The organism is Celeribacter baekdonensis B30, from assembly GCF_000299875.1.
GTDB lineage: Bacteria > Pseudomonadota > Alphaproteobacteria > Rhodobacterales > Rhodobacteraceae > Celeribacter > Celeribacter baekdonensis_A.
Genome location: NZ_AMRK01000004.1, coordinates 56,000 through 112,321, shown reverse-complemented (window position 1 = coordinate 112,321; position 56,322 = coordinate 56,000). Strand labels below are relative to the sequence as shown.

The following is a 56,322-nucleotide window of genomic DNA, read 5'->3' as shown; positions in this document are numbered from 1 at the left end:
CGGTTTCTGTTGCCTCGGCGTCTGACACATCGCCCTCTTCGGCGCCCGCCATCATGGCTTTCGGGCGGCGCAGCTTGGCGATGACGATATGTGCGCCCGAGCCCTCGCGTTGGCGGTTGACCGAAACCTTGCCGAGCGGCGGCAGGTTCAATTCGTCGCCGCGCTGGAGCGCATCGCCCAACTCTGCCAACACCGCTTCGAGCACTTTTTTGGCGTCAGAGCGTTTCACACCAGAGGCTTCAGCCACTTTGGCGATCATTTCTTTCTTTTTCATCGTGGTCACTACACTTGCTTCAGGCGCATCAACCGGGGCGGCATCTGTGCTGCTGGGGACGGTTTTAAGCGGCTCTGGATTGGAAATTGTTGTCACAGGGGACTCCGATTTTGGCATGGTTGCCGCTTTGGTGCTGCGACGGGGGGATGTGGATTTTGATGTGGTCTTCCTGACAGCGGTCGCAGTCTTGCGGTTGCTGGTCGAGGATTTTCGGGTTGCCATTTGAACCTCTTTGTTTCGCTCACGGAAACCCTAACGCCACAGCCCCCCTTGGCGCAAATGGGAAATGAACGAATGGTTTATCTCATGGGGTACAGCGCGGTCATCTGGCATGATTGCTCAAAACTCTGGCAATCTCGGGGTAAACCACAGAGGCTTGGTGGCATATCAGCCACAAAAAACCGGCCCTCAGGCCGGTTTTTCATTATGATTGTTTCCGAGACGAAATCAATGCGCGGTTGCGCCCTGCCCTTCACCGGTTGAGGTGATTTTGGCCAAACGCGCCGCCTCATCGGCCTCTGCGTCCCATTCCACCGGCTCAGGCTGGCGCACAAGCGCGTATTTGAGCACTTCAGAGACATGGGTGACCGGGATGATTTCCAGCCCCTCTTTGACGTTGTCCGGGATGTCGGCCAGATCTTTGACGTTCTCCTCAGGGATGAGAACGGTTTTGATCCCGCCGCGCAACGCCGCCAAGAGTTTCTCTTTCAGCCCGCCGATCGCCGTTGCATTGCCGCGCAGACTGACTTCGCCGGTCATGGCGATGTCTTTGCGCACCGGGATTTGCGTCAGCACCGACACAATGGTCGTGACCATGGCCAGACCGGCAGACGGTCCGTCTTTTGGCGTCGCCCCATCGGGCACGTGGACGTGGATGTCCATCGTGTCAAACAGCGGCGGCTTGACCCCAAGAGAGGGCGCGATGGAGCGGACATAGGAGCTGGCCGCGTCGATGCTTTCTTTCATCACATCGCCGAGCTTACCCGTGGTTTTCATCCGCCCCTTGCCGGGCAGTTTGAGCGCCTCGATCTGCAACAGATCACCGCCGACGGAGGTATAGGCCAGCCCGGTGACAACACCGATCTGATCTTCTTTCTCCGCCAAGCCGTAGCGCACTTTGCGCACGCCCAGGAACTCCTCAAGCGTCTCGGAGGTGACATGCACCGCCTCGACCTCTTTACGCACGATTTTGGTCACCGCTTTGCGGGCAATCTTGGCCAATTCGCGCTCAAGGCTGCGCACCCCCGCCTCGCGGGTGTAATAACGGATCACATCCATGATCGCGCCATCCGTGACAGAAAATTCCTTGGCTTTGAGGCCGTGGTTTTTGATCTGTTTCGGGATCAAATGCTGTTTGGCGATCTCAGCCTTTTCGTCCTCGGTATACCCCGAAAGCGGGATGATCTCCATCCGGTCCATCAGCGGCCCCGGCATGTTGTAGCTGTTCGATGTGGTCAGGAACATCACGTTGGAGAGGTCATATTCGACCTCCATATAGTGATCCACAAAGGTGGAGTTCTGTTCCGGGTCCAGCACTTCGAGCATGGCGCTTGCGGGATCGCCACGGAAATCCTGACCCATCTTGTCGATCTCATCGAGCAAAATGAGCGGATTGGTGGTTTTGGCCTTTTTCAACGCCTGGATGATCTTACCCGGCATGGAGCCGATGTAGGTCCGGCGGTGACCGCGGATCTCGGACTCATCGCGCACACCGCCCAAAGAGATGCGAATAAATTCGCGCCCCGTGGCCTTGGCAACCGATTTCCCAAGCGAGGTTTTGCCCACGCCCGGAGGCCCCACAAGGCACATGATCGGGCCTTTGAGTTTCTGGCTGCGCTGTTGCACGGCGAGATATTCGACGATGCGCTCTTTGACTTTTTCCAAACCATAGTGATCCTGATCGAGGATGTCCTCGGCCCGGCTCAGGTCCTTTTTGACCCGCGATTTCACGCCCCATGGGATTGAAAGCATCCAATCCAGATAGTTGCGCACCACGGTGGCTTCTGCCGACATCGGGCTCATGTTTTTGAGCTTTTTGATCTCGGCATCGACCTTGTCCTTGGCCTCTTTCGACAGCTTGGTCTCGGCGACTTTCGCCTCCAATTCCGCAATCTCATTGGCCCCGTCTTCGCCGTCGCCCAATTCCTTCTGAATGGCCTTCATTTGCTCATTCAGGTAATATTCGCGCTGGGTGCGCTCCATTTGGGATTTGACGCGGGTCTTGATCTTTTTCTCGACCTGCAACACCGACATTTCGCCCTGCATCAGGCCGTACACCGCCTCAAGACGGTCATCAATGGCCAGCGTTTCCAAAAGCTTTTGCTTCTGGTCCACTTCCACCCCCAGATGCCCGGCCACCAGATCGGCCAGTTTCGCGGGTTCGCGGGTCTCGGACACGGCGGCCAGCGCCTCCTCCGGGATGTTCTTTTTCACCTTGGCGTAATGTTCAAACTCTTCGCGCACCGAGCGCAACAACGCGGTGATCGCGGCGGGATCGCCTTCGCTCTCTTCAAGCGGGATGACCTGAGCTTCGAAATAGCTGTCATTTTGGGTGAATTCGGTCAGCCGGACGCGGCTTTCGCCCTCGACCAAAACCTTGACCGTACCATCGGGCAGTTTCAAAAGCTGCAACACATTGGCCAAGACACCGACGCGGAAAATGCCATCAATATCCGGGTCATCGACCGACGGGTCCATTTGGGCGGCAAGCAGAATCTGCTTGTCCTGGTTCATCACCTCTTCCAGCGCCTTGACCGATTTCTCACGGCCAACAAACAGCGGCACAACCATATGCGGAAAAACCACGATGTCGCGCAGCGGAAGAACGGGGTAGGATTGGAGTTGCTCGTGCATGTTCATTCCTTTTATTGGCAAAAGAGCCAAGCCCCGGCTTTGCAGCAGCTTTGCGCTCTTTCCTGTCTTAGTGATTACATCTGGGGTGGCCGCCCGCAGATTTCAAGCAAGACAGGTTGCATGTTGCATAGCAGTCTGCCTTTCAACGGGCGGCCCTGCAAGAGTGGATTTGCGTTGAAGTCTGCGTCACGGCGCCTGACACGGCCCGGCTTGATCAACTTCATGTCCAAAGCCATTAGAAAATAAAAGAAAGGTCTGTTTGCCCTATCTTTCACCTTATTCGCAGGTCGCGCAGATGTTTTCGCATATCTTACAGCGGATCAATGTCACCCATCGCGCGTTTGGCGTGAAACTCCGCTTCCCAAGCCGCAAATGTTCCGCCCGCAATCGCGTCGCGCATGTCTTGCATGATTTCCTGAAAATAATGCAGGTTGTGCCAAGTCAAAAGCATCCCGGAAATCATCTCCTGCGCGCGAAAGACGTGGTGCAAATAGGCACGCGAATAGTGGGAACAGGCCGGGCAGGAGCAGTGTTCGTCCAGGGGCCGCGGATCATCGGCGTGGCGCGCGTTCTTGATGTTCACCTGCCCACGCCGGGTCCATGCCTGACCCGTGCGGCCAGAGCGCGACGGCAGCACGCAATCCATCATGTCGATGCCGCGTTTGACCGCGCCCACGATGTCGTCGGGCTTGCCAACCCCCATCAAATAGCGTGGCTTATCGGTGGGCAACATGTCGGGGGCAAAATCGAGGCAACCGAACATCGCCTCCTGCCCCTCGCCCACGGCCAGACCGCCCAGCGCATAGCCATCAAAGCCTATTTTCTTGAGCGCCTCGGCGCTTTCTTCGCGAAAATCACGCTCAAGCCCGCCCTGTTGAATGCCAAACAGCGCATGGCCCGGACGGTCGCCAAAGGCCTCACGAGACCGTTCCGCCCAGCGCATCGACAGCCGCATGGAGGACGCGATCCGGTCGCGATCGGCGGGCAGCGCCGGGCATTCGTCGAAACACATCACAATGTCGGAGCCCAAGAGTTTTTGGATTTCCATCGAACGTTCCGGCGTCAACTCATGTTTGGAGCCATCAATATGCGAGCGAAAGGTCACGCCCTTTTCGGTCAGCTTGCGCAGATCGGAGAGACTCATCACCTGAAACCCACCAGAGTCGGTCAAAATAGGCCGCTCCCAGTTCATGAATTTGTGCAAGCCCCCCAAACGCGCGATGCGTTCGGCGGTGGGACGCAGCATCAAATGATAGGTGTTGCCCAACAGGATGTCGGCCCCGGTGGCGCGCACGCTTTCGGGCATCATCGCCTTGACGGTCGCCGCCGTGCCCACGGGCATGAACGCAGGCGTGCGAATGTCGCCACGCGGGGTGGAGATCACCCCGGTGCGGGCGCGCCCATCGGTGGCGTTGAGGGAAAATGAGAATCGCGGGGTTTGAGCATCTTGGGTCATAGGGGGGATTTACCCGCAAAGGCGCGTCAGGGCCAGAGGCTCGCTTTGCGCGTCGCAGAAGCCTCTCTCCCGACATGTGGCGCGTGAAAAAACCGCCCCCACCCACACACGGGCGGGGGGACGGGTTCACTTCGATCCGCGGAGGTTACTCCGCCGCTTCAACCGTGGCTTTGGCATCCTCAGGAATGGCCAGAGACAAGATGATCGCGGACATCCCCGCCAGCGTGATCGGCGCGGCAAAGACCTGTTTGAGGAAACTCGGCAGGTGTTGCGTCGCATCGGGCACCAAGGTGACGCCAAGTGCCAAGCCAAAGGACACCGCCATGATATAGACCCGGCGCAGGGTCATCTCGACCGAGGACAGGATGCGAATCCCCGCCACGGCGATGGTCGAGAACAACACCAATGTGGCTCCCCCCAAAACCGGTTTTGGGATGATCAAAAAGAACGTGCCGATGATGGGGAACAGGCCCAACAGGACCAAGACCCCGCTCATATACATCCCGACATGCCGCGAGGCGACGCCGGTCATTTGGATCACACCGTTGTTTTGCGAAAACGTGGTGTTGGGGAAGGTGTTGAACACCGCCGCCAATGCGGAATTGACGCCATCGCCCAACACCCCGCCCTTGATGCGCTTCATGTAAAGCTCGCCTTCCACCGGCTGACCGGAGATCACCGAATTGGCGGTCAAATCGCCCGAGGTCTCAATCGCCGTCACCAGATAGAGAAAGGCAATCGGAACAAACAGGCCGATGTCGAAATCAATGCCGTATTTGAACGGGATCGGCAGGGCAAAGAGTTTGGCCGAACTCAGCGCGCCAAAATTCACCAGACCAAAGAAACTCGCCACGATGGTCCCAACGATGAGGCCAATCATGATGGCCGAAATCCGCAGGGTCGGTTTGCCGATAAAGGTCATCACCAAAATCACCGCCACCACCAGAGTGCCAAGCAACAGATAGAGCGGCTTGCCAAGGTCTTCGCCCGCCCGCGCGCCCCCGGCGAAATCGGTAAAACCCGATTTGATCAGACTCAGCCCGATGACGGTGATCACAACCCCGGTCACCGTGGGCGTGATGATGCGTTTGAGCTTGTCCAGAAACTGCGACAGGATGATTTCCACTAAAGAGCCGACAAGACACAGGCCAAAGATCATCGCCAAAATGTCATCCGGCGTGCCGCCTTGGCTTTTGACCGCAAAGCCCGCGGCCAACACCGCGCCCAGAAAGGCAAAGGACGTGCCCTGCAAAGACAAAAGCCCCGATCCCACCGGGCCGATGCGTTTACATTGGATGAACGTGGCCACGCCCGAGACAAAAAACGCCATCGCAATCAAGTAGGGCACTTGTTCGCCCAATCCCAAAGCGCCGCCGATGATCAGGGACGGCGTGGCGATGCCAACGATGGAGGCCAAGACATGTTGCACCGCGGCCAAAGCGGCCTTTGACGGAGGCGGCACGTCCTCTAACCCGTAGACTAGCGGCATGAAACTCTCTTTGCTCATAATGGTGGTCCCCTTTTCGGTCGTTTTTCAACTTTTGGTTTTCCCTGCCGCAAATCTGCGCCCCCACCGCCTGTAACAAAAGCGTCACCTGTGCCTGGCGCGACCTGCCTCGCCTGCGTTTTTCTCTCGCTTAAGAAAACGGCAGTTTTCGCGCGCGCCAACTCGGAATGTTCATTTCTTCAGCCACATGGGGCCTGTTGACCGGATCACGCCCGAGCGTTAAACGGGTCGAACCATTGAGCCATGTTCCCGCCATGATGATCCGTGCCATCGCCCATACTAGGACCTTAAGGTCGCTGATCACGCTGATCGCGGCGCTGGCTTTTGCGGTCCTGTCGGGGCTGCATGGCGCGCGTCCGGTTGGCCTTGCCCCCGCTCCGGCGACCAACGCCGCCCAGTTTGCCGAACTTGGGTTTTCCGCCAGCGACATCTGTGGCTATGGCGGCTCGGGCTCGGGGTCTGACAGCCGCTGCCCGAACTGTGTGATCTCCACTTCGGCGGTGGTGCCAGACACCCAAGGCCTCTGCGCCCCCAGCGGCAGCCCCCACAGATCCCCCCGAATTTTTGCCCAAGACGCCCTCGCGATCCCACAGCTTTTACGGGTCAAAACGGCGCGCGCGCCGCCCGTCCTCGCCTAACAGCCGATCAAACGCCATCGACCCGCCCCGCAGGCGGTGCCGATGGGGCTGTTATGTGAATTTAGGATACAACAATGACCCAATTTTCTTTTCTGAAACCGGCTTTGGCCGGATGTCTGATCTCTGTCGCCCCTCTGGCTGCCATGGCCCATGCGAGCCTCGAAACCCAAACCGCTGCCTTGGGCACGACCTACAAAGGCGTGATGCGCATCACCCATGGCTGCGACGGGCAAAGCACCCAACGTGTGCGCATTGACATCCCCGAAGGTGTTGTGAACGTCAAACCAATGCCCAAACCCGGCTGGACCGTGACCACAGAACGTGGGGCCTATGCCCATAGCTATACCGTTCATGGCAGTCCGGTCACCGAAGGCGTGCAGGCAATTGAATGGTCAGGTGGCACGTTGCCCGACGATTTTTTTGACGAATTCATCTTTCGTGGCACGTTGGATGCCAGCCTTGGGGAGGGGGTGATCTATTTCCCCACCACGCAATATTGCGCCGATGGCGAAAATGCCTGGGTCGACATCCCCGCCTCTGCCGATGCACCACGCCCCGCGTCCCCCGCCCCGGCGCTGGATCTGGTGGCACCCGCCCATGCGGATCATACGGGCCACTGATGCGTCCGGCCTGATAAGGCCGCACTGAACTCAAAAGATGGCGCGCTCCGGCCCAATCGGGGCGCGCATTTCTCTCTTTACACCGGTCCCCAGCGTCGCTGTCACAAAACTCACAAACCCTCTTGTCATACACACAGAAGGATGACATTGGGCGCGTGTAACATGGCACACGGGCATTGAACGTGACCGCGACGGGACCTCTCCAGTAAATGAAAGACGACAATGATGGATAAAGCTCCTTTCGCTTTGGGCTGGGAAGAATGGGCTGCACTGCCGGATCTCGGCTTGCCTGCGCTCAAGGCCAAGGTCGACACGGGCGCGCGCACCTCGGCGCTGCATGCCTTTGACATCGAACCCTTTGGCAAAGCCGATGCGCCGAAAGTGCGCTTTAACATCCACCCCATCCCGGCGCGCGAGGACATCGTGATCTCTTGTTCCGCCGATGTGGTGGATCGCCGCGAAGTCACCTCGTCCAATGGCGAAACCGAGCTGCGCTATGTCATCTCATCCGAAATCCAGATGGGTGATCGCCGCTGGCCGATTGAAATCACCCTGACCAACCGCACCAATATGGCTTACCGGATGCTGTTGGGCCGTCAGGCGATTTCTGAAGATATGATCGTTCAACCGACCGAGAGCTTTTGCCAACCGGTTTTGGACGACAGCGCCTATTTCACCACCGCGATCCGCGACACCTTGCCGTCGCGCGCGCTGCGCATTGCGGTCCTGTCACGCGAACCCGACAATTACTCGACCCAGCGCCTGGTCGATGAGGGCGAAAGACGCGGCCATGTGGTTGAGGTCATCGACACCGCGCGCTGTTACATGGTGATCAATGCCATGGCACCGGAGATTTATTACGATGGTGAACGCCTGCCGCGCTATGACGCGGTGATTCCACGCATCGGCGCCTCTATCACCTCTTATGGCACCGCCGTGATCCGGCAATTCGAAACCATCGGTACGTTTTGCGTCAATGGCTCCGAAGGCATATCCAAATCGCGCGACAAACTTCAGGCCCATCAGGTCCTCTCACGCCACCAGATCGGGATGCCGACCACCGCTTTCGCCTCCTCGCCCAAAGACACCGACAATCTGATCGCCTTGGCGGGCCAAGCGCCGCTCATTGTCAAACTGTTGGAAAGCACCCAAGGCCGCGGCGTGGTCCTGGCCGAAACCAAAAAGGCGGCACAATCGGTGATTTCCGCCTTTCGCGGCCTCAAAGCCAACTTTTTGGTCCAGCATTTCGTCAAAGAGGCGGCGGGCGAAGACATCCGCTGTGTCGTCATCGACGGCAAAGTCGTGGCCTCGATCAAACGCTCGTCTTCGGGCGGCGATTTCCGTTCCAACCTGCATTTGGGCGGCACCGCCTCGACCGTGCGCATCAGCAAAGCCGAACGCGACGTCGCCTTGAAATCCGCCAAGGCCTTTGGCCTTCGTATGGCGGGCGTCGATCTGTTGCGCGCCGAAGATGGGCCGAAAGTGTTGGAGGTCAATTCCTCGCCGGGCTTTGAAGGCGCGGAGACCACCACCGGCAAAAACTTGGCTGGAGTGCTTTATGACATGATCGAAAAACGGGTCCGCCCCACGCCCGCCCGCAAAAGCCGCAGCAAAGCCTGATCTCAGCTCGCCACACCGCCCCTGCCTCGGCACTCAGGCGGTGTTTCTTTTCCAAAACAGGCCATTCTTTGATCTCTGCCATAGCGCCGTTACCAAGACCGGCGAACACTGGCCGCAACTGTCACAGATAGGTGCCCCATGTCCGCCGCTTCTTCCATCTCGCCCCCCTCCTGCCCGCTCGCGCCCAATCCGGCCGATCTTTTGACGCGGTTCCGCGCCCTGCGCGATCACATCGCCACAGAGACAGACACGATCTGGAGCGATTGGGCCGATCTCGATATGCGCGAAGCCTTTCGCCCCTCGGCGCAAAACCTCGCGACCTATCTGGCCTTCCGCCACACCGATCTGTCCGCCGTGCAGCCGGATTTGGCCGCTTTGGGCCTGTCGACCCTGGGCCGCTGCGAACCGCATGTGCGCGCCTCTCTTGATGCGGTCGAGGCCGCGCTCAGTGGCCTGACCGGCGTGCCCGCCGCCTTTCCCGATCCCTCACGCCTGACCCGTGGCCCCGCCCGGCTCGCCGCGCGCCGCGACACCGCCTTTGGCACCGGGGCCTCCGGTGCGCCGCGTTCGCGCATCTTGGTGACGGTCCCGACCGAGGCCGCCTCTGATCCCAGTCTGACCCGTAACATGGTCCGGGCGGGGGCGGACGCGATGCGGATCAATTGCGCCCACGACGGCCCCGAAGTCTGGGACGCGATGATCACCAACATCCGCGCCGCGGGCGTTGAGATCGGGCGTTATGTCCCGATCCTGATGGATTTGGCCGGGCCGAAACTGCGCACCAGCGCTGTCGCCGGTCCCAACAAAGCGCGGGTGTGTGTCGGTGATCGGCTTGATATTCTGCGCGAACCTCCGAAAGCCAAAGCCAAACACGCCGCCCTCTCGCTGAGCCACCCAGACCTGATCGACCGGCTGACCCCCGGCATGGCCGTGTTCATTGATGACGGAAAGATCGGCGCGGAAGTGGTTGAAATCACGTCAAAAGGCGCGAAATTGAAAGTCACCCGCGCCGGGCCTGAAGGCGTCAAACTCAAAGCCGAGAAAGGCTTTAACCTGCCGGCGGTTGAGATCGACATCCCGGCTCTCACGGAAGATGACCGCAGGGCGCTTGATTTTGTCGTCGGGCGCGCCGATCTGATCGGCTATTCCTTTGTGCAGACGCCCGAAGACATCCGACTTTTGATCGCCGAAGTCGATAAACGCCTGCCCGAAGGTGGCCACCGCCCCGGTGTCGTGTTGAAAATCGAGACCAGCCAAGCCATTCGCAACCTGCCCCGTTTGATCGTGCAATCGGGTGCCTTGTGTGAGACCGCCGTGATGATCGCGCGCGGCGATTTGGCGGTGGAGATCGGGTTGGAGCGCATGTCGGAGATGCAGGAGGAAATCCTCTGGCTCTGTGAAGCGGCGCATACGCCCGTGGTCTGGGCCACGCAGGTGCTTGAGGGCCTGATGAAAGAAGGCCTCGCCACCCGTGCTGAAACCACTGACGCCGCCATGGCCCAACGCGCCGATTGTGTGATGCTCAACAAGGGACCGTATGTCTGTGACACCATCCGGTTTTTGTCGCGGGTTTTGGGTCGGATGGATCGGCATATGTCGAAAAAATCCGCCCGCCTTGGACCGCTGCGCTCTTGGCGTGGAAATATTTCGGTGTAACACCCCCTCTGGACGCCCGCCCGCCTATTCCCTATATGTTCACTCGGATATAGGAGAACGCGCAGATGAGCGAAGAGGCAAATCCCGTCGAGGGCACACCGCTGATCAAACCGTCGAGCACGGATCACCCGCTGCATAATGCTGTGGTTGAGGCCTGTCGCACGGTCTATGACCCGGAAATTCCGGTCAACATTTATGACCTTGGTCTCGTCTATACGATTGATATCAATGATGAAAATGAAGTTCTCATCTTGATGACCCTGACCGCGCCGGGCTGTCCGGTTGCTGGCGAAATGCCGGGTTGGTTGGCCGATGCGATCGAACCTTTGGCCGGGGTGAAGCATGTCGATGTCGAACTGACATGGAACCCGCCATGGGGCATGGAAATGATGTCCGACGAGGCGCGTCTTGAGCTTGGCTTCATGTAAACACCGGGATTTGACCCAGATTTGAGACCCAAAATGGCCTGTGCGCTGCGGCGGCAGGCCATTTTTATGGCAGATCCTTTGGGGTGCGTCGTTTGGTCCCCGGCCAAAGCCAGAACCGCCACCGCCGGTCCCGCGCCCGCAGCAGCCGAAGCTCCGCCTCACGCAGCGCTTTCTCGGTCTGATAGCCCGTTGGGGCCTGCGTGCCGACACGCGGCAGATTGATCGGAAAGACCGGCCACATGGGCATCTCCACAGTTGCAATTTTAAAAGATTGAAGCGACTGTAACGACGGAGACATATCCAAAACACCCAACATATTGGCAATTCAGGTTTCAAAAATGAAAGACGCCCTTGGTCGCGGCATGCCAAAATTGGATGATTATTACCTGTTTCTCGCCGTGGCGGATGCGGGCGGACTGTCGGGGGCAGAAAAGGCCACTGGCACCTCCCAGCCCACGCTGTCCCGCCGCATGGGGGAACTGGAACGCACTCTTGGCAAGCGCTTGTTCGAACGTGGCCCCCGCGGCTACACATTGACGTCAGAGGGCCGCGCGTTGTTGCAAGAGGCCGAAGCGCTGCGCGAAGCCGCCACGCGTCTGTGCCGCTTTCAACTCAGAGACACAGCGCCCGAAGTCCGCATCACCGCAGGCGGTTGGACCACGCGCCATGTCGCCCGTCACCTGTCCAAAATATGGACGCCGGACTGTGCGTGGCGTCCGGCCCTGATGGCCTCAAACTCCAACGTCGACATTGCCCGACGCGAAGCCGACATCGGCATCCGCAACCGCCGTCCAGATCAAAGCTGGCTCGCCGGGCGCAAACTTTCACCGATCACCTATGCCGAATATGCGGCCGGGCCAGAGGTGGCGGGCTATGTCACCCTGCACCACGACATGCCAACCACGCCGTCGGAACGTTGGCTGCGCAGCACGCTCCCCAACGAGATCATCGCCACCGCCTCAGACGCCCGCTCCGCCGCCGACATGGCGGTTGCAGGCATCGGTCGCGCGATCTTGCCAACCTTCGCCGGGCGCGATGTCGCGGGCCTCATGCAGGTCTCACCAGAGATCGCCGCGCTGACCCATGACGAATGGCTGGTCTGCCACCATGACGCCCGCCATGACCCTCCCGTGCGCGCCGCCTTGGACGGTTTGGCGGAGCTGTTGACGGCCCCGGAACGGTTTGCCGCGTAGAGCAACCTGTTTTGGGTGCATAACACAAAACGCACCCCATATAGGGTGCAAATATAACAACGCACCCTAAAATGGTTGCATATCATAAAACGCACCCTATATTGGGTGCATCATGACCCAAAACACCCGTAAAATCGCCGTTTTGACCGGCGACCTCGTCAATTCCACCGGGCTTGGCCCCGCAAAAATCGAACGCGCCTTCGCCGCTCTCGAAGACTGCGCCGCAACGCAGGCCGAGTGGATGGGCGAAAGCCTGCACTTCACCCGCCACCGCGGCGATGGCTGGCAAGTCGCACTGGCCGAGCCGAAATACGCGTTGCGGTCCGCTTTGGCGTTTCGGGCGGCTTTGCGGGCGCAGGGAGAGGAATTTGACAGTTATATTGGGATTGCAGAGGGTGAGGTTGAGGGTGAGATTGGACCGGATTTGAATGAGGAAACGGCAAAAGCATTTTCTGTATCTGGAGAAAAACTAGAGCATGTAAAATCGGGGGAAGCCTTGGCAGACATAAAACTGTCTTCAACCGGAATACGAATGCTTTACGACCGAGCCACCCCACAGGATGCTCTCGCAATTGCTCTCGACGGATACGCTTCGGAATGGACGCAAGTACAGGCCGCAACCATTCAAGAAATTCTGTCTCCTGATTACGATCTAAACTTTTCAAAGACAGCGATAAAACTTGGAAAGTCACGCCAAACAGTTACGAAAACAATTCGCGCATCCCAATACGTGAGAATATCTCTCGCATTGGCGAGCATGGAAACTTGGATTGACAACAATGCCTGAAACCCTCGCCGCACTTTTCCTCGCCCATGTCCTTGCCGACTACGTGTTTCAGTCCTCCGCCATGGTCGACACCAAATCCAAACCCGAAACGCTGTTTCTGCATTTTCTCATCGTCTTGCTCACCGCCATGGCGACCACTGGCCAAGTGGCCTCCCCGGCAATTTACGCTCTTGCGTTGGTCCACGTCACCATTGATGCGATCAAGGTCACAGCCTTTTCCGACAAATTCCTGCCACATCTCAGCGACCAAGCGCTGCACCTGCTCACCCTTGCGATCTTCGCCAAAGCCACACCAGACATCTACGCCACCGGTGCCTATGGCGATCTCTCCTGGTTGCCCAAACTCATGCTTTATGCCGCCGGATTGATTTATGTCACCCGCGCGGGCGGGTTTGCTGTGGGCAAATTGATGGCGGGGTTTGGTGCCAATCCGATTGAGGAGAGCCTTGATAAGGGCGGGTTTTGGATTGGGCTGTTGGAACGCGGGCTGATTTTTCTGTTGTTGATCGGCAATATGGCGGGCGGCATCGGGTTTTTGGTCGCGGCGAAATCGGTGTTGCGCTTTGAGGCGACGCAAGACGGAAAAAAGGCGGAATGGGTGATCATCGGCACATTGGCCTCGTTCGGCTGGGCCCTTGCGGTGACGCTGGCGGTGATGTTCGTGGGCGCACAGCTACCAGACCTTGGAATCGCGGGCCAAACACCCTAGATTAGGCTCAAAGGAGACCTTCTCATGTTCGGCATTCCCGGAAAACAAGCTGTCACCCTCACGCCAGCCGCAACCAAGCAAATCGCGCGGTTGATGGAGAAAGATGGCTCCAAAGGCCTGCGCATCGGCATCAAAAAGGGCGGCTGCGCCGGGATGGAATACACCATGGACTATGTGTGCGAGGTGGATGCGATGGACGAGGTCGTTGAACAGGACGGCGCGCGGGTGATGATCGCACCCATGGCGCAGATGTTCCTGTTTGGCACCGAGATTGATTACGAGGTCTCGCTTTTGGAATCCGGTTTCAAATTCCGCAACCCGAACGTGGTGGACGCCTGTGGCTGTGGCGAGTCGATCAAGTTTGACGAAAGCCTGACGCAGGGCACCTGATGGCCGCTACCCCCGACGAGATAGAACATGCGCGCGACCTTTTCGCAGCGCTGTCGCCGATCACAACGGGACGGATGTTTGGCGGCACTGCGCTTTATGTCGATGGGGATGTGATGTTTGCCTGTCTCTTGGGCGGAACGATCTGGATGAAATCCGACACCAGCACAGAGGCGGCGTTTACTGAGGCTGGCGCGCGCCCGTTTTCATATCAAAAATCCGGCGGCACCACGGTGGTGCCCTCCCTCATGTCCCTGCCCGACAGTGCTCTGGACGATCCAGAAGAGGCCATGCACTGGGCGCGATTGTCCTATCCCCCCGCCCTGAAAGCCGCCGAAGACAAACGCCGTCAAAAGGCCCGCAAAGCCGCGAAAAAGGCCGCATCATGAGCGTGTCCGACGAAGACATCGCCTTTGTCCACGAGTTGTTTGAGGCCGTCGGTCCGATCAGTCATCGCAAAATGATGGGCGGGCTGTCGATCTATTCGGACGGTCAGATTTTCGCGATCCTCTCCTCCGAGGGCCGGATTTACCTCAAGGCCAAGGACGCGTTCGCCGAAGCCCTCGCAGTCGAGGGTGCGGAGAAATTCGAGATGGGGGACGGGCGTGGGATGAATTACTGGACCCTGCCCGAAGCCGCACTTGATGATCCAGAGCTTGCGGGCGGTTGGGCACGGCGGGCCTTGGACGCGCTTTAACGCGCCCAGCCCTTTTCCCTACCTGTGCCTTACTGTTCCAAAGCGTCGATCATATCGACCCGCGTGCCGTGACGACCGCCCTCAAATTCAGCCGTCAAAAAGGCCTCAACGACACTGAGCGCCAGACCCTCCCCAATCACACGCGCGCCAAGCGACAGCATGTTGGCGTTGTTGTGCTGGCGGATCATGCGAGCGGAAAACTCATCGGTACAGACGCCACAGCGGATGCCTTTGACCTTGTTGGCCGCCATCATGATGCCCTGCCCCGTGCCGCAGACAATAATGCCAAACCGACAGTCGCCGGAGGCCACATGCCGCGCGGCAGCTTCACCATGGAGCGGATAATGCGTGCTTTCGGGGGTCGTCGGGCCAATATCGACCACCTCCCAGCCAAGAGAAGCGACATGCGTGGCAATCGCTTGGCGCAACTCAATGGCGGCGTGATCACTGGAAAGAACGATGCGGGTGTTGGCGGTCATGGCAATGTGGTCCCGTTGTTTCAAAGCCGGTGTGCGGCGTGTCTCTGCTGCCGCTTGTGGCGTCAATTTCACCGCAATTCAAGTCCGCGTGGCCGCCTCTTTGCCACCAAAGGCTCAGCCCAAATGTCGCAGATCCCCGCCATCGCCCCAAAGCGCAGCTCTCGACGGCACATTTACCCAGATTTGCGCCACATCAGAGACGTTAGCGCCCACAGTCGCTTGACTAGCCCCAAGAGGCTGCAATGATGCGGCCAACATGGAGAAGGAGAGCACGCATGGGACGCAAACTGGCCGCAGGCAATTGGAAAATGAACGGGCTCAACGCCAGCCTCAAAGAAGCGCAGGCGCTGGCCGAGATGTTCCCGGCTCCGAAAGTCGACATTCTGTTGTGCCCGCCCGCGACCTTGGTGGCAAGCATGGCCGCCGCGCTGGCTCACACCAAAATCGACGTTGGCGGGCAGGATTGCCATATGAAAACCTCCGGCGCGCATACGGGCGACATTTCGGCGGAAATGCTGGCCGATGCGGGCGCGGATTACGTCATTTTGGGCCACTCCGAGCGGCGCGCCGATCATGGCGAAACCGACGCTGTGGTCTGTGAAAAAACCATGGCGGCGGTGATGGCAGGGCTCAAACCCGTGGTCTGCGTTGGCGAAACCTTGGCACAGCGCGAGGCGGGCGAGACATTGGAGATCATTCGCCACCAACTCTCGGCATCGCTTCCCGACGCGGTGGACCTGTCGAAACTCGTGGTCGCCTATGAGCCGGTTTGGGCCATCGGCACCGGCAAAATCCCGACACTTGAACAGATCGCAGAGGTCCATGACGACATCCGTGCCACGTTGACCGCGCGCTATGGCGACACGGCCAACGATGTACCGTTGCTCTATGGCGGCTCGGTCAAACCGGGCAATGCCGCCGAAATTTTCGCCACCTCCAATGTCGATGGCGCGCTGGTCGGTGGCGCCTCGCTGAAAGCGGCGGATTTTGCCGGCATCATCACGGCGCTCGAAGCAGCCTGACATAGAAAACGCCGCGCTTTTCCAAAAGCGCGGCGTCCCCCGCCTTTAGAGCGCGGTCACATCATGGTCATAGAGCCAGGCAAATCGTTCGACCGCCTGGCGCGGTGCAATCTGACCGGCAAAGCGCAAAGCGGCATGACCGACAAAGCGTTTTGCCCCGCTCAAATGATAGTTTTTCGCATTGGCATTGGCCGCCTCGATCACCCGAACCACCCGCGCGCGGCGCAGTGATTGATAGGCCGGAAGCGCTTGATCTAACGGCAGTTTTGCCAAACAATCGGCCAAGACCCAAGCATCCTCCAAAGCCATATTCGCGCCCTGCGCCAAAAATGGCAGGGTCGGATGGGCCGCATCCCCCAAAAGCGCTGTGCGATCTGAATGCCAACGCAACGCCACCGGATGCCGGAACAGCCCCCAGCGCGCAACCTCTGTGACCCGCCCCAAAAGCCCCTTCACCCCGGGGCAGAAATTGGCAAAATGGCTCAACATCTCCGCCGGATCACCGGGGTGGTTCCAGCCTTCTTCACGCCACTCCGGGCGCTCTTCGACCGCGACGATGTTGATCAAACTGCCGCCCCGTAACGGGTAGCTGACCACATGCCGCCCCGCCGCCATATGGACCATCGCCAAAGGCGCCTCGCCGCCCGTCGCCGCAACCGTGGCGCGCCATGCGGTTTGGCCGGTGAAAAACGGCTTGGCCGGACCATTGAGTATCGGGCGCAGCACGGAGTTGACCCCATCCGCCCCGAGCACCACGTCATGACGCGCCTCTTGTTTTCCCGACTCTGCCCCCGCGGCAAACACAAGGCTCACCCCATCCGCATCGCCATGAATGGCCTGAACGCTGTGCGACAGGCGGATGTCGACCGCCAGATCACGCGCGCCCTGTTCGAGCAACCCGATCAAGTCGGCGCGGTGCATCAGCAAGAAGTCGTCATTCGGACGGGCTGTTTTGACATCCAGGTGCAAGACCTCGCGCCCCGTATAGCCATCCATCAACCGCACCCCCTCTGAGCGCATCGACACGGCTCCCGCATCCAGCCCCAAAGCGGTCAAAACCCGCGCGCCATTGGGGGTGATTTGCAACCCGGCGCCGACTTCGGTGATCTCGGGGGCGCGTTCATAAACGGTGACCTTGGCCCCGCGCAGCGCCAAGGCCCGCGCAAGTGCAAGCCCCGCCACACCCGCGCCGAGGACGGCAATATCCTGACCAATCAACATGGAACGTTCCTTATCTCTGGTCCCGCTGTCGCAAAAGAAAACACCGGGAGATGTCCCCCGGTGTTTGCCATATCTGTACACAGTCTGTCACGCGCGCATAATGCCGCGAGAGGACATAGCGAACGACCCAGTTCAGCGATCAATCATCCCCCGATCGCGTGAGCGATCAATCGTCCCCCGATCGCCTAAGCGATCAATCGTCGCGATGTACTTTTTCGCGGCGCTCGTGGCGTTCTTGTGCTTCCAAAGTCATGGTCGCAATCGGACGCGCGTCGAGACGCTTGAGCGAAATCGGCTCGCCCGTCACTTCGCAATAGCCATATTCGCCCTCATCAATCCGGCGCAGCGCCTGTTCGATCTTGAGCACCAGTTTGCGCTGACGGTCCCGTGTGCGCAGCTCAAGCGCGCGGTCGGTCTCCTCAGAGGCCCGGTCGGTGATGTCAGGAATATTACGCGTGCCGTCCTGCAAGCCTTCGATGGTGTGGCGGCTTTCGTCCAAAAGATCGGCTTTCCATGCCAAAAGCTTGCGGCGGAAATATTCGAGCTGACGCTCATTCATGAAAGGTTCACCCTCAGCGGGGCGGTAGTCATCAGGCAGGAAAGCTTCGGCCTTCATCTTTGTCACCTTTGTCGTGTCAGTGAGCGCGCCTATGGCCAATGATGTATTGTCGTCAGCCATCCGGCACCCTCCAATTGCGGCTCGTTTACCGCGTTTGTTCAGGGATGTCACGTCACAATCTCTGTCGCATTGCACCTTTCCCAAGCCTTGTTATGATCCGGCTTACCCCTTGTCAGAGAGCGCACATAAACCGATGAAATTCTCCTCCACCGACAGCTATATTGCCCCCACAGACCTCACCGTCGCCGTGAATGCCGCCATCGCTTTAGAGCGGCCTTTACTGGTCAAAGGCGAACCGGGCACGGGCAAAACCGAACTGGCCCGCCAAATCGCCAACGCCTTGGGGCTTGAGATGATTGAGTGGAACATCAAATCCACCACCCGCGCCCAACAAGGCCTTTATGAATATGATGCGGTGTCGCGGTTACGCGACAGTCAATTGGGCGATCCCCGCGTCGAGGACGTGCGTCATTACATCAAAAAGGGCAAACTCTGGCAGGCGTTTGAGGCCGACAAAAAGGTCGTGTTGTTGATTGACGAGGTTGACAAGGCCGATATCGAATTCCCCAACGACCTGTTGCAAGAGCTCGATAAAATGGCGTTTCACGTCTATGAAACCGGCGAGACCGTCAGCGCGAAACAGCGCCCGGTGGTGATCATCACCTCAAACAACGAAAAGGAACTGCCCGACGCGTTTTTGCGCCGCTGTTTTTTCCATTACATCCGATTCCCCGACATGGACACGATGCGCGCCATCGTCGGCGTGCATTTCCCCGGGATCAAAGAGCGGCTTTTGAGCACCGCCCTGAGCCAGTTTTACGACATCCGCGACACGCCAGGCCTAAAGAAAAAGCCCTCGACCTCCGAGGTTCTGGATTGGCTGAAACTGTTGCTGGCCGAGGACCTGTCGCCCGAAGATTTGGCGCGTGACGGCAAGGATGCGCTACCGAAATTGCACGGCGCGCTTTTGAAGAATGAACAAGACGTGGCGCTGTTTGAACGCCTGGCCTTTATGGCGCGCGGCGGCGGGCGGCGTTAACCGCCGTTGCCTCACTCCGCCTTGGCTGCGGCTTTGGGCGCGCGGGGCTTTTTGGGCTTGGCGGGGACGGCGGGTTTCGCCGCGGCCTCTGCCTTGGTTGCGGCTGCCGCTTTGGCGGCGCGCGGTTTCGCTGCCGCCTTTTTGCGTGGCGCTTTGGGCTTTGGCGTCTCCGCCACTTGCGTCAGTTCCGCCTGTGCCGCAAGCCAATGCTCTTGATCCCGACCCTCGGGTTGCCCGTCTTTGAGCCAAAGGAAATAGGCCGCATCGCGGATGTGATCGTCGGTTTGGGTCTGTTGTGTCATGTGTCAATCTGATGGGTTGTGAGGGGTGATGCCAGTGTAACACTGGGACTAAGCACCCGTGGTTAAGATTTCGTGACAGAACCCGCAGGCTACACCACCTTAAGGCGAAAACCGCCGCGCAAATGCACCGAAGCCAGACAGGGCGCATGGTTTTCAGGCAGTTCAAAAACGCACACACGGGCTTGCCTCGGGTCGCACAAAAGATCACAGCTTGCAGCAAGACCCCACAAGGAGTGCTCCATGTCCCTGATCATTCGCCCGTTGACCGATGCCGACCGCGCCCCTTGGGCAACGCTTTGGCGCGAGTACCTGACCTTTTATGACACCACGCTGCCGCAAGAAATTTATGACGCCACATTCGCGCGTCTGATCGACCCGCACGCCGTGGAACGTGGCGCTTTGGTGGCGCAGAAGGACGGTCAACTCATTGGGCTGGTTCATTATATTTTCCACGCCCACAATTGGCGGATTGAAGATGTGTGTTACCTCCAAGACCTGTTTGTCTCTGAAGCGGTGCGCGGCACCGGGGCCGGGCGGGCGCTGATCGAGGGCGTTTATGCGCTGGCCGATGCCCATGGCACGCCCAATGTCTATTGGATGACGCAAGAGTTCAACGCCACAGCGCGCCAGCTCTATGACCGCATCGCCACCCTCACGCCTTTTATCAAATATACGCGCAGCTAGAGGCCCGGGCGCGGGCTTTGATTTGCTTTTGGCGTGCAGTGCCGTAAATTCTCCTCAAATTGGAGACGCGCGCGCCACAGTTGCTTGGTTTGATCCCTGATACTCAGCTCATAATGCGTAAAGACATAAGGTTTGGCACATATGAAAACCGATCCCCGCACGGCGCCGACAAAGCCCCGTGTCTTTCGCCCCGCTTTTGGCCTCCTAAGCCTGTCGCTTTTGGCTGCCTGCGCCACGACCCTGCCGCAACACCCGCACTTGACGCGCGCCCCCGCAATGATGCTGGACCTGCCACCGATGAAAGTGTTTTCCGGTACAGTGCCGCGCCAAACCACCCGCTCCAATGCCTCTCTGGCGCGCGACTTCCTTGATCTCAGCTTTGCCCTGGAAAACGGCACGCCGCTCGCACAAATGACCCGGTTTGAAGGCCCGATCACCCTGCGCGTCACCGGCGCACACCCACCGATCTCGCTTGGCCCCGATCTGGCCGCGCTTTTGCGCCGCTTGGACCAGGAGGCCGGGATCAAAATCACCCGAGTTTCGGCCCATAGCTCCGCCTCGATCACCATCGAAACCCTCCCCCATGGCGAATTGGCCCGCCGCGCCCCCAACACCGCCTGTATCGTCGCGCCCAATGTCTCGGACTGGGGCGAATTCAAACGCGCGCGGCGGCAAAATCTGAGTTGGACCCAAGTCGACACCCGCACCCGGCTGGCGATTTTCATCCCCGATGATGTCGCGCCGCAAGAAATCCGCGATTGCCTGCACGAAGAATTGGCACAGGCCCTCGGCCCCCTCAACGATCTCTACCGCCTTGCGGATTCGGTCTATAACGACGACAATATCCATTCGGTTTTGACCCCGTTTGACATGTTGATGCTCAAAGTCACCTATGCGCCCGAGTTACAGTCCGGCATGACCCGCGCCGAGGTGGCCGCCCGCCTACCCGCGATTTTGAAACGGCTGCATCCGGCGGGTGAAGCCGTCCAGACCCCCATCCAAAGCCCGACCCCGCGCGCTTGGACCGATCATGTGATCGACGCGATGAGCGCGGGGCCGATCCCGGCGCGCAAAGCCGCCGCCGACTCCGCCGTGGCCATCGCCCGCGCCCAAGGCTGGGATGACACCCGTGCCGGGTTTTCGTGGTTCCTTTTGGGCCGTTTGGCGCTAAGTTCTGATCGTGCCTTGGCCCATAGTGCCTTGACGCAGGCGGCGCATATTTACGGCGCGCATCCCGAAACCCGATTTCATGCTGCCCATGTCGCGATGCAACTCTCGGCGCTGGCCCTCGCCGAAGGTCAAGATCAAGCCGCCTATGAAATCGCCGCCCGCGCCATTCCTGCCGCGACCGAGGCCGAAAACGCCGCGCTCTTGGCCTCGTTGATGTTGACCGAAGCCGAGGCCTTGGATGCCATGGGCCGCAGCGGTGATGCGCGCGCGCTGCGCCTCGACAGTCTGGGCTGGGCACGATATGGCTTTGGCTCAGATGCAATGGTTCGGGCCCGCGCCGCCGAGATTGCCGCCCTCGCGCCATGAAGGCACGCGGTTTGGTCGGTTTTAGCGCTTAGATTTGGCGCACAGCTTGGCGCAAGGGACCCGCACAAGGGAGCAAAAAGATGATCGTGATCCTTCTGGCGCTGATCGGCGGCCTCTTTGGCTGGCGCATGGCCAAAACACGCGGCGGCAACCGCCTTGATAAGCTGCAATATGCTGCGGTGTATTTGATGGTCGGTGCTATGGTCGGCCTGCTGTTGACCGTGATCATCGAGCGGCTGATCTAAGGGGACGGGCCGATGTTCCTGCCGTTCTTCCATAGCTTGCGCGCCGAGGGCATTCCGGTCTCTTTGCGCGAATATTTGGCCTTTTTGGAAGGCATGGATCGCGGACTGACGACCTATGACATCGACGGGTTTTACTATCTCGCCCGCGTCACCATGGTCAAAGACGAACGTCACCTGGATCGTTTTGATCGCGCCTTTTCCAAATCTTTTCAGGGCCTTGAAAGCATTTCCTCAGAAGACGTCTTAAACGCCGTCGATCTGCCCGAAGACTGGCTGCGGCGCGAGATGGAGAAACATCTCAGCCCGGAAGAAATGGCCGAAATCGAAGCCTTGGGCGGGTTTGAAAAGCTGATGGAGACGCTCAAACAGCGCCTTGAAGAACAAAAAGGTCGGCACCAAGGCGGCAACAAATGGATCGGAACAGGCGGCACCTCGCCCTTTGGTGCCTATGGCTACAACCCCGAAGGCGTGCGCATCGGTCAGGATAAATCCCGCCACCGCCGCGCCACCAAAGTCTGGGACAAACGCGAATTTCGCAACCTTGACGACACGGTCGAACTGGGCACGCGCAACATCAAAGTGGCGATGAAACGGCTGCGCAAATGGGCCAGGGACGGCGCGCATGAAGAGCTTGATCTCGACGGCACCATCCGTTCCACCGCCGAACATGGCTATCTCGACGTACAAACCCGGCCAGAGCGGCGCAATGCCGTCAAAGTGTTGATGTTTTTCGATGTCGGCGGCTCGATGGACGATCATATTCGGGTGGTCGAGGAGTTGTTTTCCGCCGCCCGCGCCGAGTTCAAGCACCTCGAATATTACTATTTCCACAATTGCCTTTACGAAGGCGTCTGGCGCGACAATGCTCGCCGTTGGGGCGAAACCGTGCCGACGCGCGAGGTGATGAACACCTATGGCAAGGATTACAAAGTGATTTTTGTCGGTGACGCCTCGATGTCTCCCTATGAAATCGCCATGGCAGGCGGCGCGAATGAGCATTGGAACCAAGAGGCGGGCGAGGTCTGGCTGACCCGGGCGCGCAACACCTGGCCCGATCACATCTGGCTCAACCCGGTGCCGGAGGCGCATTGGGGCTACACCCACTCCATCGGCATGGTGGAAGAGATCTTCGACCACCGCATGGTGCCGATGACGCTTGAGGGGTTGGAACGCGGCATGAAGCTTTTGGGACGATAACACTTGGCCAACGCCCGCCCTGCCCCCATATTCACATCATGTTGAGATTTACCCCCATCCTCCTCGCCCTGATCATGGGCCTTGTCATGTACCGCGTCTCGGCGTGGCGCACTGTGCGGCAGTTGGAGGCGCAATCCAATGAGCTGGCCGACCCGGAGCTATCGCGCGTGTTTCGGCGCTTGGCCGAGGCGCTCGATCTGCCGCGCGTTCGGGTCTATCTCTATGAGATCGACCCGGTCAACGGCCTCGCAGCCCCCGATGGCAAGGTCTATATCACCCGTGGATTTTACAACAAATTCCGCGCAGGCGAGATCACATCTGAGGAAATGGCCTCCGTCGTCGCGCATGAATTGGGGCATGTCGCCTTGGGCCATTCCAAACGGCGGATGATTGATTTTTCAGGGCAGAATGCGCTGCGCAGCGCCATGGCGATGATCTTTTCACGGTTCATTCCGGGCATCGGCCCCTATATCGCCACCTGGCTCACCCAAATGCTGGCGGCCAAGCTGTCGCGTTCGGATGAGTATGAGGCGGACGCCTATGCCTCCGCCCTGCTGATGAAAGCCGGGATCGGCACAGGGCCACAAAAGTCACTGTTTGACAAGTTGAACCGCCTGACCGGCGCGCATGGGGCCAAGACGCCCGCGTGGTTCATGAGCCACCCCAAGGTCGAAGAGCGGATCAAAGCGATTGAGGCCAATGAGGCGAAATGGGCGCGTTAAGCCGCCCTTCATTGCAGGTCAAATACTCAAATGCTTTACGACAAAGCCTTACCCAAACGCGGCATCCGCGCCTTTTTCATCAGCTTGCGCAGCTCCCACGGCTGACCTGAGAGACGTTCCGCCTCTTGCCGCACGGTCTCAACCGCGCTTGCGACCTCGTCGGGATAATCCGACCAGAGCCGCCACAAAAAGCTGTCCGGGTCCCAGCGTTCAAGCCCCTCTTCGGCCAAGATATGCCGTGGGAAATCCTGCGCGTTCATCGTGATGATCGCATCGGCATTGCCGGCAATCGCCGCGGCCAAAACATGGATGTCATTTTCGTCTTTGAGGTGCAATCGCGCCTCAAGACCTTCGTGGCGTTTGATCGAGGCATTGGGAAAGGCGGCTTTGACCAATGCCACCTCACCCCGCGCTTGCGCCTCGCCCAAAGGGCCGATTTTACGCGCGGCGCGGGCCCATTCCTCAAGGATGCGATCGGACCAGAGGGGGGTGAAAAGCCCCTTGGACGCCACAGTCAAAAGCACCTCCCGCATGACGGTGGGGTACAAGACACAGGCGTCCAAAAGCGCTTTCATATCAAGGCCTTTCGCACCGATCTTAGGGCATCATGCGGTAGAACAGGGCTTTCAAATAGCCGCTTTCCGCAAGCTGCGGCATGAGGGGATGATCCGCGCCCGCAAAGCCCGTATGAATCAGTTGCGCCGAGCGTGCGGCACGTCCAATGCCCCGGTTACAGGCGTTGCGGAAAGTTTCAAGATCGGCAGCGTGCGAGCAAGAACACAGACCCAAATAGCCGCCCTCACGCACCAAGGGAGCCGCCATTCGCGCAACCCGCTCATAAGCGCGCATGCCCTTTTCGAGGGCGTTTTTCGAGGGCGCAAAAGCGGGTGGATCACAGATCACCACGTCAAATGTTTCGCCCTCTTCCAACAGCGCCGCCATGGTGTCAAACGCGTCGCCTTTGCGGGTGGCAAAACGATCTGTCGCGCCCATCGCCGCCGCGCCCTGTTCGGCCAGTTCAAGCGCCGGTGCGGAACTGTCAACGGAGAGCGCAGACGTGGCCCCGCCCGCGAGCGTTGCCAAGGCAAAGCCGCCAACATGAGAAAAGACGTCCAGAACGCGCTGGCCGTGACCAAGGCGTTGGGCGAAAGCGTGGTTTGGCCGTTGATCGTAGAACAGCCCGGTTTTTTGCCCGCCCATGATGTCGGCCATATAGGTGGCGCCGTTCATCTGAACCGGGATCGGACCATCAATCGCGCCCGTGAGGATATCGGTCTTTTCGTCCAAACCCTCAAGCCCGCGCGCCCGGCCCGTGCCGTTCATCACCACGGTGGAGACGCCGGTCACTTGGCGGAGGGCAGCGGTGAGCATCTCGATGCGCACATCGGCCCAGGCGGCGTTGGGTTGCACCACGCAAGTGTCCCCGAACCGGTCGATCACCACGCCCGGAAGGCCATCGGCCTCGGCATGGACCAGCCGGTAAAACGGCGCGTCAAACATATGGGCGCGGTGCGTCAGTGCTGCGGCGAGTTTGGCCACAAACCATGCTTCATCAATCTGCTCGTCTTCTTCGCGGGCTAGGACCCGGCCAAAGATGCGTGAATTTGGATTGACGGCGACGAGGGCCAGAAAATGGCGCTCTGCGTCTTCCAGCCGGGCGATGGCGCCGGGCTGGATGGATTTGGTGCGGCGATCGACGACCAATTCATTGTCATAGACCCAAGGGGCGCCGTGGCGAATGGCCCGGGCGTTGGCTTTGGGTTTGAGGCGGATGGTCGGGATGGAAAATGAGGGCTCTGTCATAGAGCCCTCATATCTGTGTTCTGACCCTCAGGACAAGAGGGATCCGTGCAAGCGGGATCAGAGCGTCATCGGTTTGCCCAGTTCCGCTGTGATCACTTGCGCCAGATGGGCATCAATCCGCGATTTTTGGGTGATGCCGGCCCGGTCGGCCACAATGGCGGCATTGCCCCCCAGCGCATCCAACGTGGCGTTGACCATATGCGCGGGCACAATCACCGCGCCGGTGTTGGTATCGCGCACCGTCAACAGGAATTCGATCTCATGTTTGCTAGGCAGGTTGGAATAGCGCACCCGTTCGGTTTGCGCATGGAACCGGACCAATTGAACATCCAAAATCACTGCTTTTTGACCCGAAAGCGTTTTCGCGCCCTGCGTCAATCCCGCTTCCATCACCGCTTTGACCTGCGCGTAGCGATCACCATAGGGGTCTTCGCGCCACACGATGTCTGCGCGCGGTTTGATGCCATTGTCCTCAGACACTGTCAACGTGTCGGGCACGACAACATTGACCTGAGTGACGCGGAAATCCGGTGCGAGCAGAACCGCATCGGCGGACGGCATCGTGGCTCCAAGCGGCGCACTCAGCGGCACGGCGCGGGAGATTGTTTCCGTTGTGCAGGCGCTGGTGGCGGCTGCGAGTGTCAGGGCTGCGGCAAGTTTGATGAGCTTTGTCATGTTCGGCCTCCGGGGGATACCCCCTCTTCATTCATGGTTAATTTCCATAAAGATTGAGGCAGAAATAAGAAAATCCCGGAGCATTTCCGGGATTTCATAGGTGTTTCAGGTCATTTACGGCTCAGCACGCCTGAGAGCAGCCGCGGCCTGAGAGTCAGGCCAATTTGGAGGAATGCGACGCGGCAAAACGGCGGCGCAGCCATTTGCCGAAGCCCAGAACCATCTCACGAGCGGCCTCAGCGCGCAGTTGATGGGCCTGCTGCTCGATGGCGAATGTGTCGATATAAGAAACAGTACGCGTGTCTGTGTGAGTGTTCATAGGATCATCCTTTTCAAATTCTGGTGTCGATCTGAGCGACCACCGGATCAATGTGTCGATCCTCCCGTTGAGAGCTAAATTAGGTCACACCCCCTGACATGACGAGAGACAATCCCGAAGACCCGCCATGCGTCAGCCGCAAAGCCTTTGCACTGACCACATATCTCTGGCAGGTTGGGCCCAAACAAAGGCGCCGCATTGCCGCATGTGGTGGACAGAGGCGCCGATACCGTTTAAGTTAGCGCTAACGGGTCAATCGGACCGCACACCCCGCATCAGGGGCGCGCGGCACAAATGCGCCCGAGCCACACAAGATACGCACCCAACGACACGCACCCGAAGACACGCACCCAAAAGGCCACGCCATGCCCCTCAATGATCAAATCGCCGCCGTCACAGCCCGCATCGTCGAACGGTCCCGTCCGACCCGCACCGCCTATCTTGAACGTTTGTCCAAAGCCGCGGATCAAGGCCCGGTACGTGCGCATCTGTCCTGTGGCAATCAGGCCCATGCCTATGCCGCAATGGCCGAAGACAAGGACACACTGGCCGATGGGCGCGCGCCGAACCTCGGCATCGTGACCGCCTATAATGACATGCTATCGGCGCATAAACCCTATGAACATTACCCCGATCTGATCCGCGCAGCCGCCCGTGCCGCAGGCGGTACAGCCCAGGTCGCAGGCGGCGTGCCCGCGATGTGTGATGGCGTCACCCAAGGTCAACCGGGCATGGAATTGTCACTATTCTCGCGTGACACCATTGCGCTCTCGGCCTCTATCGCCATGTCGCACAACTGTTTCGACGCGGCGCTTTATATGGGCGTCTGCGATAAAATCGTTCCCGGCCTGATCATGGCCGCCGCCGCCTTTGGCCATGTGCCGACCGTGTTTGTGCCCGCCGGACCGATGACTTCGGGCATCACCAATGATGAAAAATCGAAAGTCCGTCAGAAATTTGCCACCGGAGAAATCACCCGCCGCGAATTGATGGACAGCGAGATGAAGGCCTACCACGGCCAAGGCACCTGTACCTTTTACGGCACCGCCAACACCAACCAGATGCTGATGGAGATCATGGGGCTGCACCTTCCGGGCGCATCCTTTGTCAATCCGGGCACCGCGCTGCGCGATGCTTTGACCACACAGGCGGCGAAACGGGCGATGGAAATCACCGCTTTGGGCAATGACTACCGCCCGGTTGGGCATATCCTGGACGAGAAAGTGTTTGTGAACGGCATCGTCGGCCTGATGGCCACAGGCGGCTCGACCAACCTTGTGCTGCACCTGCCCGCCATGGCGCGCGCCGCCGGGATCATTTTGGACCTGCAAGATTTTTCCGACATCTCGGACGCCACGCCTCTCCTCGCCAAGGTCTACCCCAACGGCCTGGCCGATGTGAACCATTTCCACGCCGCAGGTGGGCTTGGCTATCTGATTGGCGAATTGTTGGAAGCCGGGCTTTTGCACGAGGATGTGAAAACCATCGTCGGAGACGGGCTGTCGCTCTACACCAAAGAGCCGAAATTGCGCGATGGCGTTTTGACCTTTGAAGATGGCCCAGAGGAGAGCCTCAACGACAAGATCATTCGCCCGGCGTCGAACCCGTTCCTGCCTGTGGGCGGCCTCAAAGAGCTGAAGGGCAACATCGGACGCGGGGTGATGAAAGTCTCCGCCGTCAAACCCGAACATCATGTGGTCGAAGCAAAAGTGCGGATTTTCCACGAACAACATGACGTTAAAACCGCGTTTCAAAACGGCGAATTCACCGAGGACACCGTGGTCGTCGTCCGATTCCAAGGTCCGCGCGCCAATGGGATGCCGGAGCTGCATTCGCTGACGCCGACCTTGGCCGTGTTGCAAGACCGTGGGCTGAAAGTGGCGCTTGTGACCGATGGCCGGATGTCAGGTGCGTCGGGCAAGGTCCCGGCCTGCATCCATGTCTCCCCCGAGGCCGCCTGTGGCGGTCCCATCGCCAAACTGCGTGATGGGGACTTGGTTCGGGTCGATGCCACCCATGGCGTGTTAGAGGTGCTCGAAGAGGGCTTTGACGCCCGCGAATTGGTCACCGCTGACCTCTCTGCCAACGCGGTTGGCATGGGCCGCGAGCTGTTTGAAACCTTCCGCCAAAATGCCGGTCCCGCAACCGAAGGCGCCTGTTCACTCTACTAACAACGAGACCAAAAATGAGGCACGTGCCTTTTAATCCTTGTACAAAACCTGCAAAACCCCCGAATTCATCGCGGCATTCGGGGGTTTTCTTATCTCATTCGATCTTTAGACCAATTCCGCCAAAGCGGCTGCATCAAAGTTTTGCAACCGGTCCATGGCCCCGGCCTTGACCTTTTCGACCCACTGGGCATCGCCCAAAAGCGCACGCCCCACGGCGATCAGATCAAACTCGTCGTTCTCCATCCGGCGCACCAGCTTATCAAGCGGCGTGACCTCCGAGCCCTGCCCGGCGAAAGCCCCACCGAAGTCGCTCGACAGGCCGACGGAGCCGACAGAGATTGTCGGAACCCCGGTGATTTTCTTTGCCCAACCGGCAAAGTTCAGCCCGTCTTCGCCATCCACCTCGGGGAATTCAGGTTCCCAGAACCGGCGTTGCGAACAATGCAGGATGTCAACGCCCGCATCGACCAAAGGCTGCAACCAGCGTTCCATTTCAGCCGGATCGACGGCCAATTTGGCGGCATAATCCTGTTGCTTCCATTGGCTCAGCCGCAGGATGATCGGAAAATCTGGCCCCACAGCGGCGCGCACCGCTTTGACCACCTCAACCGCAAACCTTGAACGCGCCTCGATCGTCTCGCCGCCCCACGCATCCGCGCGCAGGTTGGTGCCGGACCAGAAGAATTGATCGATCAAATAGCCATGCGCGCCGTGCAATTCCGCAACATCAAAGCCCAAATCCTTGGCCGCTTTGGCGGATTTGGCAAAGGCCGCGATTGTCGCCTCGATATCGGCCTCAGACATCGCCACGCCGCGCGGATCACCGGGGCCGACCAAGCCAGAGGGGCTCTCTACCGGGGCCTCGGGTTCCCATGCGCCCGCGCGCGTCGATCCGGTGTGCCAAAGCTGCGGCCCCATTTTGCCACCCTTATCATGCACCGCGTCAATCACGCCTTTCCAGCCCGCCAAAGCCGCGTCACCATGGAAAAACGGAATCCCCGGCAAGTTGCGCGAGGCCGGGCGGTCGATCACCGTGCCCTCGGACAGGATCAACCCCACCTCATGCGCGGCGCGTTTGGCGTAATAATCCGCGTTGGCGGCACCGGGGATGCCTTCGGGGGCCATGCCGCGCGTCATCGGGGCCATGACGATACGGTTTTTGAGGCTGAGGGATTTGTAAGAAAACGGGCGGAAAAGCGTGTCGGTTTTCGCCGAAATATCTGTCGTCATCGTGGTCTCCGGGGACTATATCTGAATCTGTCTCGCCTCACTTATGTTGGCGCAAACACCACACAAGGGGCGCGCAGGGCACTGGACAAAAACGCTCACCCCCTCTCCCTGCCCCAATGCACACGCAAAGCCGTAATCGCGTCAAGTTTGACTTTATTTCCGACGCATTTAGCGCTAACAGGGTGACAACCCTCCAGACCCGAAAGGACGCGCCATGACCCCGCAAGAGGCAAGCCTGAAAGCCGCCGAAATCTGTGCCCTCGCCCCCGTGGTGCCCGTGCTCGTGGTCCATGACGTGGCCCATGCCCGCCCCTTGGCGGAGGCTTTGGTCGCGGGCGGATTGCCCGCCCTCGAAGTCACGTTGCGCACGCCCGTGGCGCTCGACGTGATCCGCGAAATGGCCAAAGTCGAGGGCGGGGTTGTCGGTGCCGGCACACTTTTGACCCCCGCCGATGTCACTGCCGCGATTGCAGCGGGCGCGACATTTGGCGTCTCGCCGGGGGCAACCGATCTGTTGCTCGATGCCTGCGAGGCCGCCGATCTGCCGCTTTTGGCGGGCACCTCCACCGCCTCCGACGTGATGCGCCTGTTGGAACGCGGCTACACGGTGGCGAAATTTTTCCCGGCTGAGGCCAATGGCGGCGCCCCCGCGCTCAAGGCCATCGGCGCACCTTTGCCGCAAATGAAATTCTGTCCGACTGGCGGCATTTCTTTGAAAAATGCCAATGAATACCTGAGCTTGTCCAACACGATGTGTGTCGGTGGCTCTTGGGTGGCACCGACGGATTTGGTCAACAAGGGCGATTGGAAAGCGATCGAAGAACTGGCGCGCGAGGCGGCGGCCCTGCCCCGCTAGAGCGGTCCAAACGGGTCAAACAACCGGGTCAGAGCCGCCGCTCTGGCCCTTTTGCCTTAAGGGCGACGCGCCCGCGATCCGCCCCGGCGGTGCGGTGCCTCCGCCAACTCCCCCAACCCCTCTTGCAACACAACCGTCATCGGATGCGACGGGCCGCCATAGGGCGCATAGAGCGCCAAAAGGCGACGAATGGCGATTTGGGGCTGAAGTTCGGGCGCGAGTTTGATCGCCCAATCGAGGAAAATCGAGCGCGCCTCGGACATGCTGAGCCCGTCAATCCGGTAAGATTCCCGGATCAACCCGCCGGGATCGAGCGCGGCGTCGACTGTGACCTCTGCGGTCGTCTTTTGATCCGAACTGGCCATGGGTGTCTCCTATTCCCCCGCACGTCATCTTTCTCGGTGCTATCCCTCGCAGGCCGGGCGCGCAAGCACCTGATCCAAGGTCAGCGCCGCCGCCCGCGCCCGCACCGCCACCTCCTCCGACAAAGCCGCCATGCTCACCGCCCCGTTCGAGCGCAGCAAAAACGCCCGCCCCCCCTCGCCCACGGCCTCCGGGTCCAGGTTTTCGCCAGTCAAAAGCCGGGCCGCCGATTGCAGCCGCCACATCAACCGATAGGTCTCACAAAGCAACGCATGTTCCGCCTCGGTCAACCAGCCACAGTCCAACCCGGCGCGCAATTGCGCATAGACGTCCTGACAGCCTGCACCTGCGATCAAGGCGGCGGCTTCGGCACTCAATTCGATGTCCATCATCCGACCGGGGCCGTTTTTCGGATCCCAAAGCGAGCCGGGTTTGGCCTCGGCCAAGCGCAGCCGCATCTCTTGGGTCTCTTGTCGGATACGCGCCTCGTCTTTCCGCGCGGTCAGGATTTCGGTGCGAAACGCCTCGACCGCCGTCACCAAAGCCTGATCCCCGGCAATCGCCGTGCCCCGCGTCAGCGCCAGATGCTCCCAGACCCAGGCCTCGTTTTTCTGATAGTTTACAAAGCTTTCAAAAGAGGTTGCCACAGGCCCCTGTTTGCCCGACGGGCGCAGCCGCATATCGACCTCATACAGCCGCCCTTCGGCGGTTTGGGCGGTCATCGCAGTGATCAAAGCTTGGGTCAGCCGGGCGTAATAGGTCCGCGCGGGCAAGACGCGCGGGCCGTCCGAGGCCTCAACGCCATCCGCGTCATAGATCACGATCATGTCCAGATCAGAGGCCGCCGTCAGTCGCCCCGCCCCCAATGAGCCCATGCCTAAAACCATCGCCCCCTTGCCCGGTGGCGGGCCATATTTGCCGGAAAATTCGGCCACAACGCGGGGGTAAAGCGCGGCGACACAGGCCGCAGCGAGGTCGCAATATTGCGCGCCCGCCTCATCTGCGGTGATCAAATCGCGCAACTGGTGCACACCGACGCGAAAATGCCATTCCTTGGCCCAGCGGCGGCAGGTGTCGAGTTGCCGCTCATAATCTCCGGCGCGTTCCAACACCTCACACAGCTCCGCCGTGATCCCCGCCCGCCCCGGCCAAGGCGCAAAAAACGATCCGCCGATGACCGCGTCCAAAACGCTGGCGTTGCGCGACAGGTAGCGGGCCAAATGCGGCGCGGTGGAAACGATGTCGAGGATCAGGTCAATCAACTGCGGATTGGCCTCAAACAGCGCAAAGAGTTGCACCCCTGCGGGCAGTCCGGCCAAGAAGCCGTCAAGATGTGTGAGCGCCTCGGCGGGACGATCAAGCCGTTGAATACGCGCCAAAAGATCGGGTTTGAGCCGGTCAAAAATCTGTTGCGCGCGCAGTGTGCGCAGGCAAGGATAGGTTGACCAACGCTTGGTGATTTCCTCCTGTTCGGGCGGCAAATCCGGCGCGGGGGCGGTCTCTCCGGGGGCAAAAAACTCCTCGGTCAACCCATGCACCCGCAGGCAGCGGTCACGCAGATCGGCGCGCATCGCCTCCGTGGTCGTCCCCATCAGGGCAGCCAAACGATCGAATTCCTCGGGCGTGTTGGGCAGGCTGTGGGTCTGAGCGTCGCGCAGCATTTGCAGGCGGTGTTCGACCTCGCGATGCGCCTCATAATCGCGGCTGAGCGTCTCGGCCACCTCCGCCTCGACCCAGCCCTTTTCGGCCAGTTTCGCCAAGGCCGGCACGGTCCCGCGCGCACGTAGCTCCGGGTCACGTCCGCCCGCGATCAACTGTCGGGTCTGGGCGAAAAATTCGATCTCGCGAATGCCGCCAAGACCCAATTTCATATTGTGCCCTTCAAGTTTCAGCGCCCCGCCCAACCCCTTATGAGCGCGGATTTTCAACCGCATATCATGGGTCTCGCGGATGGCATTGAAATCAAGGTGTTTGCGCCACACGAAAGGGGTGAGTTGGGTCAAAAACCGCTCCCCCGCTGCAATGTCGCCGGCGCAGGCGCGGGCTTTGATATAGGCGGCGCGCTCCCAAGTTCGGCCAACGCTTTCGTAATAGCGCTCGGCGGCGTCCATCGAAAAACACACCGGCGTCACCGAAGGGTCCGGGCGCAGCCGCAGATCGGTGCGAAACACATAGCCGTCGCCGGTCAAATCCGACAGCGAGGCCATGGCGCGGCGGGTGGCGCGGATAAAACCCGCGCGCGCCTCCATCTGGTCCACGCCATCAAAACGGCTTTCGTCAAACAGGCAAATCAGATCAATATCGGAGGAATAATTCAACTCCGCCGCGCCATGTTTGCCCATGGCCAGCGCCACCATTCCGCCACAGCTTTCGATGTCATCTTCGGTCTGACCGGGGATTTTGCCACGCTTGATTTCGCGCGCCACATGCGCCCGCATCGCCACATGACAGGCCCGATCCGCCAGCAAAGACAGCGACCCGGTGACATCGCTGAGCGCCCAAACCCCGCCCAGATCACAGAGCGCCGCCAAAAGTGCGATGCGCCGTTTGGCTTGGCGCAGACCGGGGTCGATTTGGTCAAAGGGCAAGACCTCGATCCGGGCCATTTCATCGGACAGCGCGCGCATCGGGTCGTCAAAAGCAGGCATCAGCCACGCCGCCTCTTTCAACACCAAACCATGCAGATAGGGCGCAGATCCCGCCGCGCCTTCAACCAGGGCGATTTCGTCTTTGGTCAGCCCCGCGACGGCCTCGGCCGCCTCGGAGCCACGCTCGGGATCATAGGCGCGCGGCAGGCGGGTGATGCGACGGGACACGGCGCTGATGTCGGACATGGTTCCTCCTGAAATCTTGTCCCGAGCATGGCCGATTGCACGTCTTGCGCAACCCAAATCGACATGGTTTGGTGCGGTAAATCAGATGGTGCCACCGATGTCCGAAAGCCTCACCGTGCCGAAACGGCGCTCAAGGCGGCGGGCCGCTCAATCCATATTTTGCGATCGCACCGGCAGATTTGGCGACACTCGCAGGGGCCGGATGGCGATGTTCACAAGTGAAGCGTCAAACGCGCGTCGCGTAGGCCGCAAGCAGCGCCGGGAATTGCGCCGGATCGGGCATCCCCTCAAAACTGTGCTGGACCGGGATACGCACCCAAGGCAACCGGGCCGAGGTCATCGTTTCGATGAACGGAACGGTCCATTCAGCGACCTCAAACAGGGTCGGCCGCACATTGACCACCGCGTCAAAGCCGGTGATGCGAGTGAACATCCAGGTCTTGCAGAAGGGGCAGACATAATGATCCAACTCAGGCCCCTGAATGCCGCCCTTTACCACGTCGCCACTGACGACGCGAAAGCCTTCGGCAGGTACCATCGCGGTCAAGGAAAAGGCGCTGGCGCTCATTTTCTGACAGCCGCGACAATGACAGGCCGCAGTCATGATCGGGGCCTTTGCCACCTCAAGCATCACCTCACCGCATCGGCACGAGCCGATTTGGGGCAGTTTCACATCTACAGTCACATTTAATACCCTTGTTCAAATTTGGAGGACATATCATCCTATATCGGCAGTCAAACACAACCTCACATCAGGGACAACAGTAACCGTTTCCCATAAAAGGCACCTAAGCCATTATTTATAATTACATTTTCAAATTAATGTAAAAAACATTCACATAAACCCTTGCACCAGAAACCCGGCGAACCCATTTTGGTAATGTGAAAGACATTCACATCAAACATCACAACCTTCCGAAAGGGTTCATCAATGACCGACGTCACCTCCACCTACACCGCTCAGGATCGCCCTATGGGCTGGTTCCGTCGCGCCGAAGGCTGGCTTGACGATAAGGGCAAAGGGGCCTGGATCGCCGCAATGGTCCTTGGCTTCGTCTTCGTCTGGCCGGTTGGCCTCGCACTTCTCTTTTACATGATCTGGGGTAAAAAAATGTTCGCTTGTAAAAATCGCTCTCATCACCGCACTCATCGCTGTGGCTCCCATGGCGAAACCTTCCGTGCCGCCCGCGCCGCCGCGCGCCCGTCTGGCAACAGCGCCTTTGACGCCTATAAGACCGAGACGTTGATGCGCCTGGAAGAAGAGCAGGATCAATTCGAATCCTTTCTTGAGCGCCTGCGCGCCGCAAAGGACAAGGCCGAGTTTGACCAATTCATGGAAGACCGCGTGAAAAAGGCATCTGAGGCACGCGCCAAAGATCATGACGAAAGTGCCGATAAAGAAGACGCTTGAGCCACACACCCGAGATCGGGCAGACTCGCCCCTGAGTTTGCCCATCCCAGCCAAGCCCTGAAACCCGTCAAACCGACCTGACACAGAAATATGAGTGAGACCATGTTCCACGATGACACCGCCCTTTGGGGCCTTCCCGACCCGGAACGCCAGCCGGGGTTTTACGACGCCGTCCCCACCAAACGTGCGCTTGCCTTTGTTGTGGACCTGATCGTCACCACCTTGATCGCGGCAATGATCGTACCGTTTACCGCCTTCACCGGGATTTTCTTTTTCCCCTTTCTGGTGGCAGTGGTCGGGTTTGCCTATCGGGTCGTCACCCTGACAAATGGCTCAGCCACGCTGGGGATGCGGCTGATGGGGATCGAGTTTCGCACCTCAAAAGGCGAGCGCTTTGATCTTGGCATGGCGCTGTTGCACACCGGGCTGTTCACCGTCTGGTGTACGATGGGCCTGCCGCAGGTGATCTCAGTTGTGTTGATGCTGACAACCGGGCGCAAACAGGGGCTCAGCGACCTGATTATGGGGTCGGCGGCAATCAATCGGCCCTCTGACTATTAAATCCGAGTCCCAAACTGTCGGAAAATGAGAGCAAAGGGCGCATTTTGCGCCCTTTTGTCGCGTTTTAGGGACAAAACTCGCAGATGAATTTACTGCAATGTGATCGGGGGCTTGGCGCGTGGGTCAGGACTTGCTACCTTCCCTTTGCGTGCCGTGAACGCGCCCTTTGTGAAATCATCCTAAGTCGACTTTATGCGTCATACCCTCCCCCTCGCGCCGCAGTTCTATGTGACGGCTCCGCAGCCCTGCCCCTATCTTGAGGGCCGGATGGAACGCAAACTGTTCACCTCCTTGCAGGGCGAGAGCTCCGATCAACTCAACAACAGCCTGTCGAAACAGGGGTTCCGTCGGTCACAAAACGTGTTGTACCGTCCGACCTGCGCCGATTGTAGCGCCTGCATGTCCGCCCGCATCCGGGTGGCCGATTTCAAACCATCGCGATCGCAACGGCGCGCGATCAACAAGAACAATTATCTCAAACGCGCCGCCACCAGCCCTTGGGCCACTGAGGCGCAATTTGAACTGTTTCGCGACTATCTTGAGACCCGACATGCCGACGGCGGCATGGCCGATATGGACGTGTTTGAATTCGCCGCGATGATCGAAGAAACGCCGATCCGCACCCGCGTCATCGAATATTACATCACCTCACGGGGGGGCACGCCACGCGAATTGGCGGCGACCTGTTTGACCGATCTGTTGGATGACGGCCTCTCTATGGTCTATTCGTTTTACAAACCCGATTTGGTCAAGGACAGCCTTGGCACCTATGTGATCCTGGATCATATCGAAATCGCCCGCGAGGCGGGCCTGCCCTATGTCTACCTGGGCTATTGGGTGCCGGGTTCGCCCAAAATGGGCTATAAGGCGCGGTTCTCGGCGCTGGAGGTCTATCAGGGCGGTCAATGGGTCGACATGATCGACCCGGAGGATTTCGCCGCTGAGGCCCATCCGCTTGAATCCGAACCCATCGCGCAACAGGTGGCCAAGATCGACCTACCGGACACCCATACTGTGCCCCACCCCTCCCGTGAGCCTCGGTCGGAGTATTAAAGCCGTATCGTGTTAGTGATAAGCCCCACGCGGACGCATCGCATGGGCGTCAACGCGGGCAGCCGCTTGAATCAAAAGCCCCAATTGTTCGGCCAAAGACACCGCCATAGATGCGATGTCGGCACGGATCAACAGCATCGCCATCAAAGCCGCGTCCTCGCGTGCGCCCCGCGCCGCAAGGCGAACAAACCGCGCCATCACCGCCTCATCCGCCCCCAGACAGGCACAGTCCGGGTGATGCCGCATCAAAGGCCGGCGCGCGTGGCGTTCAAAGACCATCATCATCTGGCCGTAAACCTTGGCGATGTCGCTGTCCTTGGCCGCAAACTGCGCGCCTCGCATCAAAGCCACGACCATGCGGCCTTGGTCGTCGAGTTGGTCGATCCGTCCAACCGGCTCCGCGCCCTCGGCCTCTTGGGCGCGATCAAGACCAAAGGGATCGTAGGGAGAATATGACATGGAAAATCCTTCGATTTATTTCCTGAGTATTTTTATCGGATAAATTCAAATCCCACAAACCCTATTTTCGATCATAAAAAAAGCCCCGCACAAGGGCGGGGCTTTGGGAGGCTGTCACAGGCCCGTCAAAAGGCTCTATTTTGCCAATAGGTTCGGAACAATCGTGACAATGTCAGGGAAGGTCCAGAGGATGCCAAGCCCGATAACCTGAATGAGCACAAAGGGGATGATCCCGCGATAGATGTGCCCGGTGGTCACGGAGGGCGGAGCCACCCCGCGCAGGTAGAACAGAGCAAAGCCAAAGGGCGGCGTCAGGAAGGAGGTCTGAAGGTTGACCGCGATCATGATCGTCACCCATTTCGGGTCCATCGTGCCGCCGTAGATCACCGGCCCAACGATGGGCACAACGATGTAGATGATCTCCAAGAAGTCCAACACAAAGCCCAAGAAAAACAGCACCAGCATGACCAAAAGGAAGACGGTGAATTCATTGTCGAACGAGCGCAGGAAACTTTGGATGTAATGTTCGCCACCAAACGAGATCACCACGAGGTTCAGCAATTGCGAGCCAATAAGGATGGTGAAGACCATCGACGTGACCTTGGCGGTTTCACGCACCACGATCCCCAAAGTGCCATCCCCCCACAACACCCAGCAGGCATAGAGAATGCCGAACATCGCGTAGTAGAAGGCCACGAGCGCGACGATATAGGCCGCCCAATCTTCAAACGGCACATCGCCCCGGCCCAGACGCAGGTCGAAATTCGACCCGATCAGGATCATGATGACGACGGAAAACGCCGCCCCCAAAATGATTTTGCCGGATTTATGATGATCGGCCAATTTGCGGTAAGCCGCCAAAAGGATCGCGCCCCCGGCCCCAAGACCTGCGGCAGGTGTCGGGTTGGTCACCCCCCCCAAGATCGAGCCAAGCACGGCCACGATCAACACAAGCGGCGGGAAAACCACGCGGAACAGCTCGTTTTTACCCAACCGCATCGCCGCTTCTTTGAGACCATAGGCCATCAAAAGCGCCGGGATCAGGTAATAGAGCGCGGCGGTGCCGGAACTGGTCAGCGGGCTGACAAACAGCGCATCCATCGCCAAAATGCCCGCAATACCAGCGGCCCCAATCAGCAAAGGACGCGGATCGGCGGAGGGTGCAACGCCGCGGCCAAAGGCCAAGACAACGCTCAACAACACCATCACCGTAAGCAAGCCCTTGCCCAGTTTCGGTGCGGTCTCCACTGCAACGGCGGTCAGGCGTTCGATCTCTTCCGGGGTGCGCTGAACACTTTCCACAGCGCCACCGGAGGCTTCAATCGCGGCCTGTTCCGAAATCGCGGTGTTCCACGCCTCTTGCCCATGAAGCTCGATCATCGCCGCTTCACATTGCTCCGACACATTGGTGCGCAGCGAGGCACGTGCGCCGGCATCGGTGTATTCCTTGACCAACACCGATTGGTTGCCCGCTATCCCGACCTGACCAAAGACAATCGCGCCGCCGATCAAAATCACCGGAATGGCCAAGAACCACAACAGACCTTCGCGGCGCGTAATCGTTTCATGGCTGGTGTGTGACAGATGCACAGGCGGGGCTTTGTGCGGGTTCAAAAGCGCGTAGCCAAAGGCATAAAGCGCATAGAGGAAGGCCAAGAAAATCCCCGGCAACATCGCCGCTTGGAACAAAGTGCCCACGGACACCACGGCGGGTTTGCCCAGATAGGTCAACGCATCGGTACAGCCCACCGCCTGCGCCCGCGCCTCTTGGGCTGCGGAATAAAGATCGCCCGCGAGCGTGCCGAGCAACACAATCACGATGGAGGGCGGAATGATCTGCCCCAACGTGCCCGAGGCGGCAATGACGCCGGTGGCAAGTTCAGGCGAATAATTGTGCCGCAACATGGTCGGCAGCGACAAAAGCCCCATGGTCACAACGGTCGCACCCACGATGCCGGTCGAAGCGGCCAAAAAGGCACCGACGATGACCACGGAGACGGCCAAACCGCCGGGGATCGGGCCAAAGACCCGCGCCATGGTGGTCAACAGATCGTTGGCAATTTTAGACCGCTCCAGAACGATCCCCATCATCACGAACATCAGAACCGCCAACAGCGTTTCGATCGAAGCGCCCGCAAAGACGCGTTCGTTCATCCGGTTGACGATAAAGGACAGGTTGCGATCAATCGCCTGTTCCCAACCGCCTTCAAACAAGGGCTGCATATAGGTGGGCAAGTCTGGATATCTGAAATGCGAAATGGTGACCGGGTTCACCCCGGAATTGACCAGATCACGATAGGCCTGCGCATTGGTATCAAGCGCTTGGTGCACCAAGATCCCGGCACTGTCCAACGCGGCAATGATGCCAAAGGACAACAACCCCGCGCCGCCGATGGCAAAGGCCACCGGGAAGCCTGTGAGAATTCCACTGAACAGACAGAGGAACACGATGATGAGGCCGATTTCTACGCCATCAAGTCCGAAAAGCATGTTTTTGATCCCTCTTAGTCTTCTGTTCTGGTCACATTTTCGGACCGGAAAACCGGTGCCCACTTTTCCTGAAAATGCTCCATATTAGTGCGTGCCTTCGTAGGCTTCTTCGCCCGCGCCAAGCGTGTCTCGGTCAAGATATTTGCCCGCCGACTCTTCGCCCTCAAGAAATTCGAGATAGGAACGGTAGAAAAACGCCAGCGCCTGAAGGATCACGAGGCCGATGAAACACAGCATCAGGATTTTAAACAGGAAATAGCCGTTAAACCCGTTGGCCGAAAACGATACCGTTTCGACATTCCATTTCACGATCCGCGCTTTGCGCAGCATCAACTCAAGCTTGTCAGAGGCCGACACTTTCGGGGTGATCAGGTGCCGCCAGAGAAAGAACCATGCGTACATCCATGTCAAAAATGCCACCGGCAGCATGAAAAACAGCGAGCCGAACATGTCGATCAACCGTTTCGCCCGGTGCGACACCCCGGCATAGACCAGATCGACGCGCACGTGGCTGCCCTGCACGAAAGCGTAGGACACACAAAGCGCGACGACGAGGGCGTTTTCAAATTTCAGGCTTTCGGAAAACCAGCCGACCGATTGGGTGAATCCCGCACCAAACGGCGCGATGGTGATTTCGCCCAGCCGAAAGATCGACTGAAGGAAAACCACCATGATCTGTTGCAGCACCATCAAAAGACCAGCCCATGCGGCGACGCGGCCAACGGTGTTGGTGATTTTCTCAAGCCCGCGCACCAGCCCCCACATAAACGGGCGGTAGAAAAAACCGACAAGGCTAATAACGATGATGATGTCTAAGAAAACAAACAGAAATTCTTTGGACCCACCAAAATAAACAAAGCGCAACAGGCTTTCTTTATTCGACCAATCCAGCCATGCGCCCGGATGGGTCACGGCCTGAATGATGTGCCAAAATCCAAGGCCGAGATTGACGACAAGGGCCAAAAGCCCGTCGAACACCGCGCCAAAGAAAGATGTGCTGGCCTGCTCTTCCATGGTTGCTGTCCCCTTTTCGGACCGGCTGATGCGATCCGTTCTTTTCTAAATGCGTCTGGGCGGTGCCTTATACCTGCCACGCCTCAGCGGCAATGACTCAAGCCGCAAAATGCGCGCGAATACCGCGCGCATTTTCGTTTGTTTCACATTGCGATGACTTACTTGAGGTTTGCCAAAACGCGGTCACGCTGGGCGGTGTAGGCGCTGTCAGAGCGGCCGGACCAGCCAGACGTGGAAGCCATAGCGGCCTCAGCAGAGGTGCGAATTTCGGCAAACAGCTCATCACTCATATAGCCATCGAGAACGGTTTTGGAGGCGGCCCCATAGGCATCCCAGACATCGTCAGAGAATTCTTTGACCTGCACGCCCGCAGAAATCAGACGCTGAAGCGCCGGACCGTTGTTGGCCATGAACAGCGCGTAGTTGTGCTGATGGCCTTCGCCGGATGCAATTTCGATGGCTTTTTGCTGCGACGGGGTCAGACTGTCGAACACTTCGAGGTTGGTGACAACGGACAGCGCCGCACCCGGCTCGTGGAACCCGGCAGGGTAGTAGAAATCACAGACCTCTTGCAGGCCGAGTTTCTCATCCGACCACGGGCCGATCCATTCGGTGCCATCGAGCGCGCCAGAGGACAACGCTTGGTAGATCTCACCGCCCGGAAGCACCTGAACAGAGGCGCCAAGTTCGGACAGAGCCTGACCACCCAGGCCCGGCATACGGAATTTCAGACCCTGGAAATCAGAGGCGGATTTGATTTCCTTGCGGAACCAACCGCCGCCCTGCGCCCCGGTTTGACCGGCGATAAAGGGTTTAAGACCAAAGATTTCGCCCAGCTTGCTGTGCAAATCCATACCGCCCATGCCGTAGTACCACACCATCATTTCCGGTGCGGTCATGCCGAAGGGCACAGTGGTGAAATAGGCCCAAGCCGGGTGTTGGCCGGTGAAATAGTAATCGGCACCGTGATACATATCGGCCTGACCAGCGGTCACGGCGTCAAACACTTCGAGACCGCCCACGAGCTCGCCTGCGGCCTTCGGTTCGATCGTCACCGCGCCATCGGTCAGCGCCGTGACAGAGGCTGCAATGCGCTCAACAGAATCCCACACACCGGCAAGACCGCGCGGCCATGTGGTGACCATGGTCAGCGTGCGTTTGCCCTGTGCATACATCGGCGCGGCCAGTGTAGCGGCTGCGGCGGCGGATGCGCCCCCAAGAGCAGAAGTTTTCAAAAAAGAACGACGATCCATAGATGGTTTCCTCCCAAAATAGTCTATGGCGAATGGTAAGGGCCTTCAGACAGCATCAGGATCGGCACTCGCGGCTGACCGCGACACTCCCCCGTTTACCCCCCTCGCGCCCCAGATCCGGCCGAAACCGAACCGAGCTTGTTGGGCGACGTTAACGCCGTCACTCATGCGTTTGAATACCCAACTCTACGCAGCTAAGGTGGTTTTATGACGCGTCATCACCGGTTCAGCGCAATTTTCGTGCGGCCAAGCCAGAAAAAGCCTGATGATTGACCTGTCCCCTCGCCCCGCTATCCTTTGATTCGTTGCATGACCGCCCCTTGGCCCTCTTAGCCCTTTTTAGGACCTCCTTCTCAATGCCCCGCCTGATCCCCGAACTCACCTATGCGCGCAAATTGTTTTTGCTGGCGACCCTGCCGTTGTTGATGGCGGTATCGGCGATTGCTGTTTTGGTGGCGGATCAATCGCGCAACATGGCGGATCACGAGATTTCCGAACTGGAGGCACAACTGATTTCGGCCAAGCGGCAGGAGTTGCAAAACTACCTGCAATTGGCCCGCGCGGCCATCACTGCAGAATACAATCCCGCACCGCCCGATGACGAAGAGGCCAAGCTCAAAGTTACGCAAATTCTGTCGGCCATGACCTATGGCATCGACGGCTATTTCTTTGTCTATGACTATGATGGCACCAATCTTGTTGCTCCGCGCGACACACGGTTGATCACTCAAAACTGGACCGGATTGGCCGACAGCATTGGCACGCCCGTGGTCGATGAACTCATCACTCTGGCGCAACAAGGCGGTGGGTATCACAGCTATCTTTGGCCGAAACCTTCGACCGGAAAAGAGGCACAGATGATCAGCTACGTGGTCGGACTGCAAGACTGGCAATGGGCGATTGGCACCGGCGTGTTCATCGACGATGTGCTGACGTCAGTCGCCGCCGCGCGTGCCGAGGTCGAGGCGCGCATCCGCCGCACCTTCGTCTATATCGGCGCAATCACCATGGCCGCCACGCTTTTGGTGTTTATGTCGGGCGTCACGATCACCATTCGCGAACGCCGTTTGGCCGATGCCAAACTCAAAGAACTGACCCAGCGCATTTTCGACACCCAAGAAGAAGAACGCGGTCGGGTGGCGCGCGAATTGCATGACGGGATCAGCCAGATTTTGGTTGGCGTGCGCTATGCGTTGGAATTGGCGCGGCGGCAATTGGCCAAGGACGACCCGAACGCCCCCGTCAGTTTGGATCGCGGCGTCGAGATGTTGGGCGGGGCAATCACCGAAGTGCGCCGCATCTCGCGCGATCTGCGCCCCGGCGTCTTGGACGATCTGGGGCTTGGGCCGGCGCTCAAGGCCCTCACAGAAGAGTTCCAAACCCGCACCGGCATCAAAACCGAATTGGAAACCGTGGTGTTTCGCAACCGCTTGGACGAAGAGGCCCGCATCGCCCTGTTCCGCATTGCCCAAGAGGCGCTGACCAATATCGAACGCCACGCCGAGGCCACCGAGGTCACGATCAAACTGGCCGGGCACCGCACCGGGGCGACCTTGTTGATCTCCGATGACGGGCGCGGCTTTGACATGGCGGAGCGGGCCAAAGCCGGACGCGGGCTGGGCCTGCGCAATATGGCCGAGCGGATGGAGCAGCTTGGCGGCACGCTGACCATCTACAGCCTCTCGCCCGGCACCGCCATTGACGCCACCGTGCCGCTGAAGCATATCCTGACGCCCGCAGGATCAAGTCGTCCCCCAGCCCCAGTAGGAAGTGCCCGATGAGTGAAACACCGACCCGCGTCTTGATTGTCGACGACCATCCGATGGTGGCCGAAGGCATCCGCGCCCTTTTGGAAACCTTTGACGATCTCGATGTTGTTGGCACTCTCTGCAATGGCCAGGAGGCGGTGGATCAGGTGATGAACTTGGCCCCCGATGTGATCTTGCTCGATCTCAACATGCCCTGCATGGGGGGGCTGACGGCAACTGAACTGTTGCTGGAGCGTCGTCCAGAGACCCGTATCCTGATCCTCACCATGCATGATGGCCCCGAATACATCGGCGCGGCGCTGTCACATGGCGCGATGGGATATGTGCTCAAAGACGTACCGACCGAGGACGTGAAAGAGGCGATTGACGCGGTGATGAACGGTGAGAAATACCTTTGCACCGGGGCGCAGGCGGCGATCAAACCGACGAAAATTCGCGACGGGCGCGAACCGTTGACCGACCGCGAACAAACCATCCTGTTGGAACTGGCCCAAGGCAAATCCAACAAGGACGTGGCCATAGCCCTCGACATTTCCGTGCGCACGGTCGAAACCCACCGCAAAAACATCAAACGCAAACTGGGCATTTCCTCCACCGCGGGGCTGACGCGCTACGCGATGGAGCATGGGGTGTTGCAGGGCACGGGCCGGTTTTAAAGGGCCTATATCCCCGCCCCGGTCGTCAGGCCGACAACCAGCCTTCAAGTTTGGTCTTATCCGGCAATCCGCCCGCATGGACCAGCGTGCCGTCAATCGCGATCCCCGGCGTCGACATGACCCCGGCCATGGCGATGGATTTTGGGTCGGTGATTTTTTCGACCTCGATCTCAAGGCCCAATTTGGCCGCCGCATCGCGGACCATATCGACCGTGGTTTCACAGCGTTTGCAGCCGGGACCATAGACTTTTACGGATGTCATCAGATGTCTCCTTTCAGAAGATCAGCTTAGAAAATCAGATTGAACAGGAACCCCACGGCCAAAATACCGCTGCCGACGATACCGATAAAGACGGCGATGAGGCGATAGGTCAGCACCTGTTTGAGAATGATCATTTCAGGCAGCGAGAGCGCGATGACGCTCATCATAAAGGCCAAGACCGTGCCAAGCGCCGCGCCTTTGCCCAACAAGGCCTCGACAATCGGGATCACCCCAGCGGCATTCGTATACATCGGAATGCCCATAATCACGGCGGCGGGCACGGACCACCACGCCTCGGCGCCCATGATTTTCACCATGAAATCCTCGGGCACATAACCATGGATCAGCGCGCCCATCGCGATGCCCAACAGAATCCAGAGCCAGACCTTGCCAAAAATCTCCCACACGGCTTGGGTCCCCGCCCGGTAGCGTTCGATCATCGTCATGCTTTCGCCCGCGATCTGGGTCGAGGCGGACGCGCCGGAATGAATGTCGCGCACCCAGTCCTGCAACCAGCCTTCGAGGTGTAATTTTCCAATGATAAACCCGGCGACGATGGCGATGCCCAGCCCAAAGGCCAGATAGGTCGCCGCCACTTGCCAGCCAACCAAACCAAACAGCAGCACAAGCGCCACCTCATTGACCATCGGCGCGGCGATCAGGAAGGAAAAGGTCACACCCAAAGGCACGCCTGCGGACACGAATCCGATGAACAGCGGCACGGCAGAACAGGAACAAAACGGCGTCAAAATACCAAGCCCCGCCGAAAAAATATTGCCCACGCCCTCGCGTTTGCCGGACAGAAGCGCGCGGGTTTTCTCCGGGGAGAAAAAGCTGCGCACCACGCCCATGGCAAAGACGATCAGCGTCAAAAGCATCATCACTTTCGGCACATCATAAAGGAAAAACGCGATGGCTTCGCCGGTGTGGCTGTGACGCGCCACCGGCAACAGACCCGTGATCCACTCGGCCAGTGGGGCGAGCTGATGATAGAGCATCCACCACAGTGCGACCGCGGCGACAACGCCCAAATGCCAGAGCCAATCCGGGCGTGACGGGTGCGACGGGTGTGTAAGATCTGAATTCATGCTGCACTCCTTTGAGCGCTCTGCGCGGCGTGACACACCGCATCCAGAACCGCCCTGACCTCGGGCGACAGGTCCGGGTTAACGCGATAGCGCACCCATTGCGCATCGCGCCGATCCAAAACCAGCCCCGCTTGTTTGAGCACCTGCATGTGTCGCGACATCCGGCTTTGCGTCGCCCCAACACGCCGCATCAATTCACAGACACAGTGCTCGCCGCCATCCGACAAAAGGCGTATCGCCTCAAGGCGGGTGGGGTCTGCGAGAGCGGAGAGGATGGGCAGAATCATGAGGGCACTCCTTTATGCGCATAAGCGCATATTCAGCCAACCCTCACCTTGATCTGGATCACATCGGGGCATCCAGACCGGGCATTCAGAGATCAGCCCCCTATTGACGCATAAAAAAACGCGCACCCCAAAAGGGATGCGCGTTCATCGTCTCAGAACGGATCAAACGGGTTAAAGTGTCGCCAAAACCCGGTTGCGTTGGGCGGTGTAAACGCTGTCCGAACGTCCGGTCCAACCCGAAATCTCCCCCATCGCGGATTCATAAGCCGCGCGGGTTTCGGCGAAAATCTCGTCATCCATATATTGGTCCAACACCTCTTTGGAGGCCGCGCCGTAAGCGTCCCAAACATCGTCGGAGAATTCCTTGATCTGGGTGCCGCCGCTGATCAACCGCCCCAACGCCGGGCCGTTGTTGGCGATGAACAAGGCGTAGTCGAACTGGTGACATTCGGCGGCGGCCACGTCGAGAATGCGCTGCTCGGCGGGGCTCAGGCTGTCGAACACCTCAAGATTGGTGTTGACCGACAGGGCAGAGCCCGGCTCGTGAAAGCCCGCCGGATAGAAGAACTGACAGACCTCTTGCAGGCCGAGTTTTTCGTCCGACCACGGCCCGACCCATTCGGTGCCGTCCAATGCGCCCGAGGAGAGCGCTTGGTAAATCTCGCCCGCCGCCATCACCTGAACCGAAGCGCCGAGTTTGCCGACCACTTCGCCGCCCAGACCCGGCATGCGGAATTTCAGACCCTGAAAATCGGCAACCGATTTGATTTCCTTGCGGAACCAACCGCCACCTTGCGCGCCGGTTTGACCCGCAATCGAAGTGTGCAAACCAAAGACATCGCCCAACTGTTGGTGCAAATCCTTGCCGCCCATGCCGTAATACCAGCTCATCATTTCCGGCGCGGTCATGCCGAAAGGGGCCGTGGTGTAATAGGCCCAAGCCGGATGCTGACCGGTGAAATAGTAGTCTGCGGCGTGGTACATATCGGCCTGACCGGCGGTCACGGCGTCAAACACTTCAAGCCCGCCAACAAGCTCGCCCGCCGCACGTGCGTCGATCGCCAGCGAGCCACCCGACATGGTTTGCACGTTGTCGACAAAGCGTTCGACCGCATCCCACACCCCCGCCAGACCGCGCGGCCAGGAACACACCATGGTCAATGTGCGCGGTGCACCTTGGGCCACCGCCGGAGCGGCCAGACCGGCGGCGGCGGCAGACGCCCCACCCAGTGCAGAGGTTTTCAGAAAAGAACGACGATCCATAGGTGTATCCTCCAAAAGGCGCGCGGGGGAAAACGCCCCACGTCAAATCGCGGGCAACCTACAAAGGCAGATCGAAAGATTGAAGGGGGCGAGCCGCGACATTTCGCGCGAATGTTGCGCAAGGATGCAGAAGGGGGGATGGATTATTGCGGAGGGGGATAGGGGGCTTGATCCACATATTTGTGTTCGGTAGCATCTACATAATTTTTAAAGGAATAAATCCATGGCGTTTGATTTAAAAAAAGCTCTTAGCCTACCAGACATTCATCGCTCTGTTCACAAACGTGATGAGGTATTGAGGCGCTTCGGGCCGCTTTTCCGCGATCCTTCTAGCCTAATGCATCAAGACTACCTTGATTTCCTGAGTCTTAAGCACAATCACCATTGGTCAGGGTTAGAGCGCCTCGGCCGCACAGCAGCAAATGACATGGACAACCTGCGTTCGGCTATCTCCATTCTTGTTGATGAAACTGCACTGCTTTCGGACAGGTTCGACACGGCTTTGTCCATGGTTGATGGCGTCGGCGCGGCCACACTCACGCCGATGTTGCTCCTAGCGTATCCTGATCGCTATGGCGTTTGGAATGGGACCAGTGAGCCGGAGATGCGTGATCGCGGCATTTGGCCCAGCTTCCCGCCAAACTCATCATTTGGGAAGAAATACGAAATCATCAATACGAAATTGATCGGCTTATCCAAAGATCTAGGCGTTGATCTGTGGACATTGGATGCTCTTTGGTGGGTTAGCAAGTTAGAGCGCCTTAATAATGGTGAAATCAAGGATGCAAGATTCAAGGCAATCTGGAGTATGGCAAACCAAGCCGAGCAAACCGCAAAGCAGTCGTATGGACAGACCATTGAGCGCACAGTTAAAAACAAAGACCTCCGGCTATCCAAAGAGGCCCTTATTACGCATCTAAACGAGTTACTAGACGAAACCGGCAATCATTGCGCAATCACGGGTCTCACTTTGCAGTTCGACGGTTCAGACGACCAGTTGCGACCGTCTCTGGATCGAATTGACAGCAATGGTCATTATGAAACCGGAAATTTACAGGTGGTGGCTCGTTTTATAAACTTCTGGAAGCGAGACACCGACGATATGGAGTTCAAAAGGTTGATCGCCATTGTACGACGTGAATAGCGTATCCCGATTATTAAGAAATCATCCCCAAAAAAATAAGGGGCGCGGTTTTCACCGCACCCCCTTTCGATCCTAGGCCTGATACCCTAGAGGAACCGCTTACCCGATCAGCGCGCCGTCTTCACGCCACACGGCAATCACCGAAGAGCGCGGTTTGCCCGCGCCGTCCGGCCAGGAGCCGCCCGGGTGTTGGATGCCCACAAAGGCGACCTTTTTATCCGCAGACCAGCACAGGCCCGTAACCTCAGCGCCGTTCGGAGCGGTGAGGAAACGGCCGATGTCGCCGGTTTCGGTGTTGCCAACCAGCATCTGGTTGTTGCCTTGGCCTTCGAACTCGCCTTCGTTGCTGTCGTCACCATCCGTCTGGATCCAGAGGTAACCGTCGGACGAGAAGGCCATGCCGTCGGGCGAGTTGAACATGTTGCCCGCCGTGACGTTTTTGGAGCCGGCATAGGCGTTGTCGTAGACGCTCGGGTTGCCGGCCATGACGTAGAGGTCCCATGTGAACGCATCTGCACCGTGATCCGCGCCCGCTGGCATCCAGCGCACGATTTGACCAAAGTTGTTGCTCTCACGCGGGTTCGGACCACCGACCGGGGTGTCGTCACCACCGGCGTTCGGTTTCACGCCACGGTTTTTGTTGTTGGTCAGGGCGCAATAGGCCTCCACCTTGGACGGGTGCGCGGCGACCCATTCCGGGCGATCCATCGTGGTCGCGCCGACTTTGGAGCCAGCAATGCGGGAGAAGACAAGGATGTCTTCGATCGACATGCCGGTTGTTTCCGGCGTCAAAGCCAACCATTCGCCCGACATATCGTCGTTGAATTTGGCGACATAGAGCGTGCCGTCAGAAAGGAGGCCCTCGGTGGAACCGCCCTCGGTGTACACGCCATTGGAGACGAATTTATAGATGAATTCGCCACGCTCATCGTCGCCCATATAGACCACGACACGGCCATCGGCGGCCTGAACCATTTCGGCGTTTTCGTGTTTGAAGCGACCCAAAGCGGTGTGTTTGATCGGGGTGGACGCCGGATCAAGCGGGTTGATCTCGGTGACCCAGCCATGACGATGCGGCTCGTTCGGCTCTTTCGAGAGATCGTAACGCGGATCGAATTTTTCATAGGCGTAGCGACCTTCGCCGCCGATGCCGTAGCGTTTGAATTCGTCGGTCACATCATATTCGCCAGTGGCGCCGAAATAACCGTTAAAGTTCTCTTCGCAGGTCAGGTAAGTGCCCCAAAGCGTCTTGCCGGACCCACAGTTGTTCATCGTACCTTTGGGGGACATGCCCTCGGGGTCGGCATTGGTTTTCACCAGATCGGAACCCGCCGCCGGGCCGTCCATGGTCATCTGGGTCTCATGGGTGATGCGGCGGTTGTAGGGGCTGTCCACAACGATCTCATAACCGTTGCCCATGTCCGCCACTTCCATGACGGTCACGCCTTGCATGTTTTTGAGCAACATGACTTCGTCGGCATTTTGCGGCATGCCTTCAGAGGCAGCGGGCAGGTTGATTTTCGGGTTCACATATTCGGAGTTGACCGCGATGATTTGCTTGTCACCATCGGTGAACAGTTCCATGCCATCGGTGTTTTCACCAAAGACGCGGTCGGATTTCGACACGTCAACGCCGGTGTCCGGGGAATAGGCATCTTGCGCGTCCGAGAACAACGCATCGCCCCAACGTGCGAGCACTTTCCACTGATAGCCCTCGGGCACATGGATGGTGTGGTCGGTCGCGATGTCGATCGGTTTAAAGGCAAAGCCCATGCCTTCGGCGCGCGATGCAGTGGTGGAGGACAAAAGACCCGCTCCCATGGCCAAAGCGCCCGACCCAAAGGCCAGTGCACCGCCCAGGAACCCACGACGCGAAATGGCACGCTCGACCACGGCGTCAAAGCCATTGTCCTGCGGGCGCGGGTCGCGCATCTCGTCAAATTCATCCCAAGAGAGATCGGTGAAATCCTGATCATTCATTTTTGGCTCCAGTGCAGTCAATGTTGCTCTATCTGCGCAAACGTCTTGGGGCGTCGAAGACCCCCGCGCTCGCGTCCGGGCCACAGGTGCCGATATTCGGCAACAAAGCGATGACAGCCAGACGACAAAATGATGAAACCGCGCCTTGACCTTACGGCAGCGACCTTAGGCAGATCTGCGCGCCGGGGCCACGCCAACCGGACCTGCCCCCGCCGCGCCCTCGGCCCCATTCAACACATTGCACATGGATTGTTCTTGCCGCACGGCTCAGCTTTCGGCACAATTTGCCCAAGACTACGGACAAGACACGGGATCGGCGTCCAATGGGGTCCCCCCTAAGCCACGGACCGTGACATCGCAGGACTGGGAGGATCCGGCATGTTGGAAACGGCTCTTTTGGAGGACCGGCGCGGCGCGCCTTTGTTGCAGGATAAGTTGACCACAACCCGCGACTGGTCGGTGGTGAACGCGTTTTGCGCCACGACCTATATGCCCTTGTCGACCCGCCCCCTCACCCGCGGCATGGACCCAAATGCCACCATCCGAAATCTCAAAATCGGACAGATCACCTTTAGCCGCTTTTGTTTTGGCACCCCGACAAAAACCGATGATTTTGACCCGAGCTCCGGCAATATCATCGTCGTGAACACGCTGCGTGGCTCGGTGCGTCATCCGCTCAACGGCAATGACGCCGTCGATACCCGTCCGGGCGACAGCTATGTCGTCGATTGCAGCCGCACGAGCTATTGGAACCTTGCCGATGGCAATGATTTACAGCTCAACCTGACCATCCCTCATGCGCTGATGGAGGAAACCGCCGCGCGGTGGTACGGTTTTGTACCCGAGGATGATCTTTGGCAAAATCGGTTGATCTTTGGCGCCGGGCAGTCGGCATGGCTGTCGCTTTTGGATTACGCCACCCGCACCCTTGACGCCAAACATGACGGCATTGCGGATGCATTTATCGAACGGCGCATCGAAGAAACCCTCTGTCTTGATCTGCTGCGCAATTGGGCGGACTGTGCCGGGCTGAATCTGGACACGGGTGCGCGCGCCGCCGCGCCACATTATGTCCGCGAAGCCGAACGGTTGATGCAAGACACTGCCGCCCGCGCACCAACCATTGGCGAGGTTGCCGCCCAGCTTGGCATCACCGCGCGCAGCCTCTCGGACGGGTTTCGGCGGTTTCGTGGCATCACCCCGCATGAGTTCCTCACCGCACAACGGCTGGATGGCCTGCGCCGGGCGCTACAACTGGCCCAGCCGGGCGAAACCGTGACCAGCATTGCCCGCGCGCGGGGCTATGTGAACCTTGGGGCAATGACGGCGCTCTATCGCAAACGGTTCGGGGAAACCCCCGCCAACACGCTGCGCAATCGCCGCACCTGAGTCTGCCCTCCCCCTCTGTGCACTGTCCCTGAGCCGCAGTGTCTGACAAATCGAAACGTTATACTATAACCAAACCGCCTCCCAAACCACCCCGTTTCGGCAGTGCAGCGCAGTCCGCTTCCGATTTCGAACCGGAATTTCCGAACTGGATCAGGCTACGGTATACTGCGGTCTACTCTTCGCTCTCAGTCCAGTTAGGCTCCTGTCCGACACGTGCCGCGCATAGGCGTTCGCTCGTCTCACGCAACGACACTGTCGTAGACTTCTGGAGGAGAAACACAGATGAAAGCACTCGTATATCAAGGCCCAGGCGAGAAAGTCTGGACTGAAAAAGACAAACCCGGCATCGAAAAACCCACCGACGTGATCGTCAAAGTGACCAAGACCACGATCTGCGGCACCGATTTGCACATCCTCAAAGGCGATGTGCCCACCGTGACCCCGGGTCGCACCCTTGGCCACGAAGGCGTGGGCATTGTCGAAGCGGTCGGCGCCGCGGTACAGAATTTCAAACCCGGCGACGCGGTGTTGATCTCTTGCGTCACCTCATGCGGCAAATGCGCCAATTGTAAGCGTCAGCTTTACGCCCATTGCTCGGATGGCGGTTGGATTCTTGGCCATAAGATCGACGGCACACAGGCCGAATATGTCCGCATTCCCCATGGCGACAATTCGCTCTACCCGATCCCGGCAGGTGCCGACGAAGAGGCGCTGGTGATGCTCTCTGACATCATGCCCACAGGCCTTGAGATCGGCGTGCAATATGGCAACGTCAAACCCGGCGACACCATCGCCATCATCGGCGCAGGCCCGGTTGGCATGTCGGTTCTGTTGACGGCACAATTCTATTCACCCGGTCGGATCATCATGGTCGACATGGACCCAGCGCGGTTGGAATTGGCCAAAGAATTCGGCGCCACCGATACGATCCATGTCGGCAGCGAAGATGCGATTGCAAAGATCATGGAGATGACCGGCGGTCTTGGCGTCGATGTCGCCATCGAGGCCGTGGGCGTGCCTGCAACCTTTGATATTTGCCAAAAAATCGTCTCCGCAGGCGGCAACATCGCCAATGTCGGCGTGCATGGCACCTCGGTCGAGCTGCATATCGAAGACCTTTGGATCAAGAACATCAACATCTCGATGGGGCTGGTCAGCACCAACACCACGCCGATGCTGTTGAAAACGCTGGGCACCGGCAAGGTCAATCCGGGGCGGTTGGTGACACACCGCTTCAAACTGGATGAGATCATCGAGGCCTATGAGGTCTTTGGCAACGCCGCGCGTGAAAAGGCGATGAAAATCATCCTCACCGCCTGATTGTCGTGAAACCGCCCCGCCGGGACCGAGACGTTCCGGCGGGGTGCAACACCTGCGGCGCATCGCCTGCCCGCCTTGCCAGCCCCCAAAGCCCCCGGTTAAGATTGCGGTGATTTTACCCAAGAGGCTTTTAGCTCATGCCGATGTTCGCCGCTGTCCGTCATTCCCTACCGCTTTCCCTGCGTGCGCTGTCGCACAGCCTTGCCTTTGGCGCGGCCCTTTGGGTCTTGGCCCCTGCCCCCGCCAGCGCCGATCAGATGTTGGATTTCAGCACCTTGGACGAGATCGAGTCCTTGCTCAGGGGCTTTGGTTCGGTCGAACGCGACACCGATCGCGACGGCATCGCAATGTTTCGCGGCCGGATAGACGGCAAAAAATACAGCCTCTATTTCTACGATTGCGACGGTACAACCGATTGTAAAAGCGCCACGTTTTCCGCCTTTTTCGATGGCGGCGACTACATCACCGATCTCTCTGTGGTGAACGATTTCAACTATGAGTACCGTTTTGGCAAAGCCTCGGTCGATGCGGATGGCGATTTGCTGTTTGATTTTTCCTTTAGCCTGATGGGCGGGATGCCACGCAAAACCCTTGATGACACGATTGATTGGTGGCGGGAGATTTTGAACGATGGCGAGGCCTATTTTGACCCCGACACCCATGACGACTTTATGGCCGCACCACCGCCAGAGCCCGACACTTTGTCCCATGATTTGTGAGCATGATTTCGCAATCCCCGCCTAAACCCGCAAAAGTCGCAACTTTATTTCAACATACCATCGATCTACGACACTTTGTTTAATCAATATGCCGATTTTATGGTTGACGCCCTGCATCCACGACCATAATGTTCGCTGCACAGCAATAAAGGACCCCGAAAGGATCCACGCCATGAACGGCATTCTTGTAGTAGTAGGACAACAGCGCATGGGCCGGTGACGGTTGACCATATAGGTTCCCATGCGCCCCCGCCAAAACGGGGGCTTTTTTATTGCCTGAAACAGATTGATTTGTGAGACGGAGAGTAAGATGACACGTCAAATGACCGGAGCGGAAATGGTGGTTCAGGCCCTGAAGGATCAGGGTGTGGACACGGTATTTGGCTACCCGGGGGGCGCGGTCCTACCCGTCTATGATGCGATTTTTCAGCAAAACGACATCAAACACATCCTGGTGCGCCATGAACAGGCCGCCATCCACGCCGCCGAAGGCTATGCCCGCTCGACCGGCAAACCCGGCGTCGCACTGGTGACCTCGGGCCCCGGCGCGACCAATGCGGTCACCGGGCTGACAGATGCGCTCTTGGACAGCATCCCCTTGGTCGTGTTCTCCGGTCAGGTTCCGACCTTTATGATCGGCACCGACGGGTTCCAAGAGGCCGACACCATCGGCATCACCCGGCCCTGCACCAAACACAACTGGTTGGTCAAAGACACCGACAAACTGGCCGAAACCATCCATCAGGCGTTCCACGTTGCCACATCGGGCCGTCCGGGTCCGGTGCTGATCGACTTGCCGAAAGATGTTCAGTTCGCTGACGGCACCTATGTTGGCCCGGCCAAGGCCAAGGTCAGCCATTACCAGCCCAAGATGAAAGCCTCGATCGAGGACATCAACAACATCGTCCAAATGCTTGAAAAGGCTGAACGTCCGATCTTTTACACCGGCGGTGGCGTGATCAATTCCGGCCCAGCCGCCTCGCAGCTCTTGCGCGAATTGGTCGAGGCCACGGGCTTTCCGATCACCTCCACGTTGATGGGTCTGGGTGCCTATCCGGCGTCGGGCAAAAACTGGCTTGGGATGCTCGGGATGCACGGTCTCTATGAGGCCAATATGGCGATGCATGGCTGTGATCTGATGATCAACATCGGCGCGCGGTTTGACGACCGGATCACCGGACGGATTCAGGATTTCTCCCCGAATTCCAAGAAGATCCACATCGACATTGATCCTTCTTCGATCAACAAGGTCATCCGCGTGGACCTGCCGGTTCTGGGCGATGTTGGGCATGTGTTGGAGGATGTGCTCAAGGTCTGGAAATCGCGCGGCCGCAAGACCGCCATCACCAAGGCGTGGTGGGAGCAGATCGACACATGGCGTGAGGTGCGTTGTCTGAGCTACAAGAACTCCGACACGGTGATCAAACCGCAATATGCCCTCCAGCGCCTTGAAGCGCTGACCAAGGACATGGACCGTTATATCACCACGGAAGTCGGCCAACACCAAATGTGGGCAGCACAGTTCCTGGGCTTCGAAGATCCGAACCGCTGGATGACCTCGGGCGGTCTGGGCACCATGGGCTACGGTTTCCCCGCCTCCATCGGCGTGCAACTGGCGCATCCTGAGAGCCTTGTGATCAACGTCGCGGGTGAGGCGTCGTGGTTGATGAACATGCAGGAAATGGGCACCGCGATGCAATACCGCGCGCCCGTCAAACAGTTCATCCTCAACAACGAACGCCTTGGCATGGTGCGCCAGTGGCAGCAATTGCTGCACGGCGAACGCTATAGCTCGTCCTGGTCCGAAAGTCTGCCCGATTTTGTGAAATTGGCCGAAGCCTTTGGCGCCAAAGGCATCCGCTGTTCGGACCCTGCCGATCTCGATGACGCGATCATGGAGATGCTGAACTACGATGGCCCGGTGATCTTTGATTGCCTCGTTGAGAAACACGAAAACTGTTTCCCGATGATCCCGTCAGGCAAGGCCCATAACGAAATGCTGATGGGCGAGGCCTCGACCGAGGGCGCGATCATGTCCGACGGCGCGGTTTTGGTGTAACCC

Annotated in this window: 57 protein-coding genes (1 of these 57 running past the window's edge); 31 read left to right on the top strand and 26 right to left on the bottom strand. The window is 58.9% G+C overall.

Features of this window, described 5'->3' with window-relative positions:
• Positions 1-391 carry the 5' portion of an HU family DNA-binding protein gene (locus tag B30_RS08660; protein WP_198430600.1) on the bottom strand. Its footprint begins 17 nt before the window's first position, so only the first 391 of its 408 coding nucleotides appear in the window; the start codon lies at positions 389-391; its stop codon lies off the left edge, out of view.
• Between B30_RS08660 and B30_RS22150 the strand changes: the two genes are divergently transcribed.
• Positions 321-500: a hypothetical protein gene (locus B30_RS22150; protein ID WP_152003284.1), complete on the top strand. Its 180-nt coding sequence runs from the start codon at positions 321-323 to the stop codon at positions 498-500. The two genes, B30_RS08660 and B30_RS22150, sit on opposite strands and share 71 nt — an antisense overlap.
• A 221-nt stretch (positions 501-721) precedes the next feature.
• Here the strand turns inward: B30_RS22150 and lon are convergent, their stop codons facing one another.
• From lon to B30_RS08645, 3 genes are all read right to left on the bottom strand, one after another.
• The gene (gene lon, locus B30_RS08655) at positions 722-3,127 is read right to left on the bottom strand and encodes an endopeptidase La (protein ID WP_009571667.1); all 2,406 of its coding nucleotides are present in this window, start codon (positions 3,125-3,127) and stop codon (positions 722-724) included.
• A 310-nt stretch (positions 3,128-3,437) separates the two neighbouring features.
• Positions 3,438-4,583 carry a tRNA guanosine(34) transglycosylase Tgt gene (gene tgt / locus B30_RS08650; RefSeq protein ID WP_009571666.1) on the bottom strand — a complete coding sequence of 382 codons (1,146 nt, stop codon included), beginning with the start codon at positions 4,581-4,583 and terminating at the stop codon, positions 3,438-3,440.
• A 145-nt stretch (positions 4,584-4,728) separates the two neighbouring features.
• Entirely contained in the window at positions 4,729-6,072 is a 1,344-nt protein-coding gene (locus B30_RS08645; RefSeq protein WP_226946370.1) for a uracil-xanthine permease family protein, read from the bottom strand.
• 254 nt (positions 6,073-6,326) lie between these two features.
• On the opposite strand from B30_RS08645, the gene B30_RS08640 reads away from it, so the two are divergent.
• The 5 genes from B30_RS08640 (at position 6,327) to B30_RS08620 (ending at position 11,052) form a co-directional block, all read left to right on the top strand.
• Entirely contained in the window at positions 6,327-6,728 is a 402-nt protein-coding gene (locus B30_RS08640) for a hypothetical protein (RefSeq protein WP_157789803.1), read from the top strand.
• 74 nt (positions 6,729-6,802) lie between these two features.
• Entirely contained in the window at positions 6,803-7,348 is a 546-nt protein-coding gene (locus tag B30_RS08635) for a YcnI family copper-binding membrane protein (protein ID WP_009571663.1), read from the top strand.
• A 225-nt stretch (positions 7,349-7,573) separates the two neighbouring features.
• Positions 7,574-8,968: a 30S ribosomal protein S6--L-glutamate ligase gene (gene rimK, locus B30_RS08630; RefSeq protein ID WP_009571662.1), complete on the top strand. Its 1,395-nt coding sequence runs from the start codon at positions 7,574-7,576 to the stop codon at positions 8,966-8,968.
• A gap of 138 nt (positions 8,969-9,106) precedes the next feature.
• Positions 9,107-10,624, top strand: coding sequence for a pyruvate kinase (locus B30_RS08625; protein ID WP_009571661.1), 1,518 nt, complete (start codon positions 9,107-9,109; stop codon positions 10,622-10,624).
• Between the two features lie 65 nt (positions 10,625-10,689).
• Positions 10,690-11,052 carry an SUF system Fe-S cluster assembly protein gene (locus tag B30_RS08620; RefSeq protein ID WP_009571660.1) on the top strand — a complete coding sequence of 121 codons (363 nt, stop codon included), beginning with the start codon at positions 10,690-10,692 and terminating at the stop codon, positions 11,050-11,052.
• Positions 11,053-11,116: 64 nt separating this feature from the next.
• Here B30_RS08620 and B30_RS08615 read toward each other — a convergent pair whose 3' ends face one another.
• Positions 11,117-11,293 (bottom strand): hypothetical protein, encoded by a 177-nt coding sequence (locus tag B30_RS08615; RefSeq protein WP_157789802.1) that lies wholly within the window; start codon positions 11,291-11,293, stop codon positions 11,117-11,119.
• Between the two features lie 97 nt (positions 11,294-11,390).
• On the opposite strand from B30_RS08615, the gene B30_RS08610 reads away from it, so the two are divergent.
• The 6 genes from B30_RS08610 (at position 11,391) to B30_RS08585 (ending at position 14,825) form a co-directional block, all read left to right on the top strand.
• Entirely contained in the window at positions 11,391-12,245 is an 855-nt protein-coding gene (locus B30_RS08610) for a LysR family transcriptional regulator (RefSeq protein WP_009571659.1), read from the top strand.
• A gap of 112 nt (positions 12,246-12,357) precedes the next feature.
• Positions 12,358-13,032, top strand: a complete 675-nt coding sequence (locus B30_RS08605; protein WP_009571658.1) for a hypothetical protein — start codon at positions 12,358-12,360, stop codon at positions 13,030-13,032.
• Positions 13,025-13,741, top strand: coding sequence for a DUF3307 domain-containing protein (locus B30_RS08600; protein ID WP_009571657.1), 717 nt, complete (start codon positions 13,025-13,027; stop codon positions 13,739-13,741). The genes B30_RS08605 and B30_RS08600 overlap by 8 nt, the downstream gene beginning before the upstream one ends.
• Before the next feature lie 24 nt (positions 13,742-13,765).
• Entirely contained in the window at positions 13,766-14,131 is a 366-nt protein-coding gene (locus B30_RS08595) for a HesB/IscA family protein (protein WP_009571656.1), read from the top strand.
• Positions 14,131-14,517, top strand: a complete 387-nt coding sequence (locus tag B30_RS08590; RefSeq protein WP_009571655.1) for a TfoX/Sxy family protein — start codon at positions 14,131-14,133, stop codon at positions 14,515-14,517. The genes B30_RS08595 and B30_RS08590 overlap by 1 nt, the downstream gene beginning before the upstream one ends.
• A complete protein-coding gene (locus B30_RS08585) occupies positions 14,514-14,825 on the top strand; it encodes a TfoX/Sxy family protein (RefSeq protein WP_009571654.1) in 312 nt (103 codons plus the stop codon). Before B30_RS08590 ends, B30_RS08585 begins: the two co-directional genes overlap by 4 nt.
• 29 nt (positions 14,826-14,854) lie before the next feature.
• Here B30_RS08585 and rpiB read toward each other — a convergent pair whose 3' ends face one another.
• Positions 14,855-15,304, bottom strand: a complete 450-nt coding sequence (gene rpiB, locus B30_RS08580) for a ribose 5-phosphate isomerase B (RefSeq protein WP_009571653.1) — start codon at positions 15,302-15,304, stop codon at positions 14,855-14,857.
• A gap of 275 nt (positions 15,305-15,579) precedes the next feature.
• Between rpiB and tpiA the strand changes: the two genes are divergently transcribed.
• The gene (gene tpiA, locus B30_RS08575) at positions 15,580-16,326 is read left to right on the top strand and encodes a triose-phosphate isomerase (protein ID WP_009571652.1); all 747 of its coding nucleotides are present in this window, start codon (positions 15,580-15,582) and stop codon (positions 16,324-16,326) included.
• Positions 16,327-16,371: 45 nt separating this feature from the next.
• On the opposite strand, the gene B30_RS08570 is transcribed toward tpiA, so the two are convergent.
• A complete protein-coding gene (locus tag B30_RS08570) occupies positions 16,372-17,547 on the bottom strand; it encodes an FAD-dependent oxidoreductase (protein WP_009571651.1) in 1,176 nt (391 codons plus the stop codon).
• A gap of 193 nt (positions 17,548-17,740) precedes the next feature.
• Entirely contained in the window at positions 17,741-18,163 is a 423-nt protein-coding gene (gene dksA / locus B30_RS08565; RefSeq protein WP_009571650.1) for an RNA polymerase-binding protein DksA, read from the bottom strand.
• 196 nt (positions 18,164-18,359) lie between these two features.
• Here dksA and B30_RS08560 point away from each other — a divergent pair, with 196 nt between their 5' ends.
• On the top strand, positions 18,360-19,205 hold the full coding sequence (locus tag B30_RS08560) for an AAA family ATPase (RefSeq protein WP_009571649.1): 846 nt from the start codon (positions 18,360-18,362) through the stop codon (positions 19,203-19,205).
• Between the two features lie 11 nt (positions 19,206-19,216).
• On the opposite strand, the gene B30_RS08555 is transcribed toward B30_RS08560, so the two are convergent.
• The gene (locus tag B30_RS08555) at positions 19,217-19,507 is read right to left on the bottom strand and encodes a DUF2934 domain-containing protein (RefSeq protein ID WP_009571648.1); all 291 of its coding nucleotides are present in this window, start codon (positions 19,505-19,507) and stop codon (positions 19,217-19,219) included.
• Positions 19,508-19,747: 240 nt separating this feature from the next.
• Between B30_RS08555 and B30_RS08550 the strand changes: the two genes are divergently transcribed.
• The 5 genes from B30_RS08550 to B30_RS08530 all read left to right on the top strand — a co-directional run bounded on the left by B30_RS08550 (position 19,748) and on the right by B30_RS08530 (position 23,891).
• A complete protein-coding gene (locus tag B30_RS08550; protein WP_009571647.1) occupies positions 19,748-20,191 on the top strand; it encodes a GNAT family N-acetyltransferase in 444 nt (147 codons plus the stop codon).
• Between the two features lie 141 nt (positions 20,192-20,332).
• Complete coding sequence (locus tag B30_RS08545) at positions 20,333-21,727, top strand: DUF2927 domain-containing protein (RefSeq protein ID WP_009571646.1); 1,395 nt, start codon at positions 20,333-20,335, stop codon at positions 21,725-21,727.
• Between the two features lie 80 nt (positions 21,728-21,807).
• Entirely contained in the window at positions 21,808-21,972 is a 165-nt protein-coding gene (locus tag B30_RS08540) for a hypothetical protein (protein WP_009571645.1), read from the top strand.
• Between the two features lie 12 nt (positions 21,973-21,984).
• A complete protein-coding gene (locus B30_RS08535; protein ID WP_009571644.1) occupies positions 21,985-23,169 on the top strand; it encodes a vWA domain-containing protein in 1,185 nt (394 codons plus the stop codon).
• Positions 23,170-23,207: 38 nt separating this feature from the next.
• Positions 23,208-23,891 (top strand): M48 family metallopeptidase, encoded by a 684-nt coding sequence (locus B30_RS08530; RefSeq protein WP_009571643.1) that lies wholly within the window; start codon positions 23,208-23,210, stop codon positions 23,889-23,891.
• Between the two features lie 35 nt (positions 23,892-23,926).
• Here B30_RS08530 and B30_RS08525 read toward each other — a convergent pair whose 3' ends face one another.
• From B30_RS08525 to B30_RS22145, 4 genes are all read right to left on the bottom strand, one after another.
• Positions 23,927-24,466, bottom strand: a complete 540-nt coding sequence (locus B30_RS08525; protein ID WP_009571642.1) for an RSP_2648 family PIN domain-containing protein — start codon at positions 24,464-24,466, stop codon at positions 23,927-23,929.
• Positions 24,467-24,488: 22 nt separating this feature from the next.
• Positions 24,489-25,694 (bottom strand): RSP_2647 family RNA methyltransferase, encoded by a 1,206-nt coding sequence (locus B30_RS08520; protein ID WP_009571641.1) that lies wholly within the window; start codon positions 25,692-25,694, stop codon positions 24,489-24,491.
• 57 nt (positions 25,695-25,751) lie between these two features.
• Complete coding sequence (locus B30_RS08515; RefSeq protein WP_009571640.1) at positions 25,752-26,369, bottom strand: DUF6778 family protein; 618 nt, start codon at positions 26,367-26,369, stop codon at positions 25,752-25,754.
• Between the two features lie 154 nt (positions 26,370-26,523).
• Positions 26,524-26,688: an RSP_7527 family protein gene (locus B30_RS22145; protein ID WP_157789801.1), complete on the bottom strand. Its 165-nt coding sequence runs from the start codon at positions 26,686-26,688 to the stop codon at positions 26,524-26,526.
• 365 nt (positions 26,689-27,053) lie between these two features.
• Here B30_RS22145 and edd point away from each other — a divergent pair, with 365 nt between their 5' ends.
• A complete protein-coding gene (gene edd, locus B30_RS08510; RefSeq protein WP_009571639.1) occupies positions 27,054-28,859 on the top strand; it encodes a phosphogluconate dehydratase in 1,806 nt (601 codons plus the stop codon).
• A gap of 105 nt (positions 28,860-28,964) precedes the next feature.
• Here edd and B30_RS08505 read toward each other — a convergent pair whose 3' ends face one another.
• A complete protein-coding gene (locus B30_RS08505) occupies positions 28,965-30,089 on the bottom strand; it encodes an NADH:flavin oxidoreductase (protein ID WP_009571638.1) in 1,125 nt (374 codons plus the stop codon).
• 214 nt (positions 30,090-30,303) lie between these two features.
• On the opposite strand from B30_RS08505, the gene eda reads away from it, so the two are divergent.
• Positions 30,304-30,945, top strand: coding sequence for a bifunctional 4-hydroxy-2-oxoglutarate aldolase/2-dehydro-3-deoxy-phosphogluconate aldolase (gene eda / locus B30_RS08500; RefSeq protein ID WP_009571637.1), 642 nt, complete (start codon positions 30,304-30,306; stop codon positions 30,943-30,945).
• 56 nt (positions 30,946-31,001) lie between these two features.
• Here eda and B30_RS08495 read toward each other — a convergent pair whose 3' ends face one another.
• The 3 genes from B30_RS08495 to B30_RS08485 form a co-directional block, all read right to left on the bottom strand.
• A complete protein-coding gene (locus B30_RS08495) occupies positions 31,002-31,310 on the bottom strand; it encodes a hypothetical protein (protein WP_009571636.1) in 309 nt (102 codons plus the stop codon).
• Positions 31,311-31,349: 39 nt separating this feature from the next.
• Positions 31,350-34,142 carry a [glutamate--ammonia-ligase] adenylyltransferase gene (locus B30_RS08490; RefSeq protein WP_009571635.1) on the bottom strand — a complete coding sequence of 931 codons (2,793 nt, stop codon included), beginning with the start codon at positions 34,140-34,142 and terminating at the stop codon, positions 31,350-31,352.
• A gap of 226 nt (positions 34,143-34,368) precedes the next feature.
• Complete coding sequence (locus tag B30_RS08485) at positions 34,369-34,827, bottom strand: GFA family protein (RefSeq protein WP_040402098.1); 459 nt, start codon at positions 34,825-34,827, stop codon at positions 34,369-34,371.
• Positions 34,828-35,073: 246 nt separating this feature from the next.
• On the opposite strand from B30_RS08485, the gene B30_RS08480 reads away from it, so the two are divergent.
• The 3 genes from B30_RS08480 to B30_RS08470 all read left to right on the top strand — a co-directional run bounded on the left by B30_RS08480 (position 35,074) and on the right by B30_RS08470 (position 37,167).
• Positions 35,074-35,553, top strand: a complete 480-nt coding sequence (locus B30_RS08480; protein ID WP_009571633.1) for a DUF2852 domain-containing protein — start codon at positions 35,074-35,076, stop codon at positions 35,551-35,553.
• 102 nt (positions 35,554-35,655) lie between these two features.
• Positions 35,656-36,114 (top strand): RDD family protein, encoded by a 459-nt coding sequence (locus tag B30_RS08475; protein WP_009571632.1) that lies wholly within the window; start codon positions 35,656-35,658, stop codon positions 36,112-36,114.
• A gap of 192 nt (positions 36,115-36,306) precedes the next feature.
• Positions 36,307-37,167, top strand: coding sequence for an arginyltransferase (locus B30_RS08470; RefSeq protein ID WP_040402097.1), 861 nt, complete (start codon positions 36,307-36,309; stop codon positions 37,165-37,167).
• Between the two features lie 12 nt (positions 37,168-37,179).
• Here B30_RS08470 and B30_RS21345 read toward each other — a convergent pair whose 3' ends face one another.
• The 4 genes from B30_RS21345 to B30_RS08450 all read right to left on the bottom strand — a co-directional run bounded on the left by B30_RS21345 (position 37,180) and on the right by B30_RS08450 (position 42,383).
• Positions 37,180-37,626: a hypothetical protein gene (locus B30_RS21345; RefSeq protein ID WP_009571630.1), complete on the bottom strand. Its 447-nt coding sequence runs from the start codon at positions 37,624-37,626 to the stop codon at positions 37,180-37,182.
• A 135-nt stretch (positions 37,627-37,761) separates the two neighbouring features.
• Complete coding sequence (locus B30_RS08460; protein WP_009571629.1) at positions 37,762-40,116, bottom strand: TRAP transporter large permease; 2,355 nt, start codon at positions 40,114-40,116, stop codon at positions 37,762-37,764.
• Between the two features lie 84 nt (positions 40,117-40,200).
• Positions 40,201-41,130 carry a TRAP transporter small permease subunit gene (locus B30_RS08455; protein WP_009571628.1) on the bottom strand — a complete coding sequence of 310 codons (930 nt, stop codon included), beginning with the start codon at positions 41,128-41,130 and terminating at the stop codon, positions 40,201-40,203.
• Positions 41,131-41,288: 158 nt separating this feature from the next.
• The gene (locus B30_RS08450) at positions 41,289-42,383 is read right to left on the bottom strand and encodes a TRAP transporter substrate-binding protein (RefSeq protein ID WP_009571627.1); all 1,095 of its coding nucleotides are present in this window, start codon (positions 42,381-42,383) and stop codon (positions 41,289-41,291) included.
• 356 nt (positions 42,384-42,739) lie between these two features.
• Here B30_RS08450 and B30_RS08445 point away from each other — a divergent pair, with 356 nt between their 5' ends.
• The gene (locus B30_RS08445; protein WP_009571626.1) at positions 42,740-44,164 is read left to right on the top strand and encodes a cache domain-containing protein; all 1,425 of its coding nucleotides are present in this window, start codon (positions 42,740-42,742) and stop codon (positions 44,162-44,164) included.
• Positions 44,161-44,808, top strand: coding sequence for a response regulator transcription factor (locus B30_RS08440; protein WP_009571625.1), 648 nt, complete (start codon positions 44,161-44,163; stop codon positions 44,806-44,808). The genes B30_RS08445 and B30_RS08440 overlap by 4 nt, the downstream gene beginning before the upstream one ends.
• Before the next feature lie 25 nt (positions 44,809-44,833).
• Here B30_RS08440 and B30_RS08435 read toward each other — a convergent pair whose 3' ends face one another.
• From B30_RS08435 to B30_RS08420, 4 genes are all read right to left on the bottom strand, one after another.
• Positions 44,834-45,070, bottom strand: a complete 237-nt coding sequence (locus B30_RS08435) for a thioredoxin family protein (RefSeq protein WP_009571624.1) — start codon at positions 45,068-45,070, stop codon at positions 44,834-44,836.
• A 26-nt stretch (positions 45,071-45,096) separates the two neighbouring features.
• Entirely contained in the window at positions 45,097-46,158 is a 1,062-nt protein-coding gene (locus B30_RS08430) for a permease (RefSeq protein WP_009571623.1), read from the bottom strand.
• Complete coding sequence (locus B30_RS08425; RefSeq protein WP_009571622.1) at positions 46,155-46,445, bottom strand: ArsR/SmtB family transcription factor; 291 nt, start codon at positions 46,443-46,445, stop codon at positions 46,155-46,157. The genes B30_RS08430 and B30_RS08425 overlap by 4 nt, the downstream gene beginning before the upstream one ends.
• Positions 46,446-46,616: 171 nt before the next feature.
• A complete protein-coding gene (locus B30_RS08420; RefSeq protein WP_009571621.1) occupies positions 46,617-47,708 on the bottom strand; it encodes a TRAP transporter substrate-binding protein in 1,092 nt (363 codons plus the stop codon).
• A 223-nt stretch (positions 47,709-47,931) separates the two neighbouring features.
• Between B30_RS08420 and B30_RS08415 the strand changes: the two genes are divergently transcribed.
• Complete coding sequence (locus tag B30_RS08415; protein ID WP_009571620.1) at positions 47,932-48,852, top strand: hypothetical protein; 921 nt, start codon at positions 47,932-47,934, stop codon at positions 48,850-48,852.
• A 99-nt stretch (positions 48,853-48,951) separates the two neighbouring features.
• Here the strand turns inward: B30_RS08415 and B30_RS08410 are convergent, their stop codons facing one another.
• Positions 48,952-50,832 (bottom strand): PhoX family protein, encoded by a 1,881-nt coding sequence (locus tag B30_RS08410; RefSeq protein WP_009571619.1) that lies wholly within the window; start codon positions 50,830-50,832, stop codon positions 48,952-48,954.
• A gap of 378 nt (positions 50,833-51,210) precedes the next feature.
• Here B30_RS08410 and B30_RS08405 point away from each other — a divergent pair, with 378 nt between their 5' ends.
• The 4 genes from B30_RS08405 (at position 51,211) to B30_RS08390 (ending at position 56,319) form a co-directional block, all read left to right on the top strand.
• Complete coding sequence (locus B30_RS08405; RefSeq protein WP_009571618.1) at positions 51,211-52,221, top strand: helix-turn-helix domain-containing protein; 1,011 nt, start codon at positions 51,211-51,213, stop codon at positions 52,219-52,221.
• Positions 52,222-52,503: 282 nt separating this feature from the next.
• The gene (locus B30_RS08400) at positions 52,504-53,541 is read left to right on the top strand and encodes a zinc-dependent alcohol dehydrogenase family protein (RefSeq protein ID WP_009571617.1); all 1,038 of its coding nucleotides are present in this window, start codon (positions 52,504-52,506) and stop codon (positions 53,539-53,541) included.
• A gap of 137 nt (positions 53,542-53,678) precedes the next feature.
• Positions 53,679-54,260: a YbjN domain-containing protein gene (locus B30_RS21340; RefSeq protein ID WP_009571616.1), complete on the top strand. Its 582-nt coding sequence runs from the start codon at positions 53,679-53,681 to the stop codon at positions 54,258-54,260.
• A 310-nt stretch (positions 54,261-54,570) separates the two neighbouring features.
• A complete protein-coding gene (locus B30_RS08390) occupies positions 54,571-56,319 on the top strand; it encodes an acetolactate synthase 3 large subunit (protein WP_009571615.1) in 1,749 nt (582 codons plus the stop codon).
• Positions 56,320-56,322 lie beyond the last annotated feature (3 nt).

What these genes read in the sequence shown, in the direction of transcription:
- rimK (WP_009571662.1), top strand. Translation starts at nt 7,574, where the DNA reads ATGGATAAAGCTCCTTTCGCTTTGGGCTGGGAAGAATGGGCTGCACTG.
- B30_RS08460 (WP_009571629.1), bottom strand. Translation starts at nt 40,116, where the DNA reads ATGCTTTTCGGACTTGATGGCGTAGAAATCGGCCTCATCATCGTGTTC.
- B30_RS08400 (WP_009571617.1), top strand. Translation starts at nt 52,504, where the DNA reads ATGAAAGCACTCGTATATCAAGGCCCAGGCGAGAAAGTCTGGACTGAA.
- B30_RS08480 (WP_009571633.1), top strand. Translation starts at nt 35,074, where the DNA reads ATGACCGACGTCACCTCCACCTACACCGCTCAGGATCGCCCTATGGGC.
- B30_RS08570 (WP_009571651.1), bottom strand. Translation starts at nt 17,547, where the DNA reads ATGTTGATTGGTCAGGATATTGCCGTCCTCGGCGCGGGTGTGGCGGGG.
- B30_RS08520 (WP_009571641.1), bottom strand. Translation starts at nt 25,694, where the DNA reads ATGACAGAGCCCTCATTTTCCATCCCGACCATCCGCCTCAAACCCAAA.
- B30_RS08585 (WP_009571654.1), top strand. Translation starts at nt 14,514, where the DNA reads ATGAGCGTGTCCGACGAAGACATCGCCTTTGTCCACGAGTTGTTTGAG.
- B30_RS08470 (WP_040402097.1), top strand. Translation starts at nt 36,307, where the DNA reads ATGCGTCATACCCTCCCCCTCGCGCCGCAGTTCTATGTGACGGCTCCG.
- B30_RS08590 (WP_009571655.1), top strand. Translation starts at nt 14,131, where the DNA reads ATGGCCGCTACCCCCGACGAGATAGAACATGCGCGCGACCTTTTCGCA.
- B30_RS08530 (WP_009571643.1), top strand. Translation starts at nt 23,208, where the DNA reads ATGTTGAGATTTACCCCCATCCTCCTCGCCCTGATCATGGGCCTTGTC.
- B30_RS08440 (WP_009571625.1), top strand. Translation starts at nt 44,161, where the DNA reads ATGAGTGAAACACCGACCCGCGTCTTGATTGTCGACGACCATCCGATG.
- B30_RS08635 (WP_009571663.1), top strand. Translation starts at nt 6,803, where the DNA reads ATGACCCAATTTTCTTTTCTGAAACCGGCTTTGGCCGGATGTCTGATC.
- eda (WP_009571637.1), top strand. Translation starts at nt 30,304, where the DNA reads ATGACCCCGCAAGAGGCAAGCCTGAAAGCCGCCGAAATCTGTGCCCTC.
- B30_RS08405 (WP_009571618.1), top strand. Translation starts at nt 51,211, where the DNA reads ATGTTGGAAACGGCTCTTTTGGAGGACCGGCGCGGCGCGCCTTTGTTG.
- B30_RS22145 (WP_157789801.1), bottom strand. Translation starts at nt 26,688, where the DNA reads ATGAACACTCACACAGACACGCGTACTGTTTCTTATATCGACACATTC.
- B30_RS08490 (WP_009571635.1), bottom strand. Translation starts at nt 34,142, where the DNA reads ATGTCCGACATCAGCGCCGTGTCCCGTCGCATCACCCGCCTGCCGCGC.
- B30_RS08620 (WP_009571660.1), top strand. Translation starts at nt 10,690, where the DNA reads ATGAGCGAAGAGGCAAATCCCGTCGAGGGCACACCGCTGATCAAACCG.
- B30_RS08410 (WP_009571619.1), bottom strand. Translation starts at nt 50,832, where the DNA reads ATGAATGATCAGGATTTCACCGATCTCTCTTGGGATGAATTTGACGAG.
- B30_RS08495 (WP_009571636.1), bottom strand. Translation starts at nt 31,310, where the DNA reads ATGGCCAGTTCGGATCAAAAGACGACCGCAGAGGTCACAGTCGACGCC.
- B30_RS08595 (WP_009571656.1), top strand. Translation starts at nt 13,766, where the DNA reads ATGTTCGGCATTCCCGGAAAACAAGCTGTCACCCTCACGCCAGCCGCA.
- lon (WP_009571667.1), bottom strand. Translation starts at nt 3,127, where the DNA reads ATGCACGAGCAACTCCAATCCTACCCCGTTCTTCCGCTGCGCGACATC.
- B30_RS08475 (WP_009571632.1), top strand. Translation starts at nt 35,656, where the DNA reads ATGTTCCACGATGACACCGCCCTTTGGGGCCTTCCCGACCCGGAACGC.
- B30_RS08555 (WP_009571648.1), bottom strand. Translation starts at nt 19,507, where the DNA reads ATGACACAACAGACCCAAACCGACGATCACATCCGCGATGCGGCCTAT.
- B30_RS08615 (WP_157789802.1), bottom strand. Translation starts at nt 11,293, where the DNA reads ATGTGGCCGGTCTTTCCGATCAATCTGCCGCGTGTCGGCACGCAGGCC.
- B30_RS08610 (WP_009571659.1), top strand. Translation starts at nt 11,391, where the DNA reads ATGAAAGACGCCCTTGGTCGCGGCATGCCAAAATTGGATGATTATTAC.
- dksA (WP_009571650.1), bottom strand. Translation starts at nt 18,163, where the DNA reads ATGAAGGCCGAAGCTTTCCTGCCTGATGACTACCGCCCCGCTGAGGGT.
- B30_RS08445 (WP_009571626.1), top strand. Translation starts at nt 42,740, where the DNA reads ATGCCCCGCCTGATCCCCGAACTCACCTATGCGCGCAAATTGTTTTTG.
- B30_RS08625 (WP_009571661.1), top strand. Translation starts at nt 9,107, where the DNA reads ATGTCCGCCGCTTCTTCCATCTCGCCCCCCTCCTGCCCGCTCGCGCCC.
- B30_RS08425 (WP_009571622.1), bottom strand. Translation starts at nt 46,445, where the DNA reads ATGATTCTGCCCATCCTCTCCGCTCTCGCAGACCCCACCCGCCTTGAG.
- B30_RS08450 (WP_009571627.1), bottom strand. Translation starts at nt 42,383, where the DNA reads ATGGATCGTCGTTCTTTTTTGAAAACTTCTGCTCTTGGGGGCGCATCC.
- B30_RS08415 (WP_009571620.1), top strand. Translation starts at nt 47,932, where the DNA reads ATGGCGTTTGATTTAAAAAAAGCTCTTAGCCTACCAGACATTCATCGC.
- B30_RS21340 (WP_009571616.1), top strand. Translation starts at nt 53,679, where the DNA reads ATGCCGATGTTCGCCGCTGTCCGTCATTCCCTACCGCTTTCCCTGCGT.
- edd (WP_009571639.1), top strand. Translation starts at nt 27,054, where the DNA reads ATGCCCCTCAATGATCAAATCGCCGCCGTCACAGCCCGCATCGTCGAA.
- B30_RS08550 (WP_009571647.1), top strand. Translation starts at nt 19,748, where the DNA reads ATGTCCCTGATCATTCGCCCGTTGACCGATGCCGACCGCGCCCCTTGG.
- rpiB (WP_009571653.1), bottom strand. Translation starts at nt 15,304, where the DNA reads ATGACCGCCAACACCCGCATCGTTCTTTCCAGTGATCACGCCGCCATT.
- tgt (WP_009571666.1), bottom strand. Translation starts at nt 4,583, where the DNA reads ATGACCCAAGATGCTCAAACCCCGCGATTCTCATTTTCCCTCAACGCC.
- B30_RS08455 (WP_009571628.1), bottom strand. Translation starts at nt 41,130, where the DNA reads ATGGAAGAGCAGGCCAGCACATCTTTCTTTGGCGCGGTGTTCGACGGG.
- B30_RS21345 (WP_009571630.1), bottom strand. Translation starts at nt 37,626, where the DNA reads ATGTCATATTCTCCCTACGATCCCTTTGGTCTTGATCGCGCCCAAGAG.
- B30_RS08540 (WP_009571645.1), top strand. Translation starts at nt 21,808, where the DNA reads ATGATCGTGATCCTTCTGGCGCTGATCGGCGGCCTCTTTGGCTGGCGC.
- B30_RS08525 (WP_009571642.1), bottom strand. Translation starts at nt 24,466, where the DNA reads ATGAAAGCGCTTTTGGACGCCTGTGTCTTGTACCCCACCGTCATGCGG.
- B30_RS08505 (WP_009571638.1), bottom strand. Translation starts at nt 30,089, where the DNA reads ATGACGACAGATATTTCGGCGAAAACCGACACGCTTTTCCGCCCGTTT.
- B30_RS08545 (WP_009571646.1), top strand. Translation starts at nt 20,333, where the DNA reads ATGAAAACCGATCCCCGCACGGCGCCGACAAAGCCCCGTGTCTTTCGC.
- B30_RS08605 (WP_009571658.1), top strand. Translation starts at nt 12,358, where the DNA reads ATGACCCAAAACACCCGTAAAATCGCCGTTTTGACCGGCGACCTCGTC.
- B30_RS08430 (WP_009571623.1), bottom strand. Translation starts at nt 46,158, where the DNA reads ATGAATTCAGATCTTACACACCCGTCGCACCCGTCACGCCCGGATTGG.
- B30_RS08560 (WP_009571649.1), top strand. Translation starts at nt 18,360, where the DNA reads ATGAAATTCTCCTCCACCGACAGCTATATTGCCCCCACAGACCTCACC.
- B30_RS08515 (WP_009571640.1), bottom strand. Translation starts at nt 26,369, where the DNA reads ATGACAAAGCTCATCAAACTTGCCGCAGCCCTGACACTCGCAGCCGCC.
- B30_RS08645 (WP_226946370.1), bottom strand. Translation starts at nt 6,072, where the DNA reads ATGCCGCTAGTCTACGGGTTAGAGGACGTGCCGCCTCCGTCAAAGGCC.
- B30_RS08535 (WP_009571644.1), top strand. Translation starts at nt 21,985, where the DNA reads ATGTTCCTGCCGTTCTTCCATAGCTTGCGCGCCGAGGGCATTCCGGTC.
- B30_RS08600 (WP_009571657.1), top strand. Translation starts at nt 13,025, where the DNA reads ATGCCTGAAACCCTCGCCGCACTTTTCCTCGCCCATGTCCTTGCCGAC.
- B30_RS08390 (WP_009571615.1), top strand. Translation starts at nt 54,571, where the DNA reads ATGACACGTCAAATGACCGGAGCGGAAATGGTGGTTCAGGCCCTGAAG.
- B30_RS08420 (WP_009571621.1), bottom strand. Translation starts at nt 47,708, where the DNA reads ATGGATCGTCGTTCTTTTCTGAAAACCTCTGCACTGGGTGGGGCGTCT.
- B30_RS08435 (WP_009571624.1), bottom strand. Translation starts at nt 45,070, where the DNA reads ATGACATCCGTAAAAGTCTATGGTCCCGGCTGCAAACGCTGTGAAACC.
- tpiA (WP_009571652.1), top strand. Translation starts at nt 15,580, where the DNA reads ATGGGACGCAAACTGGCCGCAGGCAATTGGAAAATGAACGGGCTCAAC.